Annotated in this window: 49 protein-coding genes and 1 pseudogene (1 of these 50 running past the window's edge); 29 read left to right on the top strand and 21 right to left on the bottom strand. The window is 55.4% G+C overall.

What is annotated here, in order from left to right:
* The 3 genes in view from PSSD_RS11410 to PSSD_RS11400 are tightly spaced (each overlapping or abutting the next) and all read left to right on the top strand, a layout consistent with a single transcriptional unit that may run on beyond the window.
* Positions 1–402, top strand: the 3' portion of a protein-coding gene (locus PSSD_RS11410) for a polysaccharide deacetylase family protein (RefSeq protein WP_058972321.1). Its footprint begins 444 nt before the window's first position; 402 of the gene's 846 nt are visible here — the last part of the coding sequence; its start codon lies off the left edge, out of view; it ends in the stop codon at positions 400–402.
* Entirely contained in the window at positions 395–1,282 is an 888-nt protein-coding gene (locus PSSD_RS11405) for a polysaccharide deacetylase family protein (protein ID WP_058972320.1), read from the top strand. The genes PSSD_RS11410 and PSSD_RS11405 overlap by 8 nt, the downstream gene beginning before the upstream one ends.
* Complete coding sequence (locus PSSD_RS11400; RefSeq protein ID WP_058972319.1) at positions 1,266–2,627, top strand: MmgE/PrpD family protein; 1,362 nt, start codon at positions 1,266–1,268, stop codon at positions 2,625–2,627. Before PSSD_RS11405 ends, PSSD_RS11400 begins: the two co-directional genes overlap by 17 nt.
* 137 nt (positions 2,628–2,764) lie before the next feature.
* On the opposite strand, the gene PSSD_RS11395 is transcribed toward PSSD_RS11400, so the two are convergent.
* Both PSSD_RS11395 and speB read right to left on the bottom strand, forming a co-directional pair.
* A complete protein-coding gene (locus PSSD_RS11395; protein WP_058972318.1) occupies positions 2,765–3,850 on the bottom strand; it encodes an iron-containing alcohol dehydrogenase family protein in 1,086 nt (361 codons plus the stop codon).
* Positions 3,847–4,806, bottom strand: a complete 960-nt coding sequence (gene speB, locus PSSD_RS11390; RefSeq protein WP_039329620.1) for an agmatinase — start codon at positions 4,804–4,806, stop codon at positions 3,847–3,849. The genes PSSD_RS11395 and speB overlap by 4 nt, the downstream gene beginning before the upstream one ends.
* A gap of 124 nt (positions 4,807–4,930) precedes the next feature.
* On the opposite strand from speB, the gene PSSD_RS11385 reads away from it, so the two are divergent.
* The 3 genes from PSSD_RS11385 to ybiB are packed head-to-tail and all read left to right on the top strand — an operon-like array spanning position 4,931 to position 9,042.
* Positions 4,931–5,827: a LysR family transcriptional regulator gene (locus tag PSSD_RS11385; RefSeq protein ID WP_058972317.1), complete on the top strand. Its 897-nt coding sequence runs from the start codon at positions 4,931–4,933 to the stop codon at positions 5,825–5,827.
* A gap of 54 nt (positions 5,828–5,881) precedes the next feature.
* On the top strand, positions 5,882–8,020 hold the full coding sequence (gene dinG, locus PSSD_RS11380; protein ID WP_058972316.1) for an ATP-dependent DNA helicase DinG: 2,139 nt from the start codon (positions 5,882–5,884) through the stop codon (positions 8,018–8,020).
* Between the two features lie 53 nt (positions 8,021–8,073).
* Positions 8,074–9,042, top strand: coding sequence for a DNA-binding protein YbiB (gene ybiB / locus PSSD_RS11375; protein WP_058972315.1), 969 nt, complete (start codon positions 8,074–8,076; stop codon positions 9,040–9,042).
* 150 nt (positions 9,043–9,192) lie between these two features.
* On the opposite strand, the gene PSSD_RS11370 is transcribed toward ybiB, so the two are convergent.
* From PSSD_RS11370 to hutH, 3 genes are all read right to left on the bottom strand, one after another.
* A complete protein-coding gene (locus PSSD_RS11370) occupies positions 9,193–10,350 on the bottom strand; it encodes a M20 aminoacylase family protein (protein ID WP_058972314.1) in 1,158 nt (385 codons plus the stop codon).
* A 232-nt stretch (positions 10,351–10,582) separates the two neighbouring features.
* Positions 10,583–12,268, bottom strand: coding sequence for a urocanate hydratase (hutU, locus tag PSSD_RS11365; RefSeq protein WP_058972313.1), 1,686 nt, complete (start codon positions 12,266–12,268; stop codon positions 10,583–10,585).
* A 10-nt stretch (positions 12,269–12,278) separates the two neighbouring features.
* Entirely contained in the window at positions 12,279–13,832 is a 1,554-nt protein-coding gene (hutH, locus tag PSSD_RS11360; protein ID WP_058972312.1) for a histidine ammonia-lyase, read from the bottom strand.
* A 319-nt stretch (positions 13,833–14,151) separates the two neighbouring features.
* Between hutH and hutC the strand changes: the two genes are divergently transcribed.
* Positions 14,152–14,907, top strand: coding sequence for a histidine utilization transcriptional repressor HutC (gene hutC / locus PSSD_RS11355; RefSeq protein ID WP_039329607.1), 756 nt, complete (start codon positions 14,152–14,154; stop codon positions 14,905–14,907).
* On the opposite strand, the gene PSSD_RS11350 is transcribed toward hutC, so the two are convergent.
* Both PSSD_RS11350 and PSSD_RS11345 read right to left on the bottom strand, forming a co-directional pair.
* On the bottom strand, positions 14,891–15,430 hold the full coding sequence (locus tag PSSD_RS11350; RefSeq protein ID WP_058972311.1) for a HutD/Ves family protein: 540 nt from the start codon (positions 15,428–15,430) through the stop codon (positions 14,891–14,893). The genes hutC and PSSD_RS11350 overlap by 17 nt on opposite strands.
* Positions 15,427–16,782 (bottom strand): formimidoylglutamate deiminase, encoded by a 1,356-nt coding sequence (locus PSSD_RS11345; protein WP_058972310.1) that lies wholly within the window; start codon positions 16,780–16,782, stop codon positions 15,427–15,429. Before PSSD_RS11345 ends, PSSD_RS11350 begins: the two co-directional genes overlap by 4 nt.
* 85 nt (positions 16,783–16,867) lie before the next feature.
* Here PSSD_RS11345 and hutI point away from each other — a divergent pair, with 85 nt between their 5' ends.
* From hutI to PSSD_RS11310, 7 genes are all read left to right on the top strand, one after another.
* The gene (gene hutI / locus PSSD_RS11340) at positions 16,868–18,085 is read left to right on the top strand and encodes an imidazolonepropionase (RefSeq protein WP_058972309.1); all 1,218 of its coding nucleotides are present in this window, start codon (positions 16,868–16,870) and stop codon (positions 18,083–18,085) included.
* Positions 18,082–18,873 (top strand): N-formylglutamate deformylase, encoded by a 792-nt coding sequence (hutG, locus tag PSSD_RS11335; RefSeq protein WP_058972308.1) that lies wholly within the window; start codon positions 18,082–18,084, stop codon positions 18,871–18,873. Before hutI ends, hutG begins: the two co-directional genes overlap by 4 nt.
* 720 nt (positions 18,874–19,593) lie before the next feature.
* A complete protein-coding gene (locus tag PSSD_RS11330) occupies positions 19,594–20,445 on the top strand; it encodes a transporter substrate-binding domain-containing protein (protein ID WP_039336717.1) in 852 nt (283 codons plus the stop codon).
* Positions 20,446–20,457: 12 nt separating this feature from the next.
* Positions 20,458–21,177, top strand: coding sequence for an ABC transporter permease (locus PSSD_RS11325; RefSeq protein ID WP_039336715.1), 720 nt, complete (start codon positions 20,458–20,460; stop codon positions 21,175–21,177).
* An 11-nt stretch (positions 21,178–21,188) separates the two neighbouring features.
* Positions 21,189–21,917: an ABC transporter permease gene (locus tag PSSD_RS11320; RefSeq protein WP_058972307.1), complete on the top strand. Its 729-nt coding sequence runs from the start codon at positions 21,189–21,191 to the stop codon at positions 21,915–21,917.
* Position 21,918: 1 nt separating this feature from the next.
* A complete protein-coding gene (locus tag PSSD_RS11315) occupies positions 21,919–22,719 on the top strand; it encodes an ABC transporter ATP-binding protein (protein ID WP_058972306.1) in 801 nt (266 codons plus the stop codon).
* Positions 22,716–24,194, top strand: coding sequence for an HAL/PAL/TAL family ammonia-lyase (locus PSSD_RS11310; protein ID WP_058972305.1), 1,479 nt, complete (start codon positions 22,716–22,718; stop codon positions 24,192–24,194). The genes PSSD_RS11315 and PSSD_RS11310 overlap by 4 nt, the downstream gene beginning before the upstream one ends.
* A gap of 146 nt (positions 24,195–24,340) precedes the next feature.
* Here PSSD_RS11310 and PSSD_RS11305 read toward each other — a convergent pair whose 3' ends face one another.
* Positions 24,341–24,970 carry a flavin reductase family protein gene (locus PSSD_RS11305; protein ID WP_039336034.1) on the bottom strand — a complete coding sequence of 210 codons (630 nt, stop codon included), beginning with the start codon at positions 24,968–24,970 and terminating at the stop codon, positions 24,341–24,343.
* A gap of 243 nt (positions 24,971–25,213) precedes the next feature.
* On the opposite strand from PSSD_RS11305, the gene rlmF reads away from it, so the two are divergent.
* Positions 25,214–26,146 (top strand): 23S rRNA (adenine(1618)-N(6))-methyltransferase RlmF, encoded by a 933-nt coding sequence (gene rlmF, locus PSSD_RS11300; protein WP_058972304.1) that lies wholly within the window; start codon positions 25,214–25,216, stop codon positions 26,144–26,146.
* A gap of 52 nt (positions 26,147–26,198) precedes the next feature.
* Here the strand turns inward: rlmF and ybiO are convergent, their stop codons facing one another.
* The 6 genes from ybiO to rhtA all read right to left on the bottom strand — a co-directional run bounded on the left by ybiO (position 26,199) and on the right by rhtA (position 32,859).
* Positions 26,199–28,433, bottom strand: a complete 2,235-nt coding sequence (gene ybiO, locus PSSD_RS11295; RefSeq protein WP_439654598.1) for a mechanosensitive channel protein — start codon at positions 28,431–28,433, stop codon at positions 26,199–26,201.
* A 190-nt stretch (positions 28,434–28,623) separates the two neighbouring features.
* Positions 28,624–29,346: a glutamine ABC transporter ATP-binding protein GlnQ gene (gene glnQ, locus PSSD_RS11290; RefSeq protein WP_039336039.1), complete on the bottom strand. Its 723-nt coding sequence runs from the start codon at positions 29,344–29,346 to the stop codon at positions 28,624–28,626.
* Complete coding sequence (gene glnP / locus PSSD_RS11285; protein ID WP_039336041.1) at positions 29,343–30,002, bottom strand: glutamine ABC transporter permease GlnP; 660 nt, start codon at positions 30,000–30,002, stop codon at positions 29,343–29,345. Before glnP ends, glnQ begins: the two co-directional genes overlap by 4 nt.
* 85 nt (positions 30,003–30,087) lie before the next feature.
* Positions 30,088–30,834, bottom strand: a complete 747-nt coding sequence (glnH, locus tag PSSD_RS11280) for a glutamine ABC transporter substrate-binding protein GlnH (RefSeq protein ID WP_058972302.1) — start codon at positions 30,832–30,834, stop codon at positions 30,088–30,090.
* A 317-nt stretch (positions 30,835–31,151) separates the two neighbouring features.
* Positions 31,152–31,655, bottom strand: a complete 504-nt coding sequence (gene dps, locus PSSD_RS11275; protein WP_058972301.1) for a DNA starvation/stationary phase protection protein Dps — start codon at positions 31,653–31,655, stop codon at positions 31,152–31,154.
* A gap of 295 nt (positions 31,656–31,950) precedes the next feature.
* Positions 31,951–32,859: a threonine/homoserine exporter RhtA gene (rhtA, locus tag PSSD_RS11270; protein WP_058972300.1), complete on the bottom strand. Its 909-nt coding sequence runs from the start codon at positions 32,857–32,859 to the stop codon at positions 31,951–31,953.
* 378 nt (positions 32,860–33,237) lie between these two features.
* On the opposite strand from rhtA, the gene ompX reads away from it, so the two are divergent.
* A complete protein-coding gene (ompX, locus tag PSSD_RS11260) occupies positions 33,238–33,750 on the top strand; it encodes an outer membrane protein OmpX (RefSeq protein WP_058972298.1) in 513 nt (170 codons plus the stop codon).
* A 59-nt stretch (positions 33,751–33,809) separates the two neighbouring features.
* Here the strand turns inward: ompX and PSSD_RS11255 are convergent, their stop codons facing one another.
* The 4 genes from PSSD_RS11255 to PSSD_RS11240 all read right to left on the bottom strand — a co-directional run bounded on the left by PSSD_RS11255 (position 33,810) and on the right by PSSD_RS11240 (position 38,091).
* Positions 33,810–35,075: a c-type cytochrome gene (locus PSSD_RS11255; protein WP_439654597.1), complete on the bottom strand. Its 1,266-nt coding sequence runs from the start codon at positions 35,073–35,075 to the stop codon at positions 33,810–33,812.
* Between the two features lie 11 nt (positions 35,076–35,086).
* Positions 35,087–36,865, bottom strand: coding sequence for a GMC family oxidoreductase (locus PSSD_RS11250; RefSeq protein ID WP_058972296.1), 1,779 nt, complete (start codon positions 36,863–36,865; stop codon positions 35,087–35,089).
* Positions 36,865–37,593, bottom strand: coding sequence for a gluconate 2-dehydrogenase subunit 3 family protein (locus tag PSSD_RS11245; RefSeq protein ID WP_039336428.1), 729 nt, complete (start codon positions 37,591–37,593; stop codon positions 36,865–36,867). Before PSSD_RS11245 ends, PSSD_RS11250 begins: the two co-directional genes overlap by 1 nt.
* Positions 37,594–37,896: 303 nt before the next feature.
* Positions 37,897–38,091, bottom strand: coding sequence for a hypothetical protein (locus PSSD_RS11240; RefSeq protein WP_058972295.1), 195 nt, complete (start codon positions 38,089–38,091; stop codon positions 37,897–37,899).
* A gap of 265 nt (positions 38,092–38,356) precedes the next feature.
* Between PSSD_RS11240 and mntR the strand changes: the two genes are divergently transcribed.
* From mntR to PSSD_RS11200, 8 genes are all read left to right on the top strand, one after another.
* Entirely contained in the window at positions 38,357–38,815 is a 459-nt protein-coding gene (gene mntR, locus PSSD_RS11235) for a manganese-binding transcriptional regulator MntR (protein ID WP_039336423.1), read from the top strand.
* Between the two features lie 21 nt (positions 38,816–38,836).
* Entirely contained in the window at positions 38,837–39,946 is a 1,110-nt protein-coding gene (locus PSSD_RS11230; RefSeq protein WP_058972294.1) for an SLC13 family permease, read from the top strand.
* A 187-nt stretch (positions 39,947–40,133) separates the two neighbouring features.
* Positions 40,134–41,264, top strand: a complete 1,131-nt coding sequence (locus PSSD_RS11225) for an HlyD family secretion protein (protein ID WP_058972293.1) — start codon at positions 40,134–40,136, stop codon at positions 41,262–41,264.
* The gene (locus tag PSSD_RS11220; protein WP_058972292.1) at positions 41,261–42,829 is read left to right on the top strand and encodes a DHA2 family efflux MFS transporter permease subunit; all 1,569 of its coding nucleotides are present in this window, start codon (positions 41,261–41,263) and stop codon (positions 42,827–42,829) included. Before PSSD_RS11225 ends, PSSD_RS11220 begins: the two co-directional genes overlap by 4 nt.
* 1 nt (position 42,830) lies before the next feature.
* Positions 42,831–44,348 (top strand): efflux transporter outer membrane subunit, encoded by a 1,518-nt coding sequence (locus PSSD_RS11215; protein WP_058972291.1) that lies wholly within the window; start codon positions 42,831–42,833, stop codon positions 44,346–44,348.
* Between the two features lie 244 nt (positions 44,349–44,592).
* On the top strand, positions 44,593–46,074 hold the full coding sequence (locus PSSD_RS11210; protein ID WP_058972290.1) for a sugar porter family MFS transporter: 1,482 nt from the start codon (positions 44,593–44,595) through the stop codon (positions 46,072–46,074).
* Between the two features lie 428 nt (positions 46,075–46,502).
* Positions 46,503–46,904 (top strand): H-NS family histone-like protein, encoded by a 402-nt coding sequence (locus PSSD_RS11205; protein ID WP_034820857.1) that lies wholly within the window; start codon positions 46,503–46,505, stop codon positions 46,902–46,904.
* 185 nt (positions 46,905–47,089) lie between these two features.
* Positions 47,090–48,682, top strand: coding sequence for an ABC-F family ATPase (locus tag PSSD_RS11200; protein ID WP_058972289.1), 1,593 nt, complete (start codon positions 47,090–47,092; stop codon positions 48,680–48,682).
* 89 nt (positions 48,683–48,771) lie between these two features.
* On the opposite strand, the gene moeB is transcribed toward PSSD_RS11200, so the two are convergent.
* A complete protein-coding gene (gene moeB / locus PSSD_RS11195; RefSeq protein WP_058972288.1) occupies positions 48,772–49,542 on the bottom strand; it encodes a molybdopterin-synthase adenylyltransferase MoeB in 771 nt (256 codons plus the stop codon).
* Positions 49,542–50,777, bottom strand: a complete 1,236-nt coding sequence (moeA, locus tag PSSD_RS11190; RefSeq protein WP_304949826.1) for a molybdopterin molybdotransferase MoeA — start codon at positions 50,775–50,777, stop codon at positions 49,542–49,544. Before moeA ends, moeB begins: the two co-directional genes overlap by 1 nt.
* Before the next feature lie 226 nt (positions 50,778–51,003).
* Between moeA and PSSD_RS11185 the strand changes: the two genes are divergently transcribed.
* The 5 genes from PSSD_RS11185 (at position 51,004) to gsiD (ending at position 57,321) form a co-directional block, all read left to right on the top strand.
* Positions 51,004–51,969, top strand: coding sequence for an isoaspartyl peptidase/L-asparaginase family protein (locus PSSD_RS11185; RefSeq protein ID WP_058972286.1), 966 nt, complete (start codon positions 51,004–51,006; stop codon positions 51,967–51,969).
* A gap of 9 nt (positions 51,970–51,978) precedes the next feature.
* Complete coding sequence (gsiA, locus tag PSSD_RS11180; protein ID WP_058972285.1) at positions 51,979–53,835, top strand: glutathione ABC transporter ATP-binding protein GsiA; 1,857 nt, start codon at positions 51,979–51,981, stop codon at positions 53,833–53,835.
* A 64-nt stretch (positions 53,836–53,899) separates the two neighbouring features.
* On the top strand, positions 53,900–55,435 hold the full coding sequence (gene gsiB, locus PSSD_RS11175) for a glutathione ABC transporter substrate-binding protein GsiB (RefSeq protein ID WP_058972284.1): 1,536 nt from the start codon (positions 53,900–53,902) through the stop codon (positions 55,433–55,435).
* A gap of 49 nt (positions 55,436–55,484) precedes the next feature.
* On the top strand, positions 55,485–56,405 hold the full coding sequence (gene gsiC, locus PSSD_RS11170; protein WP_039336398.1) for a glutathione ABC transporter permease GsiC: 921 nt from the start codon (positions 55,485–55,487) through the stop codon (positions 56,403–56,405).
* A gap of 10 nt (positions 56,406–56,415) precedes the next feature.
* Positions 56,416–57,321, top strand: a complete 906-nt coding sequence (gene gsiD, locus PSSD_RS11165; RefSeq protein WP_039336396.1) for a glutathione ABC transporter permease GsiD — start codon at positions 56,416–56,418, stop codon at positions 57,319–57,321.
* 115 nt (positions 57,322–57,436) lie between these two features.
* Here gsiD and PSSD_RS11160 read toward each other — a convergent pair.
* A pseudogene (locus tag PSSD_RS11160) lies at positions 57,437–57,671 on the bottom strand (methyl-accepting chemotaxis protein II); the annotation flags it as partial.

The raw sequence follows: 57,671 nt of genomic DNA, 5'->3' as shown, positions 1-57,671 counted from the left end.
TTGCGTGAAGCGGGGGTGATCTACTCCAGCAGCATGCGCGGTGATGATCGTCCCTATGCGATGCCCGTCGCGGGCCATACGCCGTTGGTTGAGATCCCCGGCAAGTGGGAGATGGATGACTACGCCTCGCTGGCCTATACCCGTCAGCCTGATTTCCCGAAAGGTGGCGATCGCATCGCCAGCTATGCCCAAACGCGCGATAACTGGCAGCGTGAGTTCGACGGCGCGATGGACGAAGGCTTATGCCTGACCACGCTGTTCCATCCGAAAATCTCCGGTCAGCCGGGGCGTATCCTGCTGCTGGAACAACTGTTTGAACATATGACCGCCCGTGATGACGTGTGGTTTGCGCGCTGTGACGCGGTGGCGCAGTGGTATTTGCAGGAGCAACAGCATGACTGAATCTTCTCGCTGGCCGCTGGGCTTCCAGTCGGCTGCTGTTCTCACCATCGATTTCAACGATATCCACGGCATTCTCACGCAGGCACCGGCTGTTGCCGGGCGCGATAAAACCTTGTCAGTATGGCGCTATGGCACGCTGCGCGGTGTCGATCGCTTGCTGGCGCTGCTGGCGGAAAAGCAGCTGAAAGCCAGCTGGTGCCTGCCCGCGATTGTCGCCCAGGAGCAAGCGGAACTGCTGCAACGTATCGTGGCGGAAGACCATGAAATTGCCTGTAGCGGCGATCGTCATGAAGATTTCTCGCAGCTGACGTTAACGCAGCAGATCGACAGCGTGACGCGCGGCTGCGACAAACTGGCACAACTGACCGGCAAACCGATTTTAGGTTTTCGCACTCCAGCCGGGCAGTGGAAACCGGGGCTGGCAGAAGCGCTGGTGGCGCAGGGGATTCGCTGGTCATCCAGCTGGCGTGGCGACGATCTGCCGTACTTTCATCCCGGCACTCGCTTAGTCGAATTGCCGATGCACTATACGCTGGAAGACGAACCTTACTTTGCTTTCAACCTCAGCCCGGCGATTCCACCGGGGCAATCGCGTATTGCGCCCTATGCTGAGACGCTGGCGAATATGACGCAAGATTTCCACGGCTTCCACCGCTTTGGCCTGTGTTATCTGCTGCGCCTGCATCCGGAGATTATGGGTACCGCTGGACGCATCAGCTTGCTGCGTGAATTGATCGATACTCTACAGCAGCACAACGTGTGGATCGCCACGGCCGAGCAGGTGGCTGCACACTGGCAATCCCAGCCAGGGAACGATATCTCGCATCCTGCGGAAGTCTTCACTCGCATTACTGGAGGTGCCCATGGCTTCAACGCTTGAACAACTGGCCGCGTTTATCGCCACCACCGAGTTTGAGCAACTGCCATCCTCACTGGTTGAGCAAGCGAAGCGTCACCTGCTCGATACCTTTGGTGCGTCGCTGGCGGGCACGGACAGTGCCATCTGGCGTGACTGTCTGGCATTAGTCTCTGAAGAGGGCGGCAAGGCGCAGTCGGTGGTCTGGGGCAGTGATGCACAGTGTTCACCGCGTCAGGCGGCCTGGCTAAACGGCGTGGCGGCGCACATGTATGAGCTGGATGACACTGGCGGCTGCGATCACTCAGGTGCGGTGGTGTTGCCCGCCTTGCTGGCGGCACTGCCGCTCGCTACACATCCGGTGGAAGGCCGGGCGCTGATCGTTGCGATGGTGATTGGCTATGATGTGGGACGTCGGGTGTTGGAAGCCTGTGGGGGTTACTCTGCGCACAATGGCGCGGGCTGGCACTCAACGGCCAGCTGCGGAGTGTTTGGTGCGGCCGCCGCCGTGTGCAGCCTGTTGCAGCTGGATCGTCAGCAGTGCGCCTCTGCGCTGGGTATTGCCGCCAGTTTTAGCGGCGGTCTGTGGGGCTTTATCCACGACGGTTCACACACCAAAAAATTGCATGCTGCGCGTGCGGCAGAAGGCGGCGTACAGGCTGTGTTGCTGGCACAGCGTGGCATCAATGGGCCATCAGCGGTATTTGAGGCGAAATGGGGCGGATTTTTACAAACCCTGGCGCCAGAAACCCAGCAGCCCGCCGCGTTAACTGCCGATCTCGGCAGTGTGTGGAAACTCGCACGCTGTTCAATCAAGCCTTATGCCTCCTGTCGCGGCACCCATGCGGCGATTGATGCGTTAGGCATCTTGCTGTCTCAGCATCAGGTGCGTGTCGAGCATATCGAACGCATTGTGGTGGGGCTTAATCCGTTCCTGCTCGATATGTGTGGCGGACGTGAGCTGGAAAGCCTGGCCAGTGCGCAGATGAGCTTGCCGTATGCACTGGCGGCACGTGCGCTGTATGGTTCCGCCGAACTGGGGAGTTACGATGATGCGAAGCGCCTGCACCCTCAGGTGGCCGAATTCATGACACGTATCGTGCTGGAGATTGATGAACAGCAGGGGCGCGATGATGAACCCTGGGTGCGCATTGAAACCCAGCACGGGGAGCAGTGGCAGCATCATGTTGCTGTTGCCTCTGGCGCACCGGCCAATCCGCTGAGTCTTGAAGCGTTGCTGGCGAAATACCGTAGCTTAGCGGGGCGTGTGTTGCCGCTGGAGCAGGTTGAGCAGTTGGAGATCCTTTGTCTGGATCTGGACGACGTGGCGGATGTGCGGGAAATGGTGGCGTTATTGGCTGCGGGTTGATCAGTTTCCCTCACCCCAGCCCTCTCCCGCAAGCGGGCGAGGGAGTTGTTCGAGCTATGTGGTTGAATTTCTGTGCCCTCACCCTAACCCTCTCCCTGTGGGAGAGGGTTAGGGTGAGGGCACCCGAGCGCACCATGTTAAACCCGCGCAGCTAACCCTTCAATTCGCTGCATCGCTGCCAGCAGGCGCGCTTCGGTTACCGCTTGCGCCATATTCTCCATATCCGGCGCATGCACCGATTCACGCACGATCAACGCCAGTTCAGCGTCATCCAGCTGTGCGATCTCGCGCAACGTCAGCGGCACACCGCAGTCACGTGCCAGGCGCATCTCATCCAGCACCTCTTCGTCACTGCGATCTTCCAGCGCCAGCAGGCACAGGTTGCCGAAACCCACCAGCAGGCCATGACCAAATTCACGGGTTTTATCGCAGAAGGTGAACCCTTCGTAAATCGCATGGGATGCAGCAGCGTGGGCTCCGTTGCTCATCAGCGAGGTCAATCCTGCCCAGGTAAAGATGGCGTCCAGTACCTGATCCAGAGATGCACTGCTTTCACCGCGCAGTACGGCGGCATAGGCAGCCGGACCGTGCTCGGCGATAACGTCATAGCAAATCTGGCTGTGTGCCAGTGAAGAGAGCGCATTGCCTTCACGCGCCGGATGACGCGCACTAACGGCACGGAACTCGTACCACTTTGCCAGCGTGTCGCCCAACCCCGCGGCCAGCCAGCGTGGCGGCGCTTTTGCCAGCAGTTCGCTATCAATGATCACCGCCGCTGGCGCCTGTGGCAGCGGGAAGATATCGAAGAAATTGCCGTTATCATCATAGCGAATGCTTAATGGCGTTACCGCCGAACAGGTGGCGGCGATGGTTGGCACGGTAATAAAGGGCAAGCCAAGCTGCGCGCCGACCGCTTTCACCGTATCCAGCGATTTACCGCCGCCGACGCCGATGATTATATCCGCTTGCAGTTCCGTGGCGATGGCTGCCAGGCGATTGATCTGATTAATCGAGGTTTCGCCGCCAAACCATTCCTGCGCCAGCAGCGTGACATTCGCTGCCAGCAGTTGCGCGCGCACCTGCGCTTCCACCGCTTGCAATGCCTGATGGCCGCCAATCAGCAGGGCGCGTTGACCCAGCCCGGCGCAAATCTCGCCCAGCTGATTGATTACACCCGCGCCGCGCAAGACGCGCGCTGGAAACACCAAATTCTGTTGTGTCATGACTTTTTCTCTGTGTAACGGACGCCGGGCAATACGCACAGCATCTCATAAAGGATATTGGCCGCCAGCTGCGAGGTCATGCCGCTGAGATCGTACGGCGGTGACACTTCGACGAGATCGCCGCCCACCAGGTTGAGTCCACGGCAGCCGCGCACAATCTCGAGGCCTTGCATGGAGGTCAATCCACCCACTTCTGGCGTGCCGGTGCCAGGTGCCCAGGCGGGATCGAAGCTGTCGATGTCATAGCTGAGGTACACCGGGCCATCTCCGATGCGTGCCCGCACCTCGGCCATCAGGGGTGCCATGGATCGATACCAGCACTGTTCGGCGGGCACCAGATGGAAGCCCTGATCGACGCCCCACTGGAAATCATCGGCAGCGTAGCCCTGTGCACGCTGACCAATCTGCACCACGCGCTGGCAGTCGAGCAGACCTTCCTCCACCGCACGACGGAAAGTGGTGCCGTGGGCAATCTTCTCGCCAAACATCTCATCGTTGGTGTCGGTATGGGCATCAACGTGGATCAACCCCATCGGGCCATGCTTTTTCGCCAGCGCCCGCAGAATCGGTAAGGTCAGAGTGTGATCGCCACCGAGCGTCAGGGGAATAATTGGCCAGTTATTCAGTTCGGTATAATAGTTTTCGATGATATCGACCGACTTCAACAGGCTATAGGTGTTGATCGGCACGTCACCGAGGTCACCGACGCGCAGTGAATCAAACGGGGCTGCCCCGGTGGCCATGTTATAAGGACGAATCATCACCGAATCGGCGCGAATGGCGCGCGGCCCGTATCGCGTGCCGCTGCGTTGCGAGGTCCCGATATCCAGCGGAATCCCGACAAAGGCGACATCCAGGTTGGCAGGGGATTCGACAGCGGGCAGACGCATCATGGTGCCGCGTCCAGCAAAGCGTGGCATCTCGTTGCCGCCCTGCGGCTGAGGAAAATCGGTCATCTTGGGCTCCTTCGGCTAAGTGAACCTCATCATGGCGTGTGGCGCGTACAGGAAAAATACTTGACAGCAGATAATCACTTCAGAGATTACTTAACTTTAGCCAGTAATCTCTGAAGGAAAATCGGTGCAGACGCTTCCCAACCTTAAACTGCTGCAGGTGTTTGCCAGTGTGGTAGAAAATCAGGGCTATTCCCGAGCGCAACAGGCGCTCAATATGACCACGCCCGCCATCAGTGCCTATATGAGTGAGCTGGAGACGCAGCTGGGTTTTATTCTGTGCCAGCGCGGGCGCGGCGGATTCACGTTAACCACCAAGGGCGAGCAATTTTACCGCTACAGCCAGGAGATGCTGGCGACGCTGGCGGGTTGGCAGGAGCAGGTCGAAACCCTGAAAAGTGAACAGGGCGGAACCTTCTCCCTTGGCGTGGTCGATGCGACGGTGACGGACTGTATGCTGGATCTGCCAGCCGCAATTGCCCGTTTTAATCAGCGTTTTCCAGCGGTCTTTTTCAACCTCAGTGTGCGCGATCCCAATGAACTGCAACAGCAGCTCTTGGAAGATCGGCTCGATTTAGCCATTGGTCACTTTCCGCTGCGTGCCAGCAATCTGGTGACCATTCCACTGTATGAAGAGCAGCACTGGCTCTATTGCAGCCCTGAGCATCCTCTGGCGCAGGGCGAGACGGATATGCGCACCGTGCAGCAAACGGGCATGGTGACGCGGCGTTACTGGAATCAGCAAGAACTCAACAAACGCGGTTTTCGTCAGAGCAATGCCTCGGTTGAGAGTATTGAAGCGCAGTTGACGCTGATTCTTTCCGGGCGTTTTATCGGTTACCTGCCCGAACACTATGCCAGCAGCTGGCAACTGCAGGGCAAATTGTGCCGCTTGCTGCCAGAACACTTCCATTTCCGCGCGCCGTTTTCGTTCGCCTTCCGCCGTGGACGCTCACGCGAAACCCTGATCCGCGCGATGCGTGAAATTCTGAATCCCGCGCGAAAAAATAGCAGTGAAAGCTGACGCTGCGGCGATACTGTGTAAAAATACAGGCCAATTCAGCAAAAAGTATTCAACATGGCCCTGACAGCAGCGATAAAAAGCCAAATTGCGCAATGGTACAAGGCGCTGCAGCAGCAGGTTCCTGACTTTATCCCGCGCGCGCCGCAGCGCCAGATGATCGCCGAAGTGGCGAAAAGTCTGGCCGGTGACGAAGGCCGCCATCTGGCGATCGAAGCCCCCACCGGCGTGGGTAAAACCTTGTCGTATCTGATCCCCGGTATTGCGGTGAGCCGCGCCGAGGAGAAGCGTTTAGTGATCAGCACTGCCAACGTGGCGCTGCAGGATCAAATTTTCAGCAAGGATCTGCCACTGCTGAAAAAAATCATTCCCGACCTCACCTTTACCGCCGCTTTTGGTCGCGGTCGTTATGTCTGTCCGCGCAATCTGGCGGCGCTGGCCGCGACCGAAGATCAGCAAGGCGATCTGCTGCTCTATCTGGATGAAGAGGCAGTGACCGGTTCCAAAGAGGAGCAGAAGTTCTGCGCCCGGCTGGAGAAAGATCTCAGCCGTTACAAATGGGATGGCTTGCGCGATCACTCCGATGTCTCGATTGAAGACAGCCTGTGGCAGCGCCTTTCAACCGATAAAGCCAATTGCCTTGGACATCACTGCCGCTGGTATCGTGAATGCCCATTTTTTGTCGCGCGTCGAGAGATTGAGCAGGCAGATGTGGTGGTCGCCAACCATGCGTTAGTGATGGCGGCGATGGAGAATGAGTCGGTGCTGCCCCCGGCAAAACATCTGATGCTGGTGCTGGACGAAGGGCATCATCTGCCGGAAGTGGCGCGTGATGCGCTGGAGATGAGTGCTGAAATCACGCCGGGCTGGAGCAGTTTGCAGCTCGATCTGTTTGTGCGCCTGGTGGAAACCATCATGGCGCAGTTCCGCCCCAAATCACCGCCACCGCTCACCAATCCAGAGCGGTTGAAAGGCCATTGCGATGAGATGCGCGAGTTACTGCAAGTGCTGTGCGCGGCACTTAATCCTTTGTTGCCGTCAAATAACCAAGCGGGTGAATTCCGTTTTGTGCTGGGTGAACTGCCTGAAGAACTGATGACGATGTGCGCGCGGCTGTTTAAGTTAAGCGATGCCTTGCGCGGGCTGAGTGAAGGTTTGCTCAATGAGCTGGGCGATCAAACCGGCAGTGCAGACATTATGCGCCTGCATAAAGCCATTATTCAGCTCAATCGCCATTTTGGTTGGTTTGAATCGATCAGCAAACTGTGGCGACTGGCCGCCATGGAAAAAGCCTCCAATGCACCAGTGTCGAAGTGGATTACACGTGAAATCCGTGATGGCCAGGCGCATCTCCTGTTCCACTGCGCGGGCATCCGCGTCAGCGATCAGCTGGAGAAACTACTGTGGCGCAAGATCCCGCACGTGGTGGTAACCTCGGCGACCCTGCGCTCGCTCAACAGCTTTAACCGCTTGCAGGAGATGTCGGGCCTGAGTGAAAAGGCGGGCGATCGTTTTGTCGCGCTGGATTCCCCCTTCAATCACATTGACCAGGGCAAGCTGGTGATTCCGCAAATGCAGTATGAACCCTTGATGGCGACGGAAGCGGAACATATCGCGGAGATGGCGCGCTTCTTCCTGCAGCAAATGGCGGAAGAGAAGCACAAAGGGGTATTGGTGCTGTTTGCCAGCGGCCGTGCCATGCAGCAATTTGTCAGCCACCTCACCTCATTGCGTTTGTCGATGCTGGTGCAGGGGGATCAACCTCGTTCGCGGCTGGTGGAGTTACATCGTCAGCGGGTGGAGGCGGGGCAAACCAGTATTCTGGTTGGGCTGCAATCCTTTGCGGAAGGTCTCGATTTGAAAGGCGATCTGCTTTCGCAGGTGCATATCCACAAAATTGCTTTTCCCCCGGTGGACAGTCCGGTAATTTTGACCGAAGGGGAGTGGTTGAAGAGCCTCAAGCGCTACCCGTTCGAGGTGCAGAGTTTGCCGAGTGCCTCATTTACCTTGATTCAGCAGGTGGGGCGTTTGATTCGCAGCCACAACTGCTTTGGCGAGATCGTGATTTACGATCGACGCCTGCTGAGCAAAGGCTACGGTAGCCGACTGCTGGCTGCCTTGCCGGTGTTTCCGATTGAACAACCGGCCGTGCCGGAAGCAGAGAAGAAGCCAGCGAAACGCCGTAAGAAAATCTGAACATTAATGTTGGCAGCCGGGTATCGGCGCGCCCTGGAAGCGGGAATGCCTTGATGGAACTGAACAAAATTATCAAAGAGATTGGGCGCGGTAAGAACCATGCGCGCGATATCGATTTCGACACGGCGGTGGCGCTGTATAGCGCCATGCTGGCCGGCGAAGTGCCTGAACTGGAGTTAGGCGGTGTGCTGATCGCGCTGCGCATCAAAGGAGAAGGTGAAGAGGAGATGCGCGGTTTCTACCACGCCATGCAGCAGCAGATGATGCAGCTGCAACCTCCGGCCCATCGCCCGATGCCCATTGTCATCCCCAGCTACAATGGCGCCCGTCGTCAGGGCAATTTGACGCCGCTGCTGGCATTGCTGCTCAACAAGCTCGGTTTCCCGGTGTTACTGCACGGTGTCAGTGATGATCCTACCCGCATCACCACCGAAGCGGTGCTGGCCGCGCTGGATATTGCCCCGGTCATTAACGCGCAGCAGGCGCAGGCCAAACTCGATAGCGGTGAACTGGCCTTTATCACTATTGATCATCTCTGTGCGCCGATGGCGAAACAGCTTTCACTGCGCTGGCGCATGGGCGTACGCAACAGTGCCCATACGTTGGCGAAGCTGGCGACGCCGTTCGCTGAACGCGCAGCGCTGCGTTTGTCGAGTGTTTCACACCCGGAATATGTGCCGCGTGTGGGCAAGTTCTTCCAGGATATTGATGCGCCCGCCATTTTGCTTAACGGCACCGAAGGCGAGGTGTACGCTAATCCGCAGCGCTGTCCGGCGATCAGTTACATCGCGGGCGCGGGCGCAGAGGCCGAAGTGTGGATTGAGCGCCAGCCGGAAATCAGCGTCGCACTGCCGGAAAGCAAAAATGCGCAGGATACGGCTGAGTGGATTAAACAGGTGTTGGCCGGTGAGCGCGCGGTGCCACAGGCGCTGCGTTTACAGCTGGCATGCTGTTTAGTGGCGACAGGCGAAGCTGCCAATTTGAATGAAGCAGAAACGCGATTGCAGCAGGCTGGGATTTAGCGTCAGCAAGGTCGCCATTAATCACGTAATGCTCGTCAGTTAAGCGCCTTTCGGTCACTATAAATGGGGCGACCCTACAATGCATTGGCGCGTTTTACGTAGGGTGCGTATTCATGCGCACCAGGATGAACAGATCAAATTGTCACTCAATCAATCTTTTACCAATACGCTTTCCACCAACTGCTGCCAGAAGGTGATACCAATTGGCAGCAACTCGTCATTAAAATCGTAATGGGCATTATGCAACGGGGCAGAAGGCGTTGCGCCATCGGCACCTAACCAGAAATAAGCGCCGGGGCAATGTTCCAGCATACAGGCGAAATCTTCCGATGCCATGGAAGGGTTAACCTGCCAGTGCACCTGCGATTCCCCCAACACGCGGTTAGCGACATCGCGCACTTGCTCAGCGGGTACGGCATGGTTGGCCGTGACGGGATAACCAGGATACCAGTGAATCTCACCGCTGACGCCAAACGGGTGTGGCAGCGTGGTGACGAAATCTTCAATCAGACCGCGCACGCGATCGCGCACGTCGGTCTGCAAACATCGTACCGTGCCTCGCAAGACAATCTGCTCTGGAATGACATTGATCGCTTCACCGCCGTGGATTTGCGTCACGCTCACTACTGCTGAAGCCAACGGTGACAGACGACGAGACGGAATGGTTTGTAACGCCATAATCAGTTCTGCCGCCACCACCATCGGGTCGGCTCCGCTTTCCGGCATGGCCGCATGGCAGCTTTTGCCATTGAGCGTGATTTCAAACGAATCGAGCGAGGCCATCATTGCCCCTGGATTTACCGCCAGCGAACCCACCGGTAAACCAGGCCAGTTATGCATTGCATAGACTGCATCCATGGGGAAGCGGGTAAACAAGCCTTCTTCCACCATTTTGCGTGCACCGCCAAGGTTCTCTTCAGCGGGCTGGAACAGGAAATGCACCGTGCCTTTGAAGTTACGTGTCGTGGCCAGCTGGCAGGCGGCCGCCAGCAGAATCGCGGTATGACCATCGTGGCCGCAGGCATGCATCACGCCGGGACGGTTGGATTTCCACGCGGGTGCACCTTTCTCGGTGATCGGTAGCGCATCCATGTCGGCACGCAGGCCAATAACCGGCCCCGGGCCATTTTCCAGCGTGCCGATAACACCGGTTCCTGCCAGCCCACGAAACACCTGTAACCCTGCTTCTGCAAGCACCTTTGCCACCAACTCACTGGTGTGTTGCTCCTGGTAACCCAGTTCAGGATGTTGGTGTAACTGACGACGCCAGTTAAGGGCGTTTTCCAGCAGGACGGCAGGCAGGCTCATAAAGTTAGGCTCTCCATCAGCAGCTTGTGCTGCGATTTCTCTGACACGAGGTGATGTGTTCACTGTAGTGGTAAGCGCAGGGTGGCGTCTATCGCGGAACGGAATAATTTGGCTATAGGTTATAGCGGAATGAAATATGCGATGAGTCGCAGAGTGATTAACCGTCGCGATGCGATAAATCGCGCCGCGACGGTTATCAAGGTAGGGTGCGCATTGCTGCGCACCGGTAAAGCTATTTCTGCATTGGCAGATTCAAATCATGTTTTTTCGCACAGCTTTGCGCCAGCTCGTAACCGGCATCCGCATGGCGCATCACGCCCGTTGCCGGATCGTTCCAAAGCACACGGCTCAGGCGCGCATCGGCTTCGGCGGTGCCGTCGCAGACAATCACCACGCCAGAGTGCTGCGAGAAGCCCATTCCTACGCCACCGCCGTGGTGCAGGCTCACCCAGGTGGCGCCGCCGGCGGTGTTCAGCAGGGCATTGAGCAGCGGCCAGTCGGACACGGCATCGGAGCCGTCTTTCATCGCTTCGGTTTCACGATTAGGTGAGGCCACCGAACCGCAATCCAGATGGTCACGACCGATCACGATAGGCGCTTTCAGCTCGCCATTACGCACCATTTCGTTGAACGCCAGTGCGGCTTTATGGCGCTCGCCGAGGCCCAGCCAGCAAATGCGCGCGGGTAAGCCCTGGAAAGCGATGCGCTCCTGCGCCATGTCGAGCCAGCGGTGCAGGTTCTTATGATCCGGGAACAGCTCTTTCAGCTTGGCATCGGTTTTGTAGATATCTTCCGGGTCACCTGACAACGCCACCCAACGGAACGGGCCTTTGCCTTCGCAGAACAGCGGACGAATATAGGCCGGGACAAAGCCTGGGAAATCGAAGGCGTTTTTCACACCCTCATCCAGCGCCACCTGACGGATGTTATTGCCATAATCCACGGTGGGCACGCCCATGTGGTGGAAATCCAGCATCGCCTGCACGTGCACGGCCATCGACGCGCGTGCCGCTTGTTCCACCGCTTTCGGGTTGCTGACGCGCTCGGCCTGCCAGCGCTCAATATCCCAACCGATCGGCATATAACCGTTGATCGGATCGTGTGCAGAGGTCTGGTCCGTCACGATATCGGGTTTCATGCCACCCGCTTTAGCGCGTTTGACCAGTTCCGGTACGATCTCGGCGGCATTACCTAACAGGCCGACGGAGATCGCCTGTTTGGCTTTGGTGGCTTTTTCAATCAGATCCAGCGCTTCGTCCAGCGTGTAGGCTTTGTGGTCCACGTAGCGGGTACGCAGACGGAAATCGATGCGTGATTCCTGGCACTCAATCGCCAGCACGCTGGCACCGGCCAGCACGCCTGCCAGCGGTTGTGCGCCGCCCATGCCACCCAAACCGGCAGTGAGGATCCAGCGGCCACGCAGATCGCTGTCGTAGTGCTGACGACCGGCTTCGGCGAAGGTTTCAAAGGTGCCCTGCACGATGCCCTGCGCACCGATGTAGATCCATGAACCTGCGGTCATCTGGCCATACATCATCAACCCGGCTTTATCCAACTCGTGGAAATGATCCCAGGTGGCCCAGTATGGCACCAGGTTGGAGTTCGCCAGCAGCACACGCGGCGCATCCGCATGGGTGCGGAACACGCCGACTGGTTTGCCGGACTGGATCAATAACGTTTCTTCCGGCTGCAGGGCACGCAGTGAACGCAAAATCTGCTCGAAGCACTCCCAGTTACGGGCTGCTTTACCGATACCGCCGTACACCACCAGATCTTCCGGGCGTTCTGCCACATCAGGATCGAGGTTGTTCTGGATCATGCGGTAAGCCGCTTCAATCAACCAGTTTGCACAATGCAGTTCATTACCGCGCGGCGCACGGATTTCACGGGCTACAGCCTGAGACAAAGTTTCGCTCATCATCGGTTCCTTAATGGGTAGTAGAACGCTGGCTTGGCAGCAGCGCAGTAAGGGATTCAGGCCAGGCATGGCTGCTGGCCCACAAGCGCATGGATTCGATATCCGGCGCCATTAAACGGTCGTGATCGAGGAAGGCCACGTTTTCACGAATTCGGCTCATCTCCTGCTCTAGCGCAGCAGAGCTTTGCAGCGGACGGTGGAAATCAATGCCCTGTGCTGCTGCCATCGCTTCAATCCCCACCACGGCGGCGGTGTTGAAGCACATATCGCCGAGGCGGCGAGCGGCATAGGTCGCCATTGAAACGTGATCTTCCTGGTTAGCAGAGGTCGGCAGGCTGTCGACGCTGCCGGGATGCGCCAGGGATTTGTTTTCCGAGGCCAGTGCGGCCGCCGTCACCTGTGCAATCATAAAGCCGGAGTTGACACCGCCATCACGCACCAGGAATGGTGGCAAGCCCGAAAGGCCGGTATCCAGCAGCAGTGCCATCCGACGCTCGGAGATGGCACCGATTTCGGCAATCGCCAGCGCAATAATATCGGCGGCGAAAGCCACTGGCTCGGCGTGGAAGTTACCGCCAGAAATGACATCGCCGCTGTCACTGAACACCAACGGGTTATCCGATGCGGCGTTAGCTTCAATCTGTAATACGCGTGCTGCGTGGCTGAGGTTATCCAGGCAGGCTCCCATCACTTGAGGGACGCAGCGAATAGAGTAGGGGTCTTGTACGCGTCCACAATTGGTATGCGAGCTAAGGATTTCGCTGCCTTCCAGCAGGGTGGAGACCGCAGCGGCCACGGCGATTTGCCCTGATTGACCGCGAGCCTGATGGATGCGTGCATCATAAGGTTTCACCGAGCCTTTGATGGCTTCCAGCGAGAGTGCGCCCGCCATCAATCCTGCGGCGAACAGGTTCTCTGCTTCGAACAGACCGCGCAGTGCCAGGGCATTGGAAACCTGGGTGCCGTTAAGCAGTGCCAGACCCTCTTTCGGTCCCAGCACAATCGGCTGCAGGCCGACACGCGCCAGACCTTCTGTCGCAGGGATCAGTTTGCCCTCTACACGCACCTGGCCTTCACCCAGCAGCATCAGTGACAAGTGGGCCAGCGGGGCTAAATCACCCGATGCGCCGACCGATCCTTTCTCTGGGATGCAAGGCATAACGCCCGCATTGAACAGCGCCAGTAACGCCTCGATCAGTTCGATGCGCACGCCGGAATGGCCGCGCGCCAGACTGATGATTTTGGTGGCAACCACCAGACGCGCCACGTTATCCGGCAGTAATTCGCCCAGGCCGACACTGTGGGATAACACCAGATTACGTTGCAGTTCGGCCAGACGCTCAGAGGGGATCTGCGTCTGCGCCAGTTTGCCAAAGCCGGTATTAATGCCATATACCACTTTGCCCGATGCGACGATGGCATCAACGGTTTCGTTGGCGCGATAGATGGCCGCACGTGCCTCATCGGCTATCGTGAGCGTCACCTTGCTTTGATAAATGGTTCGCAAGGTGGCGAGGTCCACTTCACCGGGAACGAGGCGAATTTCCTGAACCGAACCTGACATAGTCTACTCCTGTCTATACAAGTGATCTGGCACTGTCCGGTCGCTTTGCTACCGCGATAAAATCGCCCGGACGACCATGGAATGCTGTGAGTGAAGCATAAGTGTCTAATCTTGTCTATACAAGTAGCAAGCGCTATGCCAGATTGATCTGATTCTGTGAAATGCGCCGCAATGCGCATTCGCTGGCTAAGCCGGTAACGCATTGCACTGAAAAGGGGATAGGGCTGCACTGTTGGCGTGCTGTCTGCACAATTAGATGTATATACATTTACGCGCTGAGACAGTAAACTTTGGGCATTATTCGGAAAAGGAACAGGATATGGCGGAGCAAACGGCAATAGCACAGCTGGCCGCAGCGATGGGCGATGAGCCAGCACCGATTTATCAACGCGTGAAACAGGCGATCGTCAGCCAGATCCGTGAAGGCCACTGGAAAGCCAACCAGCGCGTGCCATCCGAAAGCGAACTGGTCAATGAGCTGGGCGTCAGCCGTATGACCATCAACCGGGCACTGCGTGAACTGACCAGTGAAGGGTTTCTGGTGCGTATGCAGGGCGTGGGCACCTTCGTCGCTGAGATGAAGGGCTACACCGCGATGCTGGAAGTGCACAATATCGCGGATGAAATTGCTCAGCGCGGCCATCGTCACAGCTGCAAAATTTTATCCATTGGTCAGATGAAGGCCGATCCTGAACAGGCGGCGGTGCTGGGCTTATCGACCGGGCAAACGCTCTACCATTCGCTGATCGTCCATTATGAAAACGAGCTGCCGGTTCAGCTGGAAGATCGTCTGGTTAACCCACTGGTGGCACCGGATTACCTTAGCCAGGATTACCATCAACTCACGCCTTACACCTATCTGATGCGTGTCGCGCCGTTGACCGCCGGTGAGCATATTGTGGAAGCGGTGCTGCCGGACCTGCGCCAGCGTAAGCATCTGGCGCTGGATGAACATGAACCTTGCTTGTTGATTCGTCGTCAAACCTGGAGCGACAATAAAATCGTGACTTACGCGCGCCTGCTCTATCCAGGCTCGCGTTATAAGTTACTCGGTCGTTTCAGAGGACACGGTTAAGCGCCACAAACAGCAGGCTGGCTTCCGCCGAGAGCGGAGCCAGCGTCGTCTCTTCATCCAGCCACCACATGCCCTGATCCAACGTCAGTCTCTCCCCGTCTGCGGTTTGCCACTCTCCGTTCAACACCCAGGCGACGCCATGCGTGCTGGTAACAGGGTGCTGAACCACCTCAACCTGAGAAAGCCAACTGTCGCGGCGCGTCATGATGTTGAAATCCTGACAGCTTCCGCTGATCTGCGCCTCAATCGCCCATTCACCAGGAAATGCCCATGGCTGATGCGGTAGCAAACGCTGCTGCACCTGCTCGCTGCGCAGCAGCACACTGTCACCGTGCAGCAGCGTGATCACCCGGTCAACACCGGGGAAAGGGGAGAAGGGGCCATCGGCGTCAATGGTGGCGATGCTGGCGCGCCAGCCAAATTGTGCGTCACCTGGCGGGAAGCTCACGATTTCACGGGTTTCTCCCCCGCCATTGCGCCAGCGGCTCACCGGCAGCTGGCCATAATCAAAATGCGTTCTCATTGCAGTGCACTCATGGCTAAAGCGAAGCGTGCCGCCGCGGCGTCTTCGGCGGGATGATGGCCTTCGCTGATCACCTGGTTTCCGGCGACAAACACATCGCGAATCTGACGCTGCGTGCCACCAAACAACCAGCGGTTGAGCAGGGAGGCGGAGTTGACGCTGCCGAGGAATGCTTCGTTATCCAGTACCAGCCAGTCGGCGCGTTTGCCCACCGCCAGTTCACCGGTGGCTATAGCGCATGCCTGGGCACCGCCTTGCGCCGCCTGTTGCCAGAGCAGATCGCCCACCGAAGGTTGATGCGGCAGGGTGATGCGATTGCGGCGACGGTCGCGCAGACGCTGACCATACTCCAGCCAGCGCAGCTCTTCTAACGCGCTGAGCGAGACATGGCTGTCGGAGCCAATGCCCCAACGCCCGCCGCGTGCGATGTATTCCACCGCGGGGAAAATACCGTCACCGAGGTTGGCTTCGGTTGTGGGGCATAATCCGGCGATGGCACCGCTGGCCGCCATGCGCTGAATCTCACTGTCATCAAGGTGCGTGGCATGGATCAGGCACCAACGTTTATCCACCTCAAAGCGATTGTAGAGCCAGGCAACGGGGCGCTCACCGCTCCAGGCCAGGCTGTCATTGACCTCTTTTTCCTGCTCTGCGACGTGAATATGCACCGGCACCTCTGCGTGGCTGGCGGCGAGCACATCACGCATTTGTGCTTCACTCACCGCGCGCAGCGAGTGGAAACAGATGCCATGATTAAGTAATGGTTTGCGCGCGCTCCACTGGGCTACGCGCTGCTGCTGTTGCAGATAGGCGTCAGTCTGCTGGATAAAGCGACGTTGTCCCTCACTGGCTGGCTGAGCACCAAAGCCGCTGTAACTGTAGAGCACCGGCAGCAGCGTCTGACCGATTCCGGCGGTATCGGCTGCAGCGATCAGTTGCTGAAGCATCGCATCATCGGCATAAGGTTTCCCGTACGGATCGTGATGCAAATAGTGGAACTCCGCCACCTGGCTGTAGCCGCCTTTCAGCATATCGATATACAGGTGCGTGGCGATATCACCCACCTGTTCGGGTGACAGGCGTTGCACCATGCGATACATAAGATCGCGCCAGGTCCAGAAACTGTCCTGGGGGGCGCCCGCCACTTCTGCCAGCCCAGCCATAGCGCGCTGGAAAGCGTGTGAATGCAGGTTAGCGATAGCCGGGATCACCGGGCCCGCCAGGCGCGTTGCACTGCCGCAGGCGCTGTTGGGCGTGAGTTCGGTAATCTGCCCGGAGGCATCGGTGGTGATGATAACGTCTTCATGCCAGCCGTCGGCCAGCAGCGCGCGTGGGGCAAAAAACACGGCCATGGTTGATCCTTTAGGGCGGATAGTTGTATATACATATACATACTTTAATGCGCAGTGTAAATCGTCAGACGTGAAGGGGAGTGGGATGGCAGAAACGAAGCAGATCGACAGCCTGTGGCTGGGGGCCGATATCGTGACGATGCGAGATGGTCACTATAACCTGATTGCCGACGGCGCCGTGGCAGTGGATAACGGTGAACTGATTTGGGTGGGGCCGCGCAGCGCGTTACCGGATTTTACGCCACGTGAGCAGCATGAGTTTGATGGCGGCATCGTCACGCCTGGGCTGGTGGATTGCCATACCCATTTGGTGTTTGGCGGCGATCGCAGCCAGGAGTTTGAACAGCGTCTGAATGGCGTCAGCTATGCCGAGATCGCCGCGCAGGGTGGCGGTATCCTCTCGACGGTGCGTGCTACACGCGCAGCCACGCAGGCGGAACTGGTGGCGTCAGCGCGCTGGCGGCTCGATCGTTTGCTGGCTGAAGGGGTCACCACCGTTGAGATTAAATCCGGTTATGGCCTCGATGAAACCAGTGAATTGACGATGCTGCGCGCCATTCGCGAGCTGGCAGAAACGGTGCCTGCTGACGTGCTCGCTACCTGCCTGGCGGCCCACGGTTTTCCGCCGGAGTTTAAACAGAATCCGCAGGGCTGGATCGATATCATCTGCAATACCCTGCTGCCGCAGGTCAAGGCCGAGGGGCTGGCGGATGCGGTCGATGCCTTCTGCGAACATCTGGCGTTTTCCCCTGAACAGGTCCGCGCGGTGTTTGATGCCGCTAAAGCGCTGGATCTGCCGGTGAAACTGCACGCCGAGCAGCTCTCTGAGCTTGGCGGTGCCACGCTTGCGGCGCAGTACGGTGCGCTGTCAGCCGATCATCTTGAGTATGCTACCGAAGACGATGCTAAAGCGATGGCGCAGTATGGCACGGTGGCGGTATTGCTGCCGGGCGCTTTTTATCTGCTGCGTGAAACGCAACGCCCGCCGGTGGAACTGTTCCGCAAACATGGCGTGCCGATGGCGCTGGCCAGCGATGCTAACCCCGGCACCTCTCCCGCGCTTTCACTGCGTTTGATGTTGAACATGGGCTGCACATTGTTTGGCCTGACCCCGGAGGAAGCGTTGGCAGGTGTGACCTTATGGGGAGCAAAGGCGCTGGGATTACAACACACGCACGGCTCGCTGGAGCCGGGCAAGGTGGCGAATTTTGTGCACTGGCCGCTGGCTCGTCCAGCTGAACTGGTTTACTGGCTGGGCGGCGAACTGCCGTGTCAGGTTATTTATCGTGGAGAAGCGCAATGACCCCTTTTCATTTCACAGCAGGTAAGCTGCCGCTGCTGGTCAGTATTCCACATGCGGGCACTCAATTAACCCCGGAAGTGGACGCTGGCTTGAGCGAGGCGGCACGCGGTCTACCGGATACCGACTGGCATATTCCGTTGCTGTATGATTTTGTGCGCGATCTGGGTGCCAGCGTGCTGATTGGCCACTACTCGCGCTTTGTTATCGATCTTAATCGCCCAGCGGATAACCAGCCGCTTTACACCACTGCCACCACCGGGCTTTATCCTGAGACCTTGTTTGACGGAACCCTGACCTTTGCCGAGGGTAAAACCCCGAGTGCCAGTGCACGTCAGGGCTATCTTGATAACATCTGGCAGCCTTATCACCAGCAGATTCAGCAAGAGCTGGCGCGGCTGAAAGCCGAACATGGTTATGCGCTGTTGTTCGATGCCCACTCCATCGCCTCAGTGATCCCGCGTCTGTTTGACGGCCAACTGCCTGACATCAACATCGGAACCAACGAGGGCGCGAGTTGCTCCACGGCGGTGATTGAAGCGATTCAGAACGTCTGCGCCGCGCAAAGCGATTACAGCTGGGTGGTGAATGGCCGCTTTAAAGGTGGCTATATCACTCGTGTCTATGGTCAGCCGAAGCAGGGCGTGCAAGCGGTGCAGTTGGAGCTGGCGCAGCTAAATTATATGGACGAGACGCCACCTTTCGCCTGGCAACAGGCGCGCGCTGCGCAGTTGCAGAAGGTGTTGAAACCGTTGATAAAGGCATTTCTTGAGGCCGGAAAACCGGTTTGAGTGATGGCGGTCCCCATTAATGGCGCAATGCTTGTCAGTTAAACGACTGATGATAACGCCGTCTGGGGTCGCACCGGGGCTGGCGGTCCTCGCGCCGCTACGCGGTACCTTCACTTCACTCGTCTGCCTTACGGACCGGTGCCGATGGAACATCCATGTTCCAGCGCCACCTTTCGCCCGCGTCCTGCGGGCTCTCCTGGCATACTCGCTCAGCTCAGCGCTGCGGAATGCCTGCCCGGTCCGTCCGGCACGACGTGGAAGTCGAAGGTACCGCTTTAGCGGCGCGAGGACGGCCCTGTGGGGGCAGTAGTGGCGGCAGAGCCCGCTCGGAAAAGACAGGCCACTTATCAATAAGCTGCCTGAGTCCTTCTCTGACATAAATTGCGCACTAAATAGTGCCCCTTATATGTCGGAGGATGCGCACTCATACAACCCTATCCCCAACATTGTGCATTGTACGCCCCTAAATGGTGCGACGTTACAACCCCTCCGTGACATTTCCCTGATTTAACCGCTTCTGCCGACCTGGCACATCACTTGCTAGGTTGTATGTACAAGTAAAGACCACGTGGTTGATATCAAATTTTATTCTGGCTGGCTCACAAAAAGCTCATGCCGACAATGATCTGCCGCACGCTAACTTGTATATACATGAAATGTCATCTGCGCTGTATCAGCTAACAGAGACAGCCAATTCGATAAATGACCAGGAGAAGCCGCATGACGCACCGCGCCCCAATTCGCCGTTTTTGCCTCACGACCCTGTTTGCCAGCCTGCTGATCAGCGGTGTTGCTGTGCAGGCGAAAGAGTGGAAATCCATCACTATCGCCACTGAAGGCAGTTATGAACCCTGGAACCTGACGCTGCCGGGCGGCAAGTTAGGCGGCTTTGAACCTGAACTGATGGAAGACCTGTGTAAACGCATGGGCATCCAGTGCAAACTGGTGGTGCAAAACTGGGATGGCATGATCGCCGGGCTTAACGCCGGAAAATATGACGTGATTATGGACGCGATTGTCATCACGCCAGACCGTAAAAAAGTGGTGAATTTCACCGTGCCCTATGCGTCCACGCCAGCCACCTTCATCACTACCAAAGACAGCCCACTGCTGCCAGCGGATAAAAACATCATCAAACTGCATGACGACGAAAAAGAAATCAACGCTGCGATTGCCCCGCTGAAAGCGGCAGTTAAGGGCAAAACCATCGGTATCGCCTCTGGCACGGTTTACACCCCCTTCATTGATAAATACTTCAAAGATGTCGCAGACGTGCGTGAGTACACCTCGTCGGCCGATGCCATCCTCGATCTCCAGGCAGGCCGTATTGATGCGGTATTCGACGACGTCACCTTTGCTCAGTCTATGCTGGCACGCAAGGAGAACAGCAACCTGACCTTCAGCGGCCCGCAACTGGGTGGCCCAATCTGGGGAGAAGGTGAAGCCATGGGCGTACGCATGGCGGATAACGATCTGAAAGCCAAACTCGACGAGGCAATCAAAGCCGCGCTGGCGGATGGCACCGTGAAAAAGCTGAGTGAAAAGTGGTTTAAAACTGACGTAACGCCGTAAGTGAGGTGAAAGATGATGAGCCTGCTGAGTTTTGGTGCTGATGGTTGGGGTCGCCTGATCCTGGGGGCCGCCTTCACCACACTGCTGCTGTCGTTGTCCGCGCTGGTGATTGGTGCCGTAGTCGGTTCGGGCGTTGCGGCAGCCAAGCTGTCGCCGCAGCGCTGGCTGCGCTGGTTGGGTGAAGCCTATTCGACGGTGTTTCGCGGCATCCCAGAACTGCTGGTGATCTACCTGTTCTATTTTGGTGGTTCGGGCCTGATCACGCTGGTGGGGCAGATGTTCGGCGCTGACGGCTTCATCGAAGCGCCACCCTTCCTGATTGGCGCGCTGGCGATTGGGCTCATCTCTGGATCTTATCAAGGTGAAGTGTATCGCGCGGCGCGTCTGGCGCTGGCTAAAGGCGAAATCGAAGCGGCGATGGCGATAGGGATGCCACGCTGGCGCATCGCACAGCGCATTCTGTTACCCCAGATAGTGCGCTATGCGCTGCCGGGCATGTCGAATGTCTGGCAGATGAGCTTAAAAGACTCGGCGCTGGTGTCGGTGACCGGCATTGTCGAACTGATGCGTGCCAGCCAGGTCGCAGCGGGGTCCACGCGTGATTACTTCACCTTCTATCTGATTGGCGGTGCCTGCTATCTGGTGCTGACACTGCTGTCTAATCATGCGTTTCGTCGGGCGGAGTTACGCCTGGGGCGCGCCTGGCAAAGTCGCACTGCGGCACAGCATTAAGGAGCAGCAGCATGATCGACTTCGCCTTTCTCACGGATACCTTCCTCAAACTCAGCGCCGCGCTGCCGGTGACGCTGGGCCTGTTTATCAGTGCCTTCCTGTGCGGCGGCATCCTGGCGCTGGGCATTTTGACGCTGCGCATGAGCCGCTGGCGTGTGCTGAGCGGCTTTGCTCGCGGTTATATCCTGGTGTTCCGCGGCTCCCCGCTGCTGATCCAGCTGTTTTTGATCTACTACGGACTGGGTCAGTTTGGTGTCATCCGTCATAGCTTTGTCTGGCCTTTCCTGCGCGAACCCTTTATCTGTGCAGTGCTGGCATTGTCGCTGTGTACGGCGGCTTACACCGCTGAAATCTTGCGCGGCGCATTGCTGGCGGTGCCACCGGGGCAAGTCGAAGCCGGGTTAGCCTGCGGCATGTCGCGCTGGTTGCTTCTGCGCCGCATTATCGCGCCGATCATGCTGCGCTACGCACTGCCAGCGTATTCCACCGAAGCCATTCTGTTGGTGAAATCCACCGCACTGGCCAGCCTGGTGACCGTCTGGGATGTCACGGGCGTGGCGCAACAGATCATTCAACGCACCTATCGCACCATGGAAGTGTTTGTCTGTGCTGCGGCGATTTACCTGATCCTCAATTTCATTATCGTCCAGCTTTACGCGTTATTAGAACGCCGTTTAACCCCGGTGCATCGCGTTGAAAAAAAGCCGTTACCCGCCGTTAAACCGCTTGCCGGAGAGTAAGATGCAATCCACATCACCTGTTACCTTAACCGCCACAGATATCCACAAATCCTTTGGCGCGATGGAAGTATTAAAAGGCATTTCGCTGCAGGCGCACCAAGGCGATGTCATCTCGATTCTTGGTGCCAGTGGTTCCGGCAAAAGTACCTTGCTGCGCTGCATCAATTTGCTGGAAACGCCGGATGCGGGTGTCGTCAGCGTCGGTGGCGAAACCATTGAAATGAAGCGCCATGCGCGTGGCCATCAACTGGCGGCGAATCCGAAGCAGATTGAGCGCCTACGCTCACGCCTGGGCATGGTGTTCCAGAGTTTTAACCTGTGGTCACATATGACCGTGCTGCAAAACGTCATTGAAGGGCCGCACTATGTACTCAAGCGCGATAAAAAAAGCTGCATCGCCCAGGCGGAACAGTTGCTGGACCGTGTTGGCTTACTCAATCGTAAAGACTTCTATCCGGCACAACTCTCTGGTGGGCAGCAACAGCGTGTGGCGATTGCTCGCGCCCTGGCGATGGATCCGGAAGTGATGCTGTTTGATGAACCGACCTCGGCGCTGGACCCGGAGCTGGTGGGCGAAGTGCTGAAAGTGATGCGCAGTCTGGCAGAAGAGGGCCGCACTATGCTGGTGGTGACGCACGAGATGGGGTTTGCGCGCAACGTCTCCAATCGTGTGGTGTTTATGCACCAGGGCACCATTGATTGCCAGGGCACACCGCAAGAGATGTTTGGCGAACAAGGATCGCAGCGCTTTAAGCAGTTTATCTCTAGCCATCAAAGCCACCACACGGAGCAAACCGCATGACCATCGTATGGGGCGACGCGCCGTTGACATGGCAGGAACTGGTGCAGGTCGCTCGACATGACGCGGAACTGACCTTGAGTGCCAGTGCCTGGCAGCGCATTGCGCAGGGGCGCGAGATAGTCGAACAGATCGTGGCCAGCGGTCACATTGCTTATGGCATCAACACCGGTTTGGGCGCGCTGTGCAATATCACCTTGCCGGAAGCGCAACTCAGCCAGCTTTCACGCAACACACTGTTGAGCCACGCTTGTGGTGTCGGGCCGCTACTGGCGCGCGAACAGGTGCGTGCCATTCTCTGTGCCGCGATTGCCAACTACAGCCATGGTAAATCGGGTGTGTCTGTGGCGTTGGTGCAGCATCTGCTGGCGTTACTGAACAACCAGATTACGCCACGGGTGCCCTCTCAGGGATCGGTGGGGTATCTCAGCCATATGGCACACATCGGGCTAGCGTTAATTGGTGTGGGCGACGTTGAGTATCAGCATCAGATCATACCCGCTGAACAAGCGCTGGCTCAGGTAGGACTCACAGCTTATCGACCGGGCGCGAAAGAGGGCTTGAGCCTGGTCAACGGCACACCTTGCATGACCGGTTTATCCTGCCTGGCACTGGACGACGCCGCCCGCTTGCTGGATTGGGCCGACGTCACTGGCGCCATGAGCTTTGAGGCGCTGCGTGGGCAGTTGGTGGCATTTGATGCCGAAGTCATAGCCTTAAAAGCCAGCCCTGGAATGCAGGTGAGCGGCCAGCGGTTACGCCTGTTGTTAAGCGACAGCCCATTGCTGGCAAAGAGTGTCGGGGTGCGCACTCAAGATGCACTGAGCCTGCGCTCGATGCCGCAGGTGCACGGTGCCAGCCGCGATCAGTTCGATCATGCCGCGCGTCAGGTGAATACCGAATTAAATGCCTGCACCGATAATCCGCTGGTGCTGGGCACGGTGGATAACTGGCGCGTGGTGTCCCAGGCGAACCCACACGGTGAATCGGTGGCGATGGCGGCAGATCTGTTAGCCATCGCCATGGCGGAAGTGGGAAGCATTGCCGAGCGGCGATTGGACCGACTGGTGAATCCGTTGGTCAGTGGTCTGCCCGCATTCCTGGTGGCGCAACCGGGGGTGAACTCCGGCATGATGATTGCGCAGTATGTGGCGGCCTCGCTGTGTGCGGAAAACCGTCAGCTGGCGCAACCAGCAGTACTGGATAATTACGTGACCTCAGGTTTGCAGGAGGATCATCTCAGCCTTGGCACCGGCGCGGCGCTCAAGCTGCTGAAGCTGGTGGGTAACGTCTGGCAGATTCTGGCGATCGAATACCTGCTTGCTGCGCAGGCGCTGGACTTCCACGGTGAGGAGGTACTCGCGCAGGGCACCAGGCAGGCATTACATCGCTTACGTGCCGTGGTGGCGAACTGGCAGGAAGATCGCTGGCTGGCACCCGAGATCGCAAAGGCGGTTGATGTGATGAAGAAACAATAAATACATCATGTTTGGCGGGCGGGATTTATCGCGAAAGGCTGGCAGTTGCGCGTGCTTAGGTCGCCATGAATGGCAACCCTACGAACATCTTGTGGAGTATTCGTAGGGTGCGCATTGATGCGCACCGGCATACTTATTCAATGGATTTATCCCCGGCGGGCATCTGGCCGGACTAAATCAAAGCGCAGATCTTCACTGATGCCGTAATAAGCCGAGGGGCCACCGGCACGCAGAATCGGTTGCGCCTTAGCCGTCTGGTAAATACCGTTCTCCAACAGTGACTCATCAATGTGAATCGCCACCACTTCGCCCAATACCAACCAACTCTCCAACTCGGTTCCCTGCACATCTTGCAGACGAATCAGCTGGGTTAAGCGGCACTCAAAATTCACCGGGCTCTCAGCCACCATACTGACATTCACATGTGAGGCGGCGAGGGGCGTCAATCCTGCCAGCGCAAACTCATCCTGTTCAGGTGGGACGGACGCGGAACTCTCGTTCATCGCTTCTGCCAGCGGGCGCGTCGCCAGATTCCAGACAAACTCTTTGCTCTCACTGATATTGCGTACGCTGTCTTTCCAGCCGCTGCTGGCGAAACCGATGATAGGTGGATGATAGTTAAAGCAGTTAAAGAAGCTGTAAGGGGCCAGATTGCGTTGGCCGCTTGCGCTGAGGGAACTGACCCAACCAATAGGGCGCGGTCCGACAATGGCGTTCAAAGGGTCGTGCGGCAAGCCATGCCCGCTTCGTGGTTGATAAGTGTAACGTTGCCGCATTAGCGCTCCTGATTCGTCCTTCATACTTCGTACGGCAGCGGCGTTGGCTGCGCGTGCGCACTCCAGTCACTGACAGCTGTAAGCGCCTGGGATACTCACACTTGCCGCCTTGCTGTAGCACGAATTCTTTTGGACTCAGTTTTGGGATAGTAGGTTTAAATTCAATGCAGAAAATCTTGTAGGCGGATTGTGCGATGCCGCCATCCAGCGTATCTTACGCCCGCGCTACTTTCCGGAGAAACTATGAACAAGCCAGCCGCTACCTCGCCATTCCATCCACGTAATCGCCATCAGGGCCGTTATGATTTTGCCGCTCTGACCGCAGCCCATCCGCCGCTGGCGGTAAAAGTGCGTCCCAACGGCTATGGCGATCTGTCGGTGGATTTTGCCGATCCTGAAGCGGTTATGCTGCTGAACCAGGCGCTTATTAAGCTGTTCTACAACCTCAACTGGCAGTTGCCGGAAGGCTATCTCACCCCGCCGGTGCCGGGTCGTGCTGACTATATTCACGCCTTAGCCGACCTGCTGGCAGGCGACAATGGCGGCAAAATTCCGCGCGATTTAGATATCATGGATATCGGTTGCGGTGCCAACCTGATCTATCCGTTGATTGGTCACGCCGAGTACGGTTGGCGTTTTACCGGTACTGACATCACCGCCGAAGCAATTACCGCCGCCAACCAGATTGTCGCGAGTAACCCGGGTCTGCAGCGCGGTGTGCGTCTGCGCCGCCAGAAAAATGCCTCGGCAATTTTTGCTGGAGTGGTACATAAAAACGAACGCTATCACGCGGTGCTGTGTAATCCCCCTTTCCACGCCTCGGCGCAGGAAGCGGCGATGGTTGGTCAGCGTAAAACGCGCAACCTTGGCTTAGGGAAAAACGCGCCGCTCAACTTTGGTGGCCAGCATAACGAGTTGTGGTGTGAAGGGGGCGAACGTCAATTCGTCGGCCAGATGATCGATGAAAGTGTCGCCTTCGCTGACCACATTGTCTGGTTCACCTCACTGGTTTCGCGCAAAGAGAACCTGCCAGCGCTGCGCGACCAACTCCGCGATCTGGATGCGTACGAAGTACGTATCATCGAGATGGCGCAAGGGCAGAAACAGAGTCGCTTTATTGCCTGGACCTTCCTGCCGCCAGCGGCGCGCGCGAAACGCATTGCACGCCACGGTTAGTCGAGCGGCAACGGGGTGTTGGGGAGTTCAGCTCGCCAAATAACGTCCGTTGCTACATCGGTGGCGGCAGCGCAGGCACACTGGCAGCAGAGGCCATATCACTGCCGGTTTGCATCACCTCTACCGTTTGATGCGGCGCTCTGATCCCCGCCGCATCAAAATGCTTCTTCACTTTATCATCCAGCGCAAACCGCACTGTCCACTGTTTCAACGGTTGGGTGGTAAACGACACGCGCACGGTAAAAGACTGATTGGTCAAGCCAACTAAGCCTGAAAAGCTCGGTTCGCCGATCACCATGCCGCGAATATCTGGGTTATCCAGTAAATCTTTCACTGCCGCTTGCAGCGTGGCGTTGACGCGCTCGGTATCCTCACTGCGGTCCACATCATAATTCGCGACAAATGAGCCGATGCCGCGTACGAAGTTGGCGAAGGTGGTGATCGAAGACCACGGAATGATGTGATAGGCACCGGTATCCTGGCGCACGCCAACCGAGCGAATGGACATGCGTTCTACTGTGCCGGTAATCGGCCCAATCGTCACTAAATCGCCGGTATTCATACCGTTCTCAAACTGGATAAAAATGCCGGTGATAATATCCTTCACCAGCGTCTGTGAACCGAATGACACCGCCAGCCCCAACGCACCGGCTCCCGCCAGCAGCGGGGCAATATTCACCCCTACCTCAGACAGCAAAATCATAATGGTGATGGTGCTGATCACCACGGCCAGCGCGTTTCGGAATAGCGTCAGCAGTGTGCGCGTACGCGCACTGGGCATCGGGCGACCGTGAGAATCTGAGGCCAGGCGGCTCTCAATCAAGCTGGCGAGTAACGTCCAGCCAATGGCGGAGAGCAGCAGGATCATCACGATGCGGATCAGCACATCAACCATCTTCTGCCCGGCACCGTAGGCCAGCCAGTGTGTGAGATCGAACAGATTCCAGGCGTTCAGCAGGAGTAGCAGAGTGGCAAACACGGTAATGACGCGAGCCAGTTTTAGCAGCGCTTTTACCCAGTCATTCACCCGTTTTTGCAACTCAGGGTAATTGCGCCGCAGGTCGGGCGACAGCGTCAGTGTCTTACCAATCCAGCGCGTCAACATGCCAGAGATCAGCGCGGCGATGACAATGATCGCCATACTGCGCACCGTGGCAGACATCATAAACTTCAGGCTGTCCCCAGGATTGAAAATAGAGAACAGGAACAGCGCAATAAAGTAAGCACTCGCCAGCCAGTGCCACACCATACCGAAGGCGCGAATGAACAGGGCAAAGAAGCTCATGCTGCGATCGGCCAGGCGCGCCAACTCATCATGGATATTGCGTTTGTTGCGGAAAATCAACCACAGTGCCCAACCAGTCATGATGCACATGATCAGCACATTCACCAGCGCGCCTATCTGGACATTCACCTGATTGGAGACGATCGGCACCACCACTAACAGTCCGTAGCCAATGATACCGCTCAACCAGCTCAGGCGCGTATTCCAGTACGCGGCGCGTGCATCGGAAAGATGGAAGAAACGCAGGGTAGGGAAGCGGGGGCAGAAAATCAGGCGCAGCACCGCTTTGAAAAATTCAATCAGGGCAAACGCATTCAGGAACAGCCCTTGCTGATAGGCAATGGTGCGGTTGTTGTTGTGGTAGTTATCACTGATGATCTGGCCTTTAAACAGCGTCAATGCCAGAAGCAGTAAATCGAGGATAAACGCAGATGCAATGGTGGCAGGCAGATGCAGCCATTTGCTGCGTTCAAGATTGTGATTACGTCCCCAGCGGCCCATGCGTTGCCAAATCGGGTACATCAACAGCCGAGTCAGCCAGTAGAAGGCAAACACGGCAGCGGCCAGCCCAACAAAATACTTCAGCGCATTAAAAAAGGTCTGTTGGTTAAATGCCTTATGCGGCGCATTCACAATGTTGTCATGCAACTGAACAAACTGTGAGGCCACTGCGCCGCCATATTCACGCGTCACGTTGGTGACACTCTCCAGCACGGTGGGATCTTCCTGATCGGCCTGCGGCGGTGCCAGTACCGGCTGCTCGTCCACTGCTTTACTGTTGGCAGCCTGGCGCAACTGATCAATCAGCTCCTGGCGAGAATCATTGTTTTCCAGAATATTGGCCAGTGCGGCATAGGCGGCTTTTTTATCTTCAATGGTGGGTTCGCTGTTAGCCGTGTTGCTGGCTGTTGGTGTTTGCGTTTGTTGAGCCGCAACGGCCGCCTGCGGCAGATTGACCGCGTTGGCGGCAGGCATGAGGAACAGACAGAGCAGCATCCACATGGCGAAGCGCCATAATGGGTGGGCAAACGACATGACTTTCTCCTTGAACAACGCTCAGCGGCACCAGAGAAAAAGTATAGTCAGCAATGGAAGGTGAAGATTCTGAAAGAAAAATTATCTAACAACACCCAAAGATAATAAAAAAGCCGCACAGCTAAGCTGATGCGGCTTTTTACTTACTGCATCGTTATCAGGAAACGTGCTGCAGGAACTCGCGCAGACGATCGCTCGGTGGGTTGGTAATCAACTCATCCGGGTTGCCATCTTCGGCGATGGTGCCTTTATCGATGAAGATCAGACGTGAGGCCACTTTCTGTGCGAAACCGACTTCGTGCGTCACGATGACCATGGTCATGCCTTCTTCCGCCAGATCCTGCATAACCTTGAGCACTTCATGGCGCAGTTCGGGATCGAGGGCAGAGGTCGGTTCATCAAACAGCATCATCTTCGGTTTCACTGCCAGAGCACGGGCAATCGCCACGCGCTGCTGCTGTCCACCGGACAGCTCAGCCGGGAAGTGGTGTGCACGCTCAGCCAGGCCTACTTTGCCCAGCAGTTCACGTGCCAGCTTTTGCGCAGCGTCTTTCTTGGCACCGCGAACGCGAATAGGACCGAAGGCGACGTTATCCAGCGCACTCATCTGTGGGAACAGATGGAACTGCTGGAACACCATGCCAGCTTCCTGACGGATCAGGCGCTCGTCGACTTTAGGATCGTTGACCTTCATACCATCAACAATCAGGTCACCGGTGGTGATCTCTTCCAGCTTGTTGATGCAGCGCAGCAGGGTAGATTTACCTGAGCCTGATGGCCCGATAATTACCACTACTTCACCCTGATTAATCTTCAGATTGATGTCGTGCAGAACCTGAGTCTGGCCGAAGTTTTTAGAGACGTTTTTAAATTCAATCACAGGATTTTCACCCTTTTCTCAATACGGCGCAGCACAAAGCTCAACACCAGCGTAATAACCAGATAGATGATGGCAACAGCACTCCAGATCTCCAGCGCGCGGAAGTTTCCGGCGATGATCTCCTGGCCCTGACGGGTCAGTTCCGCCACACCAATCACGATAAACAGCGAGGTATCTTTGATACTCACAATCCACTGGTTGCCCAGCGGTGGCAGCATACGACGCAGCGCTAAAGGCATGATGACGTAGCGCAGGGTTTCACGACGTGATAAGCCCAGCGCCAGGCCCGCTTCACGGAAACCTTTGTTGATCGACAGCACCGCACCACGCGTAATTTCCGCGATATAGGCACCGGAGTTAATCATGATGGTCACCACCGCGGCGGTGAACGGATCGATACGCAAATCCGGGAAAGCCATCGGCAGCGCGAAGTAGATAAACATCACCTGCACCACGATAGGCGTGCCGCGAATCAGTTCGATAAAGACCAACGCGAGGTTGTTGGTCACCCAGCCGCCATATGCGCGGGCGAAACCGGCCACCAGGCCGATAATCAATCCGCCGACCAGGCCGAGTACGGAAATTATCAGGGTCATTTTGGCGCCTTGGATCAAAATCGGCAGGGCAGGCCAAATGACGCTCCAGTCAAACTCCATGGTGTCACTCCAGAATCAGTTGCAGTGGAAATATAAAAAGCAGGGAGAATAAGCTCCCTGCTACAAAAATCGGCTTAAGCCGGAATTATTTTGGTTCGCTGCCGAACCATTTTTTATAAATAGTATTGTAAGTGCCGTTGTCGCGCAGGGTTTTCAACGCGCCATTGATCTGGTTACGCAGCTCATCACTGCCCTTCGGCAGGGCGATACCGTACTGCTGAGCTTCGATTGATTCGCCAACCGCTTTAAAGCGACCTTTACCTGCAGTATGGATGAAGTACAGGATGTTTGGTGTGTCATGTAGCACGGCATCAGCACGGTTGGTGCCTAATTCCATGTAGGCGTTGTCGATGTTCGGGAACTGACGCAGATCTTTCGATTTGATGTGTGCTTTCGCGTAATCAACAGAACCGGTACCGCTCTTCACTGCAACCACTTTGCCGTTCAGATCTTCAATACCTTTAATGTTGTTTTCATTTTCACGCACCATCACCAGCAGACCACTTTTGTAGTAGCCGTCTGAGAAGTCGATGGCCTTCTGACGCTCAGGTGTGATGGTGATACCGGCCAGTGCCACGTCAACGTTTTTGGTTTGCAGGGCTGGGATAATACCGCTGAAGTCCATTGGCTTCAGGGTGTAATCCAGCTTCAGCTCTTTAGCGATAGCGGCCCACAGGTCGATATCGAAGCCGACGTAATCGTTGCCTTGTTTGAATTCAAACGGCACGAATGCGGTGTCAGTGGCGACAACCAGTTTCTTATCTGCTGCAGTGGAAGAAAGCGAGAAGGCCAGCGCCAGCGCGGCCACGGAGACTTTAATCAAAGACTTCATCATTATTTTCCTTATTACCCTTCAGACCTGATGGCCTGCTGTACGGCGTATCATATGAAAAAAGTATGCCAACTTTTCATTTTAATCGAAATCAGCAGGATGCAGGGCCGTGCTGAAGCGATTTTGCATACGATGAAAAGTTTGCACCTATTTGGGTCACCAATATGGTGCATTGTGCTGTTGTGGTGCGGGCACAGTGTGCACCAAGGGCATAGCAAGGGAAAGGCAGGATTAAGAAATTGTTAACGGCGTCAAAAAAAGCACCATGATGTTACAAATGTAAAAAAGGCGGGATAACCCGCCTTTGATGTCATACGTTATTCAATGTTCGATTCGATGAACCACAAGAACTTATCCAGATCGCGCGATGCGGCAGTGAAGATATCAGCGGTATCTTCATCGCTGACTTCGCTAATCGCCTTACGCGTATCGTTAGCCACAATCGCGTAACGGTCGGCCAACGCTTTCAGGTGATCCTGCACGCTGTGGATATTGAGCGGGTAGCTTTTCAACGGCGTCTTATCGTTAACGATTTGTGTGGTACCCAACGCCACGCCACCTAACTGCACCACACGCTCGGCAATGGTGTCCTGATGGTCGGTAATAGCTGTACGGAAGCCATCCAGCATTTCATGCACGGCAATAAAGTTGGCGCCACGCATATTCCAGTGCGCCTGTTTGGTGATCAGCGACAGATCAATATATTCCACTACCAGACGGTTGAGCACCTCGATGGTCGCTTTCTTATCGCTATCAGCAACATCATTACGGGTGTAAATGAGATCAGACGATTTAGTTTTAACCAGTTTTGCGGTACTCATCATTAATATCCTCTAATTGATGGTTGTCCTAATCAAGCACGGGAATAAGTATAGCAGCAGTTTTTTGTTGTGCTGGATTGTTTAAACCGATGACAGGAATAGATAAACCTTAGTGTTGCATGGGATTTAATCGTGTTTGATTTAATTTCATTTATAACAATGGTTTGCTAGTGATGTTAATTATCTTTCAGTGATGTTGCAAAATAATAACAAATGCAGAGTAATGAATGAAAAGAATTGAATGAGAATGCTTATTTATTCAGCCTGAATGTTTCAGGCTGAATAAAGACGTTATTTACTGGGGGTTGTTTATATCCACTTCGTTTATTTTGGCACGCTTTTGTTTCATGGTGAGTGTCGAACCCGCCGAAGCGGCAATAATCGCCAGTAAAGCGATCCACTGCTTAAAGGTCAGCAGTTCACCGAGGAAGAGCATGCCAGATAGGGCGGCCATCGCCGGTTCCAGGCTCATCAGGGTGCCAAAGATACGTGCAGGCAGTCGCGTCAGCGCCATCATCTCCAGAGAGTAGGGAATGGCGCTGGAAAGCAGGGCGATGATCAAGGCCAGCGGGAGTATTTCCCAGTGCCAGATGCCCGGCGCGGCAAAGGTTAAGCCGAGCGGCACAAAGATGATCGAAGCGATCAACGATCCCATTGCCACGGTAGCCGGGCCATGTTCTGCGCCTGCGCGCTGACCTGCCAGAATATAGACGGCCCAACAGGCACCGGCTCCCACCGCCAGCAGTGCACCCAGCGGATCGATATGGCTGATGCCATCGCCAATCGGCAGCAAGAACCACAACCCTGTCACCGCCAGCAACACCCAGAGAAAATCCAGCGGACGGCGTGCGCCCGCCAGTGCCAGGGTTAAGGGGCCAAGAAATTCGAGGCCAACCGCCACACCAAGCGGCACGGTGCGGATGGATAAATAGAAGAGGTAATTCATGCACCCCAGCGCCAGTCCGTACATTAATAGCGGCTGGCGTTGAGCACGCGTAAAACGCAGGCGCCAGGGTTTAAAGATAGCGCAGAGAATCAGGGTGCCCAGCCCCAGACGCAGCGCGGTGATGCCGGGTGCGCCCACAGTGGGGAACAACGATTTGGCAAGTGAGGCACCACCTTGCAGTGAAAGCATAGCGATAAGCAGTACGGCAATCGGAAACCATACCGGAGCCATTTTGGGGTTGGTCAGAGGCGCAGACATCCTGTAATCCATTCCTGTAGTGATTAACAACAAAGTAACAAAATGCCAGTTTAAAGGAATTCGGAGTAAATAAGGAGGCGCACAACAGGGAAATAAAATATCGCGACGGGATGAAAAGTAACCACTTTCAGGGCCATTTCAGTAAAGAAATGTCAGGTTTTTTTAGGAATATACTTAAAGGTATTATTTGTGACCCGAAATTAGATTGCAGAAATATGAAGGTTTTTATAAGTAAAATGAATGACATACGAAACTTCATTAACTTTCTGTTACACCAAACAATCTGTTAGACAACAAATACGGGGCAGAGTTTCTGGCTGATTTTTGTTATATTTTTAGCGTTGTCAGGAGAGAAGTATATTCACATTTGAGGTGGTTATGAAAAAAATTGCATGTCTTTCAGCACTGGCTTGCGTACTGGCAGTTTCTGCTGGTTCAGCCATGGCACAGAGCACCGTTTCTGCTGGCTACGCGCAGAGCGATTATCAAGGTGTTGCTAACAAAGCAAACGGCTTCAACCTGAAATACCGTTACGAAGACGGTACTAACCCACTGGGTTGGATCGGTTCTTTCACCTACACCGAGAAAGACCGTACTGACGCTGGCGTGTACAACAAAGGCCAGTACTACGGTATCACCGGTGGTCCTGCTTACCGTCTGAACGACTGGGCAAGCATCTACGGTGTTGTCGGTATCGGCTACGGCAAATACCAGGCAAACGACGCAGCTGCGCAGTCTAAATCTGATTCCAGCGATGTTGGTTTCTCTTACGGCGCAGGTATGCAGTTCAACCCAATCCAGAACGTTGCTCTGGATGTTGGTTACGAGCAGAGCCGTATCCGCAGCGTAGACGTGGGCACCTGGATTGCTGGCGTAGGTTACAGCTTCTAAGTTCATGCTTAGACCAGCGTTGCACAAGAAACGGCCCAATGCGGGCCGTTTTTTTATGCCTACTGTTTGGCGGGAGGCAGTGTCGCGCGGATCTTTTTGACCTGGTCAGCCGTTACCGGTGCCGCTTTATTGCCCCATCCGTTGCGGATGAAGTTCGCGACATCAGCGACCTGCTGATCATCAAGACGCCAGGCGAAATCAGGCATGGTGAAACCGGTCGGCGCCTGCTGCGTAATCGCACGTTGGCCTCCTTTCAGAATCACACTGATCACTGAAGACGGGTCCTCACTCAGCAAGGCAGGATTGTGCGCCAGCGCAGGGAAGGTACTGGCATAGCCTTTGCCATCCGTTCGGTGACAGGCAGCACAGTTATCAACATACACCTGTGCGCCCGGTTGGCTGACATCCCCTTTGAACAGCGCTTGTGCCGTGGCATCGCTGGCCTGCGGAGCCGCGGTTGCATCTGCGGCAGGCAGTGACTTCAGATAAACGGCTATCGCATTCAGATCCTCATCACTGAGGTATTGCGTGCTGTGTGCGATGACATCGGTCATTGAACCAAAGGCGGCACCCTGTTTATTGGCACCCGTTTTCAGGAAGGTGGCGATATCCTGCTGTGACCAGCTGCCAAGTCCTGCGGCTGGGCTGGCGGTGAGATCCGGTGCGTGCCAGCCTTCCAGCGTGCCGCCGGTCAGATAGCCTTTACCACTCTCATCCATGGCTTTTTCCTGGAAGCCGATGCCACGCGGCGTGTGGCAGGATCCACAGTGACCCAACCCCTGTACCAAATAAGCACCGCGCTGCCACTGTTCCGATTTGCCCGCCACCGGTGCATAGGTGCTGTCATCGGCAAAGGTCCAGCGCCAGAACGCCAGCGGCCAACGCATGCTCAGCGGCCAGGGGATATCACTTTTGTGATTCTCCTGGTTGACCGGTTTAACGCCTTGCATAAAGTAGTCATACAAAGCGTGCATATCGCTGTCGCTGATTTTGGCATAGGACGGGAACGGCATCGCCGGATAGAGCGAGCTGCCATCTTTCGCCACGCCGCCACGTACCGCTTTTACGAAATCGTCGTAGCTATAGTCACCAATGCCGTGGGTTTTATCGGGGGTGATGTTAGTCGAGTAAATCGCGCCAATCGGCGTGCTCATTTTGAGTCCACCGGCGAACGGCTGGCCGCCCGCCGCTGTGTGGCAGGCGGCGCAATCGCCCGCTTTCGCCAGATATTCACCCTGTTTAACCGAAGCTTCACTGGCCGCCAGTGCCGCATGGCTTACCAGCGCGCCGCTCAGAGCGAGAAAAAGTGCGGAAAATTTCACTATGACGCTCCTTATCAGGCCTGAACCAGCGGGCCGGGGTTAGCAAGGTAGCGGTTGCGAATCGCATCCGCCGCGAACAGTGCGGTGGCACACACAATCCCGGTGGGGTTGTACGCCAGGTTTTGCGGGAAGCAGCAGGCACCGGTCACAAACAGATTCGGCACATCCCAACTCTGCAGGTATTTGTTCACCACGCTGGTACGCGGATCGTCACCCATTACCGCACCACCCGTGGTGTGCGTGGATTGATAAGGACGCACATCGTAATGGCTGTTGAGCGTCTTGAATCCCACTTCGTAGTGCTTCGGATTCATCACCTTGACGATCTCTTCCGCTTTATCCTTGATGAAGTTGGTCATCTTCAGTTCGTTTTGCTGCCAGTCGAACGTCATGCGCAGCAGAGGCTGACCGTAGATATCACGGTAGGTGGGGTCAAGATCGAGATAGCACTGCTTGTAAGGCATCACGGAGCCGGACGAACCGACGTTCATGTTGTGCAGATAGTTATCTTTGATGGCCTGCTTCCAGCCTGAGCCCCAGCGTGGCGCATCTTTAGGAATGCCCATCTGCTGAATCGGGCGACCACCAGAGAAGGCGGCGGAGATGGTGGCACCGCCGACAAAGCCGACTTTACTGTGGTCAAAGTTCTCGGCGTTGAAATCGTCGATCACGGTTGAAGTAGCGCCGGTCGCGGCAAACGGATTGAACCAGTTGTCGTTGTCATAGAACAGCTTGATGCCACCGGTCATCTGATAGGCGTAGTTTCTGCCCACCACACCGTCACCGGTTTGCGGATCGTAAGGCTTGCCGATTTTCGACAACAGCAGCAGTCTTACATTATGCAGCTGGAAGGCGCTGAGGATCACCAGGTCGGCCGGTTGTTCGACTTCATTGCCCTGCGCATCGATATATGTGACGCCCGTGGCTTTCTTGCCACTGCTGTCGGTATTCACGCGAATCACGTGTGCCTGAGTGCGCAGCTCGAAATTGCTAAAGGGTTTGAGCGCGGGGATGACGCAGCTCTGTGGTGAACCCTTAGAGTAGTTGAAGCAGCCAAAGCGTTCGCAGTAACCGCAGTAGTTACAGACGCCAAGTTGTACGTTGTAAGGGTTGGTCCAGGCTTCGGTACAGTTGGCCGCCGGGCATTCGAAGGGATGATATCCCAGCTGTTTCACTGCTTTGGAGAACAGCTCGCCGGCATACAGGGTCTCCAGCGGTTTGGTCGGGTAGCCATTTTTACGCGGGGATTCAAAAGGGTTACCGCCTTCGACTTTCTCACCATTCAGGTTACCCACCTGACCGGCCGCGCCGCAGATTTTTTCGAACTTGTCGAAGTACGGCTCCATTTCATCATAGGTGAACGGATAATCCTGTACCGTCATGTCTTTAGGGATGAAATCCGCGCCGTATTTTTCAATCACGGTGCTGCGCATTTTCAGATCGGCTTCCAGCGGACGCCACAGCTGGCCATTCCAGTGGGTGCCTGCACCGCCCACACCATCACCGGGCAGGAAAGAACCAAAGCGGCGATAAGGCAGCGCGGTTTCCTGAGTAGTGTGGCGCACCGTGACCGTCTCTTTCGAGGCATTCTGGAACAGTTTTAAACGGATGCCGTAAGTGAGTTCATCCGCGATGCGCGGATAAGAGAAGTCAGGGTAGGTATCGCGATTTTCGCCGCGTTCCAGTGCCACAATATTCAAACCAGAGCTGGCCAGTTCCATCGCCATCAGCGAGCCGGTCCAGCCAAACCCGACGATCACGACATCGACGGGCGCTTTTTTTACTGCTGCCATTACACGCTCCTTTTGCTGGAAATACTGACTGGGCCAAGCGGATAGGGTTTATTCGGCTGTTGTACGGTATCGACGAAGTCCGCACGTGCACCGGGAAAACCAATCATTTTCCACGAGGCCAGCGTCTGGTTGCCGCCGTGAATCGGATCGGCGAGATAACCCTCTTTGGCGTTCTCCAGCAGTTGCTCGAAAAACAGCTTGCCGTGAATGGCATCGTTACGCAGTTTGTCGGCTTCCAGCGCGCGCAATACCTCTTCCTGCTGCGCGGTTTCCAGCTGATAAAAATCCTTCTGATACTGCTGCTGACAATGTTGGTCAGCCATCGCAATCCCTAAACGATAGGTATCGCGTGGGACTAAATGCGACTGGTAACCCATCTCTGGGATGGCATCGGCAAACGGGCCTTGCATGTACCACAGGCGTCCATAGCCGTAGGGCAGTTCCATTTGCTTATCAATAAACACCTGTACGCCTTCGCTCACGGCACCGGGGCCATTGGCATCGGCGGGGATCAGGCGATCCAACGCGGCGAGCAGGAATTTCCACTCTTTGTCATTGAAGTAGGCAGGAACATAGTCTGATAACACACCTTGCGGTTTGTCGGCAGCGGGGGAGGAGAGTGACACCACACCGGTACTGGCTGCGGCGGCGAGAGGAATGAGCGAGAGCGATTTTTGCAAAAATCGTCTCCGGCCCGATGGTTGCTCTTCAGGCTTTTTTAGTGACATTGCTGATCTTCCTTAAGAAAACCCACCCTGGGTTAGTTTTGTTATAAGTATGTAATTTTTTGTTATGAGGAGATTAATCAGCTGTCATAATAGGTTGCAAGCTAAATGTTAGCAGCCTAACCGTTTAAGCAATGTTGAAGAAAAGAGGGGTGTACAACCTGAAGCGATTCAGCCATAGAAGAAATGGGGGTATAGCTTTCGTTCAATAACAATAGAAAGAGTGGGACTAAAAAGGTAACAAAATGTGAGATCGTGCAGAGGATCCGTATGAAAACGGATCCCAAGAGGAGATTTAAACCGGCGTTAACCGCGCCAGATTAAATTCGGGCAAGGGCGCTCAACCAGCTGTTTGCCCGTCAGCTTTTCAATCAGCATCAGACGCAGTGCAAACGGTGAACGGCTGAAGAGGCACAGTAATGACTTCAGTTCAAAAGCCGGTTTGCTTTGTTCAGCCTGGAAGCATTTGCCGCAGTCGAGGCAGTTTTTCATGGTGGTCATGTTTACCTCCCGAAAGAATGACATCGTAACAGTAAGCATAAGCCTGCAATAAACAGCAGGAAAAGGAGCAGCAGCAGATAGGGTTCGTTCATCTTTGCCTCCTTAATAAGCTATTCGCTTACATTACGAACAAAGATAGCACTGGCTATACTCTTTAGCCAACACTATTTAGGAAAAATTTGTGCTTATTTGTGCCTGGTTTACAATGAGCGCAGCCAGGCCCGCACCGCAGTTAAAGTGCGGCAGATAATAAAGAGGAAGCTGAATGAGTCGTCGTGCAAAGAGCGCTAACAATACGCCCCAGGGGCCGCTTAAAGATATCGAGGAGCATGTCGAAGGATTTCGCCAGGTGCGCGAAGCGCATCGACGTGAACTTATTGATGACTACGTCGAGTTAATCTCTGATTTGATTCGTGAATTTGGTGAAGCCCGTCAGGTGGATATGGCTGCACGTTTAGGCGTTTCTCAACCTACGGTAGCCAAAATGCTGAAGCGTCTGGGCACCACCGGTTTGGTTGAACAGGTGCCGTATCGCGGTGTATTCCTCACAGCGGAAGGTGAGAAGCTGGCCGAAGCGAGCCGCGTTCGCCACCATATTGTTGAAACCTTTCTGTTGGCTCTGGGTGTCAGCCCGGAAACCGCCCGCCGAGATTCTGAAGGTCTTGAGCATCACGTCAGTGATGAAACCCTGGCCGTTTTCAAGCAGTTTTACGAGAGTCGCTAACCTACAAGGCTTTTCGCCATCATGCCCATCGTGCTTCGTTCCTTAATGCGTGATCGTATTTTGCATTTGTTGTTGCTGTTGGGTGTGGTGCTGTTGCCGCTGGCCGATTTTCGCTGGCCGCAACTGCCAGCCGCTGTTGACTGGCACACCATCATGACGCTCACCGGTTTATTGATGCTAACCAAAGGGCTGGAGAACAGCGGCTACTTTGATGTGCTTGGTGCACGCCTGATTCAGCGCTTTCAGCATGAGCGCACGCTGGCGCTGTTTATGGTGTGTGCGGCCGCTTTACTCTCCACCTTTTTGACCAATGATGTCGCACTGTTTATTTTGGTGCCGCTGACATTGACGCTGCGTAAATTTTCACGCTTACCGATTTCCCGCCTGATTATTTTTGAGGCGCTCGCCGTGAATGCGGGATCGCTGCTGACGCCAGTCGGCAATCCGCAAAATATTTTGCTGTGGAGTCACGGCACTTTGAGTGTGTCAGGCTTCATGCTGCAAATGGCTCCGCTGGCTGCGTTTTTAATGATCACCTTAATGGCGCTCACCTGGTGGAGTTTCCCCGCCCGGCTTATTGAAAAGCATGCACAAAGCGCCGCGCATCAGTGGCAAAAGCCGCTGTTTTTCGTCAGCGTGTTGCTCTATGTGGTGTTTATCGTGGCACTGGAATTGAAAATGACGGGCTGGGCGTTGCTGCTGGTCGCCGCCTGCTTTTTAGTGATGGCACGTAAGGTCTTAGCCAGTATCGACTGGAGCCTGCTACTGGTGTTTGTGGCGATGTTTATCGATGTCTTTTTATTGATGCATCTGCCGTTACTGCAACCGCATTTCGCTGCTATCAGTCAGTTGGGAGAGGGCGGGTTATATCTGCTGGCGATTGGCCTGTCGCAGGTGATCAGTAACGTTCCGGCGACCATTTTGCTGTTACAGAAAGTGCCTCCATCCGATGTGTTCGCCTGGGCGGTAAACATTGGTGGTTTCGGTCTGTTGCCGGGTTCGTTGGCCAATCTCATCGCGCTGCGGATGGCACAGGATGCGCGCGTCTGGTGGCGTTTCCATCTGTTTTCTTTACCGATGCTGGCGTGGTCGATGCTGTGGGGCTGGCTGTTGCTCCAGTGGCTGAATTAAACCGACATTATTGTGCTGCTAACCGGGCTGACGCGTTGATTTTTCAGCGCGTTATCGCAGTGAGTGGCAATTAATGCGTGTTTTGTTGGCTTCTGTAAAGTTGTACTGGAATTTGTCAATTTTCGATCTAAGGTTAAGTTGACCGTTTTTGCCCGTGGATCGGGATCACAGCCAGCGATGATAACCTATGAGTGATAATCAAAATCAGCCGCCCGCTCGCGAGCAGCAGGATGCGCAGCACGCTTCAGACAGTAATCAAGACAACAACGAACCGCAACGTAAACGCCCCGGCAAAAAGCCACTGATTATTCTCGCCATTGTGGTGGTCATCATGCTGCTGGTGGGATTGTGGTTCTGGTTCTCCACCCGCAACATTGAAACCACAGATGATGCTTTCACCGAAGGTGATGCGGTTACCATCTCTCCTAAAGCGGCCGGTTTTGTGGTCAAACTGCTGGTGAACGATAATCAGCGGGTGAAGAAGGGCGATTTGCTGGTAGAGATTGATCCTCGCGATAATGCTGCCCAGCGCGATCAGGCGCAAGCTCAGCTGGGGCTGGCCAAAGCGCAACTCCATCAAGCCCAGGCGCAGCTGGCGCTTTCTCGGGTGCAATACCCGGCTCAGCGCGATCAGGCGTTAGCCGATCAAGCCAAAGCGCAGGCTAATTTACTGAATGCTCAGGCGGATTATCGTCGTCAGCGTGGCGTGGATCCGCGCGCCACTTCACAGCGCAATATTGATACCGCTGCCGCTCAACTGCGTTCTGCTGAAGCACAATTACAGAGTGCTAAAGCACAAGTGGAGGTCGCTTCTCAGGTCCAGCTGCAAATTCGCCAGCAGGAAACCAACGTGGAGGCCCGTCAGCAACAGGTTGAACAGGCACAGGCGCAGCTCAATACCGCTGTATTGAACCTCTCTTATACCGAAGTGCGCGCGCCATACGATGGTTTCGTCACCAAACGCAATGTGCAGGTTGGCACCCTGGTGCAGGCAGGCACCGCGCTGTTCTCTCTGGTGTCTCCGGATATCTGGATCAATGCCAACTTTAAAGAGTCCCAGCTGGCGCGCATGAACCCGGGTGACAAAGTGGATATCAGCATTGATGCCTGGCCAGATATGAAACTGGAAGGGCACGTGGACAGTATTCAGATGGGCTCGGGATCGCGTTTCTCGACCTTCCCCGCGGAAAATGCCACCGGTAACTACGTGAAAATTGTGCAGCGCGTGCCGGTGAAAATCGTGATTGATAAAGGGTTGGATCCTAATCATCCATTGCCGCTTGGCCTGTCGGTTGAGCCCAAGGTCACGGTAGAATGAGTGCGAGCGAAAGCTGGCGTCCGGCCAGCAATCCGTGGCTGGTCGCGATTACGGTGACGCTGGCGGTGTTTATGGAGATCCTTGACACCACTATCGTTAACGTTGCGCTGCCACATATTGCTGGTTCGCTCTCTTCCAGCTACGACGAATCTACGTGGGTGCTCACTTCCTATTTGGTCGCCAACGGTATCGTGCTGCCCATCTCTGCCTTCTTTACCCGCCTGTTTGGTCGCAAAACGTTTTTCCTGATTTGTATTGTGATGTTCACCATTTGCTCGTTCCTGTGCGGCATCGCCACCGAACTCTGGCAGATCATTCTGTTCCGAGTGTTACAGGGCTTTTTCGGCGGCGGTTTACAGCCCGTTCAACAGTCAGTGTTGCTGGACTACTTTAAGGCGGAAGATCGCGGGAAAGCGTTTGGCCTCTCTTCCATTGCAATCATCGTCGCGCCGGTGATCGGCCCTACGCTGGGCGGCTGGATCACTGATAACTACAGTTGGCGTTGGGTGTTCTTCATTAACATCCCGGTGGGGATTTTGACGGTGCTGGCGATTTATCAGCTGCTGGAAGATCCGCCATGGGAGCGTAAATGGGAAAAAGGTCGCCTGAAAATCGACTACATCGGCATTAGTTTAATCACGCTGGGCCTCGGCTGTTTGCAGGTGTTCCTCGATCGCGGGGAGGATGCCGATTGGTTCGCCTCGCACTTTATTCGTCTGTTCGCCATGCTCGCGGTGATTGGTATAGTGGGCGCGGTTTACTGGCTGCTGTATGCACGCAGACCGGTGGTGGATATCACGGTAATGAAGGACCGCAACTTCTGGGTCGCGGGTTTGCTGATGGCCGGAATGGCGATGATCCTCTACGGCAGTTCAGTGGTGTTGCCTCAGCTGGCGCAGCAGGATCTGGGCTATACCGCCACCTGGTCCGGTCTGGTGCTCTCTCCAGGTGCGGTATTGATCGTGCTCACCATTCCGCTGGTGCTGAAGCTGATGCCGATTGTGCAAACACGCTACATCATCGCATTTGGTTTCACTTGCCTCGCCTGCGCCTTCTTCTATTCCACCACGCTGACTCCGAACGTGGACTTCACCACGCTGGTGATGATGCGCAGTGCACAGTCCATCGGGCTCGGTTTCCTGTTTGTGCCGTTAACCACCATCGCCTTTATCACCGTGCCGCAGCGGTTAAATGCGGATGCGGCGGCGCTGTTTACCATGTTCCGTAACGTGGCGGGATCGATTGGCATTTCACTGGCCACGGCGGGGATTACCGAGCGAATGCAGGCGCGCTCGGCCAGCATGATCCATAACATGACCCCGCTCAATGAGCCGTTCAATCTCACCTTGCAGCATTGGGCGCAGGCGATCCGAGATTTCACTACGGCGGTGGGCGATCCGCTGACGCTGGCCACGGGACAACTGTATAAAGAGATGATTGCCCAGGCGCGTATTTTGGCTTACATCGATGTCTTTATGGGCCTGAGTATCGTGGCCCTGCTGTTGATTCCTTTTTGTTGGTTGCTTTCGCCGATCAAGAGCGAAGGCAGTGCAGGAGCACACTAGAATGATCATCTCTCCGCGCTTGAGCCTTATGGCACTGACATTAATGCTGGCGGGCTGTGCCGTGGGGCCTGATTATCAGCCTCCCCATGCGCAGACGCCGGGCAGCTATCGTGACTTGTCTTCACAGGAAGCGTCCAGGCCGCTGTCGTCAGCGACTCAACCACTGTGGTGGAAAAACTTTAACGATCCACAGTTGGATAGCCTGATTGAACGTGCTATTGCCGGCAATTTGACCTTGCAGCAATCGGTGCTGCGCATTGCCGGAGCACGCGAACAGCTGGCGCAGGCTCGCGGAGGGCTCTTCCCTTCAGTGAATGGCTCGGCGAAAGTGACGCGTCAGCAACTGGGTTTGAAAGGCCTGTTGAAGTCCAACGGGGTGTACGATCAGGTTGATAGTGATGTGGCTAATCAGCTGAACGGTTTGGATCACTCCATTACGCTTTATCAGGGCAGCTTCGATGCCAGTTGGGAACTGGATTTATGGGGTAAAGTCCGCCGTCAGATGGAAGCGGCAGATGCCCAGCAGCAGGTGGCGATTGAGCAGCGCAACGATGCGCTAGTGTCGCTGGAAGCGGAAGTGGCGCGCGCGTATCTGCAATTGCGCGGTGCACAGGCCGTGCTCGACACCTTGCAGCAGCAGATTGAGGTCGCGCAGCAGACGTGGGAGTTGACGCAGAGCCAGCAACGCAATGGTTTAGCGCCGCTGACCGACGTGGAAAATGCGCGTGCCCAATTGTCTTCACTGAATGCACAACTGCCGCAGTATCAGTCGCAAGAACGGCAGGCAATGAACGGCTTAGCAGTGCTGTTGGGTAAAATGCCCGGTACGCTGGATAACGAGTTAATGAACCGCAAAGCACTGCCTGCATTGCCGAAGATGGTGGCGGTGGGTATTCCATCAACGCTGGCACGGCGCAGACCGGATATTCGCCAGGCGGAAGCCAATCTGCATGCGCAGACGGCCAATATTGGCGTATCGGTGGCGGATCTGTTCCCCAGCCTGTCACTCACTGGTCAACTTGGCGTGCGTAACACCGACGCCAGCTATCTTGATGACTGGAGCAGTCATTTCTACAGCATTGGTCCTTCACTCTCGATCCCTATTTTCCAGGGCGGCCGTTTAGTTTCCAGTGTCAAACTGGCACGTGCACAGCAGGCGAGTGCGGCACTGGATTATCGCCAGACGGTGCTCACTGCGTTGCAGGATGTGGAGAACGCGCTGGTGAGCTATCGTGCCGATCAGCAACAGGTCACGGCGCTGGATGAAACCACCGGGGCGCTGCAGCATGCCTTTGACCTCGCCAGTGATAGTTACAAGCAGGGTATTTCGACCTTCCTGGATGTGCTGGATGCCCAGCGCCAGTTGGCGCAGGCGCAGGCGCAGTCAACCCAAGCCCGGATGCAGAGTGCGCTTGATTTAGTTGCACTGTATAAAGCGTTGGGCGGCGGCTGGGAACCTTATCAGAAGGTCAATCTGCCGGAATATTCGGTGTTCGGTCCTGCCACCACCGTTCCGTAACGACATGGGCGGCGAGTTGCCGCCCGGTTCAATTCGGAACAAAAATTTTCCTTTCATCGATTGTGTAAAATTCAACCCGATCATATCTCCGCTAATTTCCACTCCTGATGGCTATTTTTGTGATACTAATCGCAAGTTGATCGCGTGTTTATGACCTGTCGCGCAAAATTTAAATTTCATAATTATTACTATTGGATGAAATAATCTATTTTTAAACCTTCTCTCACAGGTTAAGGAGTTGGTTATGTCCCGGGAAACCTATCTCACCCCCAATAAGGCATCAGGGCCGAATAGCAGTACGCGCACTGAACCCTTTGTGAAGGTGATAGCAATGATTGCCACCCTCGGTGGCTTGCTGTTCGGCTATGACACGGGCGTGATTTCCGGCGCACTGCTGTTTATGGGTGACGATCTTCATCTGACACCCTTTACCACCGGGCTGGTGACGAGCAGCCTGCTGTTTGGTGCCGCCTTTGGTGCGCTGGCTTCGGGTCACTTTGCTGCCGCTGCCGGGCGGAGAAAAATTATTCTGGTACTGGCGATCATCTTTGCGATGGGCGCAATCGGTACCGCGTTAGCACCTAACGTTGAATGGATGATTTTCTTCCGCCTGGTATTAGGTGTGGCAGTGGGTGGCGCGTCGGCCACGGTGCCGGTATATATCGCAGAGATGGCGCCCGCGAATAAGCGTGGGCAGTTGGTCACCATGCAGGAGCTGATGATTGTTTCTGGTCAGATGTTGGCGTACATCTCCAATGCCGGATTCAATGCGGTCTGGGGCGGAGACACCACCTGGCGCTGGATGCTGGCGGTGGCAACGGTACCGGCGGTGCTGCTGTGGTTTGGTATGCTGTTTATGCCTGACTCACCGCGCTGGTATGCGATGAAGGGGCGCCTGGCCGAGGCGCGACAGGTATTGGAGCGTACCCGTGCTAAACAAGATGTGGAGTGGGAGCTGACAGAAATCGAAGAGACGTTAGCCGAAGAACAGCAGGATGCCCGCCCGCGCTTGCGCGAATTACGTAAACCCTGGTTAATGAAATTGTTTTTGATTGGTGTGGGTATTGCCGTGATTCAACAATTAACCGGTGTGAATACCATCATGTATTATGCGCCCACGATGTTAAAGGCGGTGGGCATGAGCGATAACGCGGCATTAATTGCTACCATTGCCAACGGTGTCATTTCGGTATTAATGACATTCGTTGGCATCTGGTTGCTGGGGCGTATCGGTCGCCGTACCATGACCATGTTGGGTCAGTTTGGTTGCACCGCCTGTCTGGTGTTTATTGGCGCCGTCAGTTATTTGATGCCGGAAACGGTACAGGGTCAACCGGACGTGCTGCGCAGTTATATGGTCTTGCTTGGCATGTTGATGTTTTTAAGTTTTCAACAAGGGGCGTTGTCGCCCGTTACCTGGCTGCTGCTGTCTGAAATTTTTCCGACTCGCTTGCGCGGTATATTTATGGGCGGTGCGGTGTTTGCGATGTGGATAGCGAATTTCGTTATCTCGCTGATGTTCCCCATACTGCTGGCTTCAGTCGGTTTATCAGGGGCATTCTTTATTTTTGCGCTGATAGGGATAGGGGGAGCCATTTTTGTCATTCGCTGTGTACCCGAAACGCGCAATCGTTCGCTGGAACAGATCGAACATTATTTGCACGACTGGCTATCAAAGGAAGAATCTCAACCGCATTTGACGCCTGCCGTGAAGAAAACCTTATAACCTGAGACTGCAGGTTTTATCCCCAGGCCGGTGCATGCACCGGCTTTTTATCGTCATGCGATCGGAAAAACGAGATTCTCCTCTCACTGCCACTAATATAATAATCACCTGTGAAAATAGATTTTCGCTTACACCATTAATCTTTTTTTACCTTTATGCTCACTTTCGCTGCTGCCTGCAATAGTGGCTAAATGCTTGTTTATCAGCCGGGAATAAGGACTGGAATCGGTACCTGTTCCAGTGGGTGGCACAAAATGCACGTTGTTAATTCACCGTTAATTAAAGCCGCATGTTGGGTTTAAGGCTGGGGTGAGTGAATATGTTAATCTGTTCGGAATTATCCGTTCGCATAAATTAATTTATTTTTTATTTGAATTGGGTAATCTTGCCACTACAGTTTATTTACCCCCCTAAGCAAGGACATTGTGATGAGTGACGCATTTAAAGTTCTGAACAACATTCGCACATTACGTGCACAAGCACGTGAACTGCCATTGACCGATCTGGAAGAGATTCTGGAAAAATTAACTGTCGTTGTGACCGAGCGTCGTGACGAAGTGCATGCTGAAGAAGCACAGAATCGCGAAAAAGAAGAGAAGCTGTCTAAATACCGCGAAATGCTGCTGGCTGACGGTATTGATCCAAACGAATTACTGGGCGCTTTGGAAACCGGTAAAAAACGCGCGAAGCGTGCACCACGTCCAGCCAAATATTCTTACACCGACGAAAACGGTGAAGAGAAATCATGGACTGGCCAAGGCCGTACCCCAGCTGCGATTAAAAAAGCACTGGACTCAGGTAAAAGCCTGGACAGCTTCCTGATCAAATAATCTGCACATTCCTTGTCAGTGGGAGCCGGAGACGACATCGTCTTCGGCTTTTTTATTTCTCCATTGGCAACAAGGTGTTCAGTTTCCGGGTGCACTGCCAGCAGGCACAAAGGTGGCGTCCCGGTGTTCGTTTCTGGCATAATGCCCGCTGTTTTTTCCTCCACTGCGTAACAAAGGTCAATGCCGTGTTAGTTTCCAGCAATATCACTATGCAGTTCGGCAGTAAGCCGCTGTTTGAGAATATCTCCGTTAAATTTGGCGGCGGTAATCGTTACGGTTTAATCGGTGCGAACGGCAGCGGTAAATCGACCTTTATGAAAATACTGGGCGGAGACCTGGTTCCAACCAACGGAAATGTTTCTCTTGATCCCAATGAACGCATCGGTAAGTTGCGTCAGGACCAGTTTGCATTTGAGCAATATAGTGTGCTGGATACTGTGATTATGGGGCACACGGAATTATGGGCGGTGAAGCAAGAGCGTGACCGTATATATGCTTTGCCGGAAATGAGTGAAGAGGAAGGCTATAAAGTGGCCGACCTTGAAGTCGAATACGGTGAAATGGACGGTTACAGTGCCGAGTCACGCGCGGGGGAATTATTACTGGGTGTTGGCATTCCAGTGGAACAGCATTACGGCCCGATGAGCGAAATCGCACCAGGCTGGAAATTGCGTGTGCTGTTGGCGCAGGCATTATTCTCTAATCCGGATATTTTGTTGCTCGATGAACCGACGAACAACCTGGATATTGATACTATTCGCTGGCTGGAGCAGGTACTGAACGAACGTAACAGTACCATGATCATCATTTCGCATGACCGTCACTTCCTGAATATGGTGTGTACGCATATGGCGGATCTGGATTACGGCGAACTGCGCGTGTATCCAGGCAATTATGACGAATATATGACTGCCGCCACTCAGGCGCGCGAGCGTTTATTAGCAGACAATGCGAAGAAAAAAGCGCAAATTGCCGATCTGCAATCCTTTGTCAGCCGTTTTAGTGCCAACGCCTCTAAATCACGCCAGGCGACCTCACGCGCCAAGCAGATTGATAAAATCAAGCTGGATGAAGTAAAAGCCTCAAGCCGTCAGAACCCGTATATCCGTTTTGATCAGGATAAGAAGCTGTTCCGAAATGCGCTGGAAGTGGAAGCACTGACTAAAGGTTTTGATAACGGTCCACTGTTTAATAAACTTAACTTGATGATCGAAGTGGGTGAAAAGGTCGCCATTCTCGGTGCTAACGGTATCGGTAAATCCACACTGCTGAAAACGTTAGTCGGTGAATTGACCCCGGAGAATGGTACGGTTAAATGGTCTGAAAATGCGCGTATTGGTTATTATGCACAGGATCATGCCGAAGATTTCGCCGATGACCTGAGCGTATTTGACTGGATGAGTCAGTGGAAACAGGAAGGTGATGACGAACAAGCGGTACGCAGTATTTTAGGGCGTCTGCTGTTTGGTCATGATGAAATCAAGAAGCCCGCCAAGGTACTGTCTGGTGGTGAGAAGGGCCGTATGCTGTTTGGTAAGCTGATGATGCAGAAGCCGAACATCTTGATCATGGATGAACCGACCAACCACCTGGATATGGAATCGATTGAATCCCTGAATATGGCGCTGGAGATGTACGAAGGTACGCTGATTTTCGTTTCGCATGACCGCGAGTTTGTCAGCTCACTGGCCACCCGCGTGATGGAGATGAAAGGCGATCGTGTGGTCGACTTTACCGGCAACTACGAAGATTATCTGCGTAGTCAGGGTATTGTTTAACAGACTTAAAATCTGTTGCGGCGTGATTTATCGCGTGCGTTTAATGCAGCAGGGATGCTGACAACGCGCAATAAATTGCGCCGCTTCAATTAATTTACATCGCTACTCTCTTTACCACATACCTCACAATGCACATCCCGCGCCACCTTCAGGCTGCGAAACTCGGCACTCATCGCATCGTACATCAGCAATCTTGCCTTGGCCGGTTGGCCCCACGCCGTTAACACTTTAATGGCTTCCAGCGCTTGCATTGCGCCCACCACGCCGACCAGCGGTGCCAGCACGCCCGCTTCCACACAGCTTAGTGTCTGATCGCCAAACAAACGGCTGATACAGCGATAGCAGGGTTCATCCGGCTGCCAGGTGAATACGCTGAGCTGTCCTTCCATGCGAATGGCCGCACCGGAGATCAGCGGTACCTTGTGCTGGAAGCACCCGCGGTTGATCTGCTCACGCGTAATGACGTTATCGGTGCAATCCAGCACCGCATCATGGCGGGCTATCAACGCACTAAGCGAGTCATCATCCAGTTGTGCATTGATCGCTTCCAGCTGGCAATGTGGATTAATGGCTGCCAGTTGTTGACGCGCAGATGCCACTTTCGGCTGACCCACGGTGGCATCGCTGTGCAGAATCTGGCGCTGTAGGTTGCTCAGGCTGACGGTATCGAAATCGAGCAAGGTAAGATGCCCAACGCCCGCCGAGGCAAGATAGGGCGCTGCTGCACAGCCCAGTCCGCCTAAACCGACCATCAGCACACGTGAAGCCTTCAGCTTCTCCTGGCCCTCGAAATCAAAGCCGCGCAGTACAATTTGACGGTTGTAGCGCAGCATTTCTTCATCGCTCAGCGCAATGCTCATTAGCCCTCCAGCAGGGAGTTAAAGGCTTCAACCTCCACCCATTCACCGGCCTCAACATCACCACTGTCGCGTTCCAGCACGATGAAACAGTTTGCAAGGGCGAAGGAGCTGAAGACGTGTGACCCCTGCGCACCGGTGCTGCGCACTTCCAGCACGCCATCTTCGCCACGGCTGAGAATACCGCGTTGAAAATCGAGACGGCCTGGCGATTTCTTCAGCCGCTGCGTGGCACGTGCGCGTTGACGCAGTGGCATAATGCGCGTGGTCTGGCCGGTCAGGGTGGCCAACAAAGGTTGCACTAACTGATAGAACGTTACCGCCGCCGAGACCGGATTACCCGGTAAGCCGCAGAACCAGCTATTTGCCAGACGACCAAAGGCAAAAGGTTTGCCCGGCTTAATGGCGAGTTTCCAGAAGGTGATGGCACCCAACTCTTCCAGCATCGCTTTGGTAAAATCGGCTTCGCCAACGGACACGCCACCGGTACTGATCACCACATCGGCCTGGCGATCGGCTTCACTGAACGCGTGACGCAATGCGGCGGGGTCATCGGCAATCACGCCGAGATCGATCACTTCGCAGCCGAGTTTTTTCAGCATCAGTGATACGGTAAAGCGGTTGGTGTCATAGATTTGCCCTTCAGCCAGTGGCTGACCCACGGCCTGAAGTTCATCGCCGGTGGAGAAGATCGCCACGCGCAGCTTGCGCAGCACGCTCACTTCCGCAATGCCCAGCGAAGCCAGCAGTGGCAGTTCGGCGGCACCCAAGCGCACACCCGCATCCAACACCTGCTTGCCCGCCTGGATATCTTCGCCGATACGGCGGATGTTTTGTCCCTGGTTAACGTCTGCAGTGATGACGATGCCGCCATCACGCTGCTCGGTTTGTTCCTGCATCACCACGGCATCGCAGCCTGTAGGCACCGGGGCGCCTGTCATAATGCGAATCACGCTGCCAGCAGGCCACTCGCCATGGAAAGGTGCGCCAGCAAAGGCTTTGCCGGCGACCGGCAACACGACGTTTGGCTGCAAGTCACTCAGGCGCACGGCATAGCCGTCCATTGCTGAGTTATCAAAAGGCGGCACATCCAGCGGCGAACTTACCGGCTTAGCGGTGATGCGTCCCGCGGCTTCAAACAGCGAGACGCTCAGGCAATCACTGATCGGGGTAAGCTGTTGCAGCATCTTTTGCTGCGCGTCTTCGAGGGAGATTAATCCTGCGGTGAAAGGTTCCATATCCATCTCTGCAGTGTCATTTCAGATGCTGCCTATTATGGTGGCATTTGCTCGCAGAGTCACATGCGACAAAAAAGCATAATCCACATTAAAAGGTTATGACCGCTGATACACTTTCTGCTTTACAAGCTGGAAGTGCCTTTCTATAGTCGAAAATTGCCAAAAAAAGATGAAAACCATTCTAAATCAGTATTTTTGCTTCTGATTTCTTGACAGGGTACCGGTTATGGCTAAAGCAGTTATCGCAATTCACGGCGGGGCAGGTGCGATTACACGTGCCGCAATGACCGCCGAAAAAGAGCAGCACTATCGTCAGCAGTTAAACGCAATCGTTACCGCTGGTCAGCATATTCTCGCTACGGGTGGCAGCGCGCTGGATGCTGTCACCGAAGCGGTGCGTTTGCTGGAAGAGTGCCCGCTGTTCAACGCAGGCAAAGGTGCGGTATTTACCCATCAGGGCACGCATGAACTCGATGCCAGCATTATGGATGGCCGTACCCTCGACGTCGGGGCCGTGGCGGGCGTGAACCACATTCGAAACCCGATACTGGCGGCACGTAAGGTGCTGGAAAACAGCCCGCACGTGCTGTTTATTGGCGCGGGTGCAGAAGCCTTCGCCGTTGAACAAGGCCTGGAACAGGTTGAGCCTGATTTCTTCTCTACCCCCGAGCGCTGGGAACAGTTACAGCGTGCGCTGAGCAGCCAGCAGATGGTGCTCGATCACGATGGTGAGGCGCAAAGCCATAGCGATGATCCTCTCGATCCCGATCGCAAATTCGGTACGGTGGGCGCAGTGGCCCTCGATCTTCAGGGTAATCTGGCGGCTGCCACCTCGACTGGGGGCATGACCAATAAGCAGGCGGGGCGCGTGGGTGACTCACCGCTGGTGGGCGCAGGCTGCTACGCTAATAATGAAACCGTTGCGGTATCTTGTACCGGCACGGGCGAAGTGTTTATCCGCACCCTGGCAGCGTATGACGTCTCCGCGCAGATGGAATATGCGGGACGTTCATTGCAGCAAGCCACCGCCAACGTGATTCACGACAAAATTCAGGAACTGGACGGCAGCGGCGGACTGATCGCCGTTGACAGCCACGGCAATGTGGCGCTGCCGTTTAACAGCGAAGGAATGTATCGCGGATTCGCTTATGTCGGCGGCGAAGTTGAGGTAGCGATTTACCGCGACAGCTAAGGAGCAGGCATGACAGAACATCAGCAGCAGATGGCACCTGAGCAAGTTCTGGCGGTGCGTGACCTCAACGTCCGTTTTCAGCATGAAGGCCGCATCACCGAAGCGGTGCGTAATCTGTCGCTTGATCTGCACCGTGGTGAAACCCTGGCGCTGGTTGGTGAATCCGGTTCCGGTAAATCGGTCACCTCGCTGGCACTGATGCGCCTGATTCAGCAGGCGGGCGGCGACGTCAGCGGCGAAATCCACCTGCGGCGTCGCAACGGCGAGGTGCTGGACGTGATGCGCGCTAGCAGCGGCCAAATGCGCAAAGTGCGCGGTGCCGACATGGCGATGATTTTCCAGGAGCCGATGACCTCACTCAACCCGGTTTTCACCGTGGGTGAGCAGATTGCGGAGTCGATTCGTCTGCATCAGGGTAAAAGTCATCAGCAGGCGCAGGCTGAAGCGCACCGCATGCTGGATCTGGTGCGCATTCCCGAAGCCCACAACGTGTTGTCGCGTTATCCGCATCAGCTTTCGGGCGGCATGCGGCAACGCGTGATGATCGCGATGGCGCTGTCGTGCAAACCTGCACTGCTCATCGCCGATGAACCCACCACCGCGCTGGATGTCACCATTCAGGCGCAAATTCTGCAATTGATCCGCGTGCTGCAAAAAGAGATGCAGATGGGGGTGATTTTTATCACTCACGATATGGGCGTGGTGGCAGAAATGGCCGACCGCGTGCAGGTGATGTATCGCGGTGACGTGGTCGAACGTGCGCCAGTACAGCAGTTGTTCGATGCGCCTCAGCAGCCCTACACGCGAGCGCTGTTGGCGGCAGTACCAAAACTCGGCGCCATGAGCGGTCAGCCGCTGCCCGCCAAATTCCCGCTGTTGCACACCAACGGTCGTGAAGAGCCTGCGACACCGCAAGATACGGTGCGCGGCGATGAGCCACCGATTTTGCAGGTGCGCGATTTAGTCACGCGCTTTGATATTCGTAGCGGTTTGTTTAACCGCGTGAAACGCCGCGTGCATGCCGTCGAGAAGGTGAGTTTTGATCTGTATGCCGGAGAGACACTGGCGCTGGTGGGCGAGTCTGGCTGCGGGAAATCCACCACGGGTCGCTCGCTGCTGCGTCTGGTCGCCAGTCAGGGCGGCACGATCACCTTCAACGGTCAGCGTATTGATGCACTTCAGGGCCACGCGCTGGCCTCGCTGCGTCGCGATATTCAATTCATCTTCCAGGACCCTTACGCTTCACTCGATCCGCGTCTTACCGTCGGGTTTTCCATCATGGAACCGCTGCTGGTGCATAACACCATGGATCGACGCCAGGCGGAAAAACGCGTTGCCTGGCTGCTCGAACGTGTCGGCTTGTCGCCTGAACATGCCCAACGTTATCCGCACGAATTTTCCGGTGGCCAGCGTCAGCGTATCTGTATTGCCCGTGCTCTAGCGCTGAATCCGAAAGTGGTGATTGCCGATGAGTCAGTCTCGGCACTGGATGTCTCTATCCAGGCGCAAATTATCAATTTGATGCTCGATTTGCAGCGCGAATTTGGCATTGCCTTCCTGTTTATTTCACACGATATGGCGGTGGTCGAACGCATCAGCCATCGTGTGGCAGTGATGTATCTCGGACAGATTGTGGAGATGGGGCCGCGTCAGGCGGTGTTTGAGCAGCCGCGCCATCCCTATACTAAGAAACTGATGGCTGCGGTGCCGGTCGCCGATCCAGCGCATCGACACCGTGAGCGGGCACTGATGGTGGATGAGATCCCCAGCCCAATTCGCCCATTGGGTGACGAGCCAGAAGTGGCGCCTTTACTGGAAGTGGCACCGGGACACTTTGTGGCCCGACACGCCATTAGCGGCGCCTGAGCAGCAAGCAACCGCGTCATCGGTCGATGTCGCGCAAGACAGGGACTACAGGAGAACGATAACAATGCACCACATTATGCGAAAAGGGGTTATCACCGCCGGTTTGTTGAGTTCAGCGCTGGCGATGCCCGCGTGGGCAGCAAAGGACGCGGTGATTGCTGTGGCGTCGACCTTTACCACGATGGACCCGTACGACGCGAACGACACGCTGTCGCAGTCTGTCGCGAAAGCCTTCTATCAAGGCTTGTTCGGCTTCGATAAAGACATGAAGCTGCAAAACGTCCTGGCGGAGAGCTATCAAGCCAGCAGCGATGGCCTGACCTACACCATCAAACTGCGTTCAGGGGTGAAATTCCAGGACGGTACGGATTTCAATGCGGAAGCGGTTAAAGCCAACATCGACCGCGCCAGCAATCCGGACAATCATCTCAAGCGTTACAACCTGTTTAAGTATGTCGCCAGCACCGAAGCGGTCGATCCGACCACGGTGAAGATCACGCTGAAGCAGCCGTTCTCGGCCTTCATCAACAACCTGGCGCACCCGGCAGCGGTGATGATTTCCCCGACCGCGCTGAAGAAATATGGCAAAGACATCGGCTTCCACCCGGTGGGCACCGGCCCCTATGAGTTTGTGACCTGGAATCAGACCGACTTCGTGAAAGTGAAGAAGTGGGATGGTTACTGGAAGAAGGGCTATCCGAAGCTGGACAGCATCACCTTCCGTCCTGTCGTGGATAACAACACCCGTGCCGCGATGTTGCAAACGGGCGAAGCGACTTTCGCTTTCCCGGTGCCCTTTGAGCAGGCCAAGTTGCTGCAAGGTAACAGCAAACTCGATGTGGTGACCACGCCGTCGATTATGCAGCGCTATATCAGCCTCAACGTGACGCAGAAGCCTTTCGATAACCCGAAAGTGCGTGAAGCGCTGGAGTACGCGATTAATCGTGAAGCGCTGGTGAAAGTGGCGTTTGCGGGCTATGCCACCCCAGCCACCGGCATTGTGCCGCCAGCCATTGATTTTGCGCAGACGTACCCGGCGATCAAATACGATCCGGCAAAAGCGCGCGAGCTGCTGAAGGAAGCGGGCTTCCCGAACGGCTTTGAAACCACGCTCTGGTCTTCACATAACCACAGCACTGCGCAGAAAGTGTTGCAGTTTACGCAGCAGCAACTGGCGCAGGTTGGCGTGAAAGTGAAAGTCACGGCGATGGATGCGGGACAGCGCGCGGCGGAAGTCGAGAGCAAAGGGCAGAAAGAGAGCGGTGTGCGCATGTTCTACACCGGCTGGTCTGCATCAACCGGCGAAGCTGACTGGGCGCTGACCCCACTGTTTGCCACCACGTCATGGCCGCCAGCCATCTTTAACACGGCGTTCTACAGCAATCCGCAGGTGGATAAAGACCTCAGCGATGCACTGAAAACCACTGACCGTGCGCAAAAGGCGAGCCTGTATAAAGATGCACAGGATCGCATCTGGAATGACCATCCGTGGATCCCGCTGGTGGTGGAGCAGCTGCTCTCTGCTAACAATAAAAACCTCACCGGTTTTTACGTTATGCCCGATACCTCATTCAATTTTGATGAGGCGGATCTGAAGTAACAGACGCGGCCAGCCTTGCGGGGCTGGCCGATGCTGCGCAGGACTTCGCATGCTCAACTATTTTCTCAAACGATTACTGGGGCTTATCCCCACGCTGCTGATTGTGGCGGTGCTGGTCTTTCTGTTTGTCCACCTGCTGCCGGGCGATCCGGCGCGCCTGATTGCGGGCCCGGAAGCGGATGCTTCGGTGGTGGCACTGGTGCGTCAGGAACTGGGGCTCGATCAGCCGCTGATCCAGCAGTTCTGGCACTTTATTCTCAATGCGGTGCAGGGGGATTTCGGCCAGTCGATGGTATCGAAACGCCCGGTCTCTTCAGAGATTGCCGCACGCTTTTTCCCTACGCTGTGGCTGACGCTCACCAGTATGGTGTGGGCGGTGATTTTTGGCATGACCATTGGCATTGTCTCGGCGGTGTGGCGCAATCGCTGGCCCGATCGCCTTGGCATGACGCTGGCCGTTTCCGGTATCTCCTTCCCGGCCTTTGCACTTGGCATGCTGCTGATGCAGGTGTTCTCAGTTGAACTCGGCTGGTTGCCGACCGTGGGCGCAGATAGCTGGAAACACTACATTCTGCCCTCTATTACCTTAGGTGCCGCGGTGGCTGCGGTGATGGCACGCTTTACGCGCGCCTCCTTTGTTGAGGTGATGCAGGAAGACTATATGCGCACCGCCCGCGCGAAAGGGGTGCGTGAATCTTTGGTGGTGGTCAAACACGGTCTGCGCAACGCGATGATCCCGGTTGTGACCATGATGGGGTTGCAGTTTGGTTTCCTGCTCGGTGGCTCGATTGTGGTGGAAGTGGTGTTCAACTGGCCTGGTTTGGGCCGGTTGCTGGTCGATTCCGTAGAGATGCGCGATTACCCGGTGATTCAGGCCGAGGTACTGCTGTTCTCACTGGAATTTATTCTGATCAATCTGATTGTCGATATGTTGTACGCGGCAATCAACCCGGCCATTCGTTACAGGTAAGGAGTCGCAATTGAAGAACTGGCGACGCGCAGCGGCATTGAAGACCATGCCGATGATGACGGAAACCCGGGTACGTACGCCGTGGCGCGAATTTTGGCGTCGCTTTCGTCAGCAACATGTGGCGATGATCGCGGGCTTATTTGTGCTGCTGTTAATTGTGGTGGCGTTTATTGCGCCATGGATCGCCCCTTTTGATGCAGAAAACTATTTTGATTACGACCGGCTCAATGAAGGCCCGTCGCTGATGCACTGGTTTGGCGTGGATTCGTTAGGGCGCGACATTTTTAGTCGTGTGCTGGTCGGGACGCGTATTTCATTGATTGCCGGTTTCTTCTCGGTGGCGATTGGGGCATTGATAGGGACGGTGTTGGGCCTGCTGGCGGGCTACTACGAAGGCTGGTGGGACCGCGTAACCATGCGCATCTGTGATGTGCTGTTCGCTTTTCCTGGCATCTTGCTGGCGATTGCGGTGGTAGCCATTATGGGCAGCGGCATGAGTAACGTGATTGTGGCGGTGGCGATATTCAGTATCCCGGCGTTTGCGCGTCTGGTGCGAGGCAATACCTTGGTGCTGAAACATCAAACCTTTATTGAATCAGCTCGCAGCATTGGCGCATCAGACTGGACCATTATTATGCGTCACATCTTGCCCGGTACGGTGTCCTCCATTGTGGTCTATTTCACCATGCGCATTGGCACATCCATTATCACCGCGGCGAGCCTGTCGTTTCTTGGGCTCGGTGCGCAGCCACCGACACCGGAGTGGGGGGCGATGCTCAACGAGGCGCGCGCCGATATGGTGATTGCCCCGCACGTGGCGATATTCCCGAGTCTGGCGATTTTCTTGACCGTACTGGCGTTTAATCTGCTGGGGGATGGATTGCGCGATGCGCTGGACCCGAAGCTGAAGACGTAAATTTTGGGCGGGTGCGGCGTGTTTTGGGAGGCCGGAAGGCCTCCCCGACGATGAAAGCGCACACAGGCTTGCTATAGAACTAATCCGTGGCACGCCACTGCGTTAGATACTGGGCTTAAAACGTTTCCCAATTCTCGTTACTGTTGCCGCTCACGGCGGGCACCGCACGGACTGGCGCGATGGCAGCAGGCTTCACGATTTTTGTCGCTACGGCGAGCGCGGGGCGAGAACCGGTTTTAAAGCGTGCCACGGCGGATGACAGGCTGCTGGCCTGCTGCTCCAGTGATGCGGACGCGTTAGCAGATTCCTGTACCAGCGTGGCGTTTTGCTGCGTAACGCGATCCATCTCA

The organism is Type-D symbiont of Plautia stali, assembly GCF_001485335.1.
GTDB classification, from domain to species: Bacteria; Pseudomonadota; Gammaproteobacteria; order Enterobacterales; family Enterobacteriaceae; genus Pantoea; species Pantoea vagans_C.
This window is presented reverse-complemented; position numbering and strand designations above follow the sequence as displayed.

Coding starts and splice junctions, on each gene's coding strand:
- PSSD_RS11405 (WP_058972320.1), top strand. CDS start 395: ATGACTGAATCTTCTCGCTGGCCGCTGGGCTTCCAGTCGGCTGCTGTT.
- PSSD_RS11400 (WP_058972319.1), top strand. CDS start 1,266: ATGGCTTCAACGCTTGAACAACTGGCCGCGTTTATCGCCACCACCGAG.
- PSSD_RS11395 (WP_058972318.1), bottom strand. CDS start 3,850: ATGACACAACAGAATTTGGTGTTTCCAGCGCGCGTCTTGCGCGGCGCG.
- speB (WP_039329620.1), bottom strand. CDS start 4,806: ATGACCGATTTTCCTCAGCCGCAGGGCGGCAACGAGATGCCACGCTTT.
- dinG (WP_058972316.1), top strand. CDS start 5,882: ATGGCCCTGACAGCAGCGATAAAAAGCCAAATTGCGCAATGGTACAAG.
- ybiB (WP_058972315.1), top strand. CDS start 8,074: ATGGAACTGAACAAAATTATCAAAGAGATTGGGCGCGGTAAGAACCAT.
- PSSD_RS11370 (WP_058972314.1), bottom strand. CDS start 10,350: ATGAGCCTGCCTGCCGTCCTGCTGGAAAACGCCCTTAACTGGCGTCGT.
- hutU (WP_058972313.1), bottom strand. CDS start 12,268: ATGAGCGAAACTTTGTCTCAGGCTGTAGCCCGTGAAATCCGTGCGCCG.
- hutH (WP_058972312.1), bottom strand. CDS start 13,832: ATGTCAGGTTCGGTTCAGGAAATTCGCCTCGTTCCCGGTGAAGTGGAC.
- hutC (WP_039329607.1), top strand. CDS start 14,152: ATGGCGGAGCAAACGGCAATAGCACAGCTGGCCGCAGCGATGGGCGAT.
- PSSD_RS11350 (WP_058972311.1), bottom strand. CDS start 15,430: ATGAGAACGCATTTTGATTATGGCCAGCTGCCGGTGAGCCGCTGGCGC.
- PSSD_RS11345 (WP_058972310.1), bottom strand. CDS start 16,782: ATGGCCGTGTTTTTTGCCCCACGCGCGCTGCTGGCCGACGGCTGGCAT.
- hutI (WP_058972309.1), top strand. CDS start 16,868: ATGGCAGAAACGAAGCAGATCGACAGCCTGTGGCTGGGGGCCGATATC.
- hutG (WP_058972308.1), top strand. CDS start 18,082: ATGACCCCTTTTCATTTCACAGCAGGTAAGCTGCCGCTGCTGGTCAGT.
- PSSD_RS11330 (WP_039336717.1), top strand. CDS start 19,594: ATGACGCACCGCGCCCCAATTCGCCGTTTTTGCCTCACGACCCTGTTT.
- PSSD_RS11325 (WP_039336715.1), top strand. CDS start 20,458: ATGATGAGCCTGCTGAGTTTTGGTGCTGATGGTTGGGGTCGCCTGATC.
- PSSD_RS11320 (WP_058972307.1), top strand. CDS start 21,189: ATGATCGACTTCGCCTTTCTCACGGATACCTTCCTCAAACTCAGCGCC.
- PSSD_RS11315 (WP_058972306.1), top strand. CDS start 21,919: ATGCAATCCACATCACCTGTTACCTTAACCGCCACAGATATCCACAAA.
- PSSD_RS11310 (WP_058972305.1), top strand. CDS start 22,716: ATGACCATCGTATGGGGCGACGCGCCGTTGACATGGCAGGAACTGGTG.
- PSSD_RS11305 (WP_039336034.1), bottom strand. CDS start 24,970: ATGCGGCAACGTTACACTTATCAACCACGAAGCGGGCATGGCTTGCCG.
- rlmF (WP_058972304.1), top strand. CDS start 25,214: ATGAACAAGCCAGCCGCTACCTCGCCATTCCATCCACGTAATCGCCAT.
- ybiO (WP_439654598.1), bottom strand. CDS start 28,433: ATGTGGATGCTGCTCTGTCTGTTCCTCATGCCTGCCGCCAACGCGGTC.
- glnP (WP_039336041.1), bottom strand. CDS start 30,002: ATGGAGTTTGACTGGAGCGTCATTTGGCCTGCCCTGCCGATTTTGATC.
- glnH (WP_058972302.1), bottom strand. CDS start 30,834: ATGAAGTCTTTGATTAAAGTCTCCGTGGCCGCGCTGGCGCTGGCCTTC.
- dps (WP_058972301.1), bottom strand. CDS start 31,655: ATGAGTACCGCAAAACTGGTTAAAACTAAATCGTCTGATCTCATTTAC.
- rhtA (WP_058972300.1), bottom strand. CDS start 32,859: ATGTCTGCGCCTCTGACCAACCCCAAAATGGCTCCGGTATGGTTTCCG.
- ompX (WP_058972298.1), top strand. CDS start 33,238: ATGAAAAAAATTGCATGTCTTTCAGCACTGGCTTGCGTACTGGCAGTT.
- PSSD_RS11250 (WP_058972296.1), bottom strand. CDS start 36,865: ATGGCAGCAGTAAAAAAAGCGCCCGTCGATGTCGTGATCGTCGGGTTT.
- PSSD_RS11245 (WP_039336428.1), bottom strand. CDS start 37,593: ATGTCACTAAAAAAGCCTGAAGAGCAACCATCGGGCCGGAGACGATTT.
- PSSD_RS11240 (WP_058972295.1), bottom strand. CDS start 38,091: ATGACCACCATGAAAAACTGCCTCGACTGCGGCAAATGCTTCCAGGCT.
- mntR (WP_039336423.1), top strand. CDS start 38,357: ATGAGTCGTCGTGCAAAGAGCGCTAACAATACGCCCCAGGGGCCGCTT.
- PSSD_RS11230 (WP_058972294.1), top strand. CDS start 38,837: ATGCCCATCGTGCTTCGTTCCTTAATGCGTGATCGTATTTTGCATTTG.
- PSSD_RS11225 (WP_058972293.1), top strand. CDS start 40,134: ATGAGTGATAATCAAAATCAGCCGCCCGCTCGCGAGCAGCAGGATGCG.
- PSSD_RS11220 (WP_058972292.1), top strand. CDS start 41,261: ATGAGTGCGAGCGAAAGCTGGCGTCCGGCCAGCAATCCGTGGCTGGTC.
- PSSD_RS11215 (WP_058972291.1), top strand. CDS start 42,831: ATGATCATCTCTCCGCGCTTGAGCCTTATGGCACTGACATTAATGCTG.
- PSSD_RS11210 (WP_058972290.1), top strand. CDS start 44,593: ATGTCCCGGGAAACCTATCTCACCCCCAATAAGGCATCAGGGCCGAAT.
- PSSD_RS11205 (WP_034820857.1), top strand. CDS start 46,503: ATGAGTGACGCATTTAAAGTTCTGAACAACATTCGCACATTACGTGCA.
- moeB (WP_058972288.1), bottom strand. CDS start 49,542: ATGAGCATTGCGCTGAGCGATGAAGAAATGCTGCGCTACAACCGTCAA.
- moeA (WP_304949826.1), bottom strand. CDS start 50,777: ATGGAACCTTTCACCGCAGGATTAATCTCCCTCGAAGACGCGCAGCAA.
- PSSD_RS11185 (WP_058972286.1), top strand. CDS start 51,004: ATGGCTAAAGCAGTTATCGCAATTCACGGCGGGGCAGGTGCGATTACA.
- gsiA (WP_058972285.1), top strand. CDS start 51,979: ATGACAGAACATCAGCAGCAGATGGCACCTGAGCAAGTTCTGGCGGTG.
- gsiB (WP_058972284.1), top strand. CDS start 53,900: ATGCACCACATTATGCGAAAAGGGGTTATCACCGCCGGTTTGTTGAGT.
- gsiC (WP_039336398.1), top strand. CDS start 55,485: ATGCTCAACTATTTTCTCAAACGATTACTGGGGCTTATCCCCACGCTG.